This window comes from uncultured Marinobacter sp. (assembly GCF_913055835.1).
GTDB lineage: Bacteria > Pseudomonadota > Gammaproteobacteria > Pseudomonadales > Oleiphilaceae > Marinobacter.
On the sequence record NZ_CAJXKQ010000003.1, the window covers coordinates 1 to 57,295 of the forward strand.

The following is a 57,295-nucleotide window of genomic DNA, read 5'->3' on the forward strand; positions in this document are numbered from 1 at the left end:
TTCTGGTCATCAGACACCTCGTTTATGGTGGCGATATTACCACCTACGTTGGTGTCCGGAATCATTGAACCACTACAGGGATAGATTTCACACCGTACTTAAAGATCCTTCTGACGCCGTACAATAACGTGCGGATTGCGGATCGACTTGTCGTCCTAACGGACGGTGATCAGCAGACTACTAAATCAAAGTTTTCTTCGTCTCCTGGGTTAAGGAGGAAATGGGCGCTTATAAAACATGGAATTAAGCTGAGAGCGAGCGAGGCCTTGCAGGTTCAAATAAATACGTTTTCGCTCGAAACAGAACTCGTAAGGGCCGGAAATAAAGACATTCTGAAACAAGTCTATCTCTCTTTCCATCCCAGGTCCGAAAAGAAATGGGAGGAAGCTGTGGGGAAAGAGGGCAGGGAACAAGCCAAGGAAATTCAAAGTCTATTTGATGACACCCCCAAAGGGGATTTTGCCCAAGTTTTATCAGAGGAAATATTGGCGGCTGAAACCTTTTGCGTGCCCGAATACCTTCGCAAAGCGATTGAGGCTATAGCAGAATGACGAACACGCTGGACTTTAGCATCGAACAAAACGATATCGTAAACCATGAGGGTTCTGCATTTGTTGAGGCTTGTCCAGGAGCGGGCAAGACTCGCGTTCTCATTGGACGAGCGTCCATGCTTCGAGAGAATGACAATCATACTCGCGGTGTCGCGTTTCTTTCATTCACTAACGCTGCTGTCCACGAACTTGAGCATCGCCTTCGCGCGGGAGGTTTAATTCGTAGTCCTGTATTCCCCGACTTTATCGGAACCTTCGACAGCTTCCTTTGGCATCACCTGGTTGCGCCATTTGGAGTGAAGGGCAGCCAGGAGCAGCCAAGCCTGATCCCTGATTTGGACGACGTCCTGGTTGCCCCTTTCCCAAAGGCCCAGCCGCTGCCACTTTCTTGCTTCTGTCCGTCAGCTGGAGAGATCATAGGTGCAGCCGCTGGAAGCCAAGGTTTCAATATTGCTCAAAAAAAAAGCACTATAATCAAAGCCTATGAGACCACTGCTGCGAGGATAAGGGAACGACATTCTAGTCAAGCATTATTAAGCTATAACAGTGCTCGCCGAGAGGCGTTAGAGCGAATTCAGGATTCGTTAACTGGTCCCGTAATCGGAGCTGCTCTGCAATGCAGATTCCGCGAAATAATCGTTGATGAAGCACAAGATTGTAATCCAGATGACCTGATGATTATTTCTTGGCTGAAGTCTTTTGGTATTCCTTTAAAGGTTATGTGTGACCCTCACCAAGCCATATACCGGTTTCGCGGAGGAGTTACAGATCACCTCCTTGAATTTTCCGAAGAATTCTCGGTCTCTGACCGCAAACAACTAACCGGCAATTTCCGCTCATCGCCTAACGTGTGTAAAGCAACGGTTCAGTTTCAGGCTAAAGCGACACGAGGTCAATCCAGCAATCCCCTAGGCCCTTTGAGAGAGGATCAGACACCGGTTTTAATTCTGTCTTACAGCGGCAAATCAGTCCCTTCTTCAATTGGAGATAGATATGTAAGTCACCTGCAGCAGAAGGGGATGGAGACCCGTTACGGTATAGTCATCGCAGCAACAAAAGCGAGTGCTCATGCTGCCGTAGGCAATTCAAAACCAGTTAAAAAAAGAGACAAGGTAGTTTGTCTCGCTGAGGCAGTCGTAGGTTTCCGCTTAGCTACGACTTTTCACGAATCGAAAGCAATTTTACAAGAAGTGCACCAGATCGTATTGGAGCTTGAAGGTAAACTCGCGGATATTTCCTATCACGAATACGTTAAGGCATCAGAAATCGACGAAATCTCTTGGCGTCCAAGAATTCTTCGCTTACTTGAAGGCTTACAATTTAATCCGAGGATACATCTGGACGCCCGATCTTGGCATGGTCATATAAAGAGTTATCTATCGAGTGAAATAGAGATCGAAGATGGGGTTTCCATTTCACAAAAATTGAGATGGAACGCAGAACTCGATTCAGTATTGAGAACGCCACAAGAAAAAGATGTTAAGGCAAAAACGATTCATTCTGTCAAAGGAAAGGAGTTTCCTTCAGTTTGTGTTGTAACCACAGCTCAGACGTTGAAGGGGATTTTGGACTTTTTAGAAAATGGAGAGCCGAGAAATAAGTCCGAAGAAGCTCGTAAATTGTATGTTGCTGTTTCTAGGGCACAAAAATTTCTAGTGATTGCAGCTCCGAAGAGTCAGGCCACAAGGTTGAAGCAACACCTCGGGCAATCAGGTACAGAGGTCGATTTTGAAGAAGTCTGAAACAGTAGAGCTGACGGATCTTCGCTTACAAGCATGCTATTCGAAATTATATTCAGGTCCAGACCTTGCCATTCCACATCCATAATTTTATTGAGTCAGCGTTACAACGAGCTTGAGAATAAGACTTGGCATTACCAACCGGCGCTTATTTTTTCAGACGGCTCGCTAAGTAACCACAGTAATTCCATAGAGCGATCCCCATTCAAGCGCAAAGGGGCTCCACGCATCCTCAGTCTTGAACATCCGAAAAGTATTACTGAAAGAAATCACGAAAACACCAGAGAATCATAGCTATAGGCGAGTGGACGACGAATTTAGTACTTCCTGTGAAAATTTAGCACTTGTTGTGGTGATTCTTTAGCACTTTCTGTGGTCGTCCAAATTGAACCGAATGATTGACCTTTGAGCAAAGAATACTGCGCATAATGTATATTATGTTAAATCCGGCATAGACACACTCAAGTTCAATCCCATAAAGTCGTTACACTCCAAACGCCCAACTCACCCATCCGGCTCTCAGGTGTTTTCCAATGAAGTGGTTCCGGTTGTCTCTGGTTTCCGTATTGCTCTGTTCTGTGGCAGCCGTTCATGCCGCGGCGGATCAGGAAACTATTCGGATCACCACGGGCCACTGGCCTCCATATATTGATGAGGAGCGTCCGGGTGGCGGCTTTCTGGCGCAGATTATCCGTGAGGCTTTCGCCGCCGAGGACATTCAGGTGGAGTTTTCGTTTTTCCCCTGGTCCCGGGCGCTTGCTTTGGTCAAATCCCGGGAGTACCAGGCTTCGGCTGTCTGGTCATGCACTGCCGACCGGAAACGCGAATTTCTCTATTCCGCGCCGATTCTGCCCTATCAGTATGTGTTTTATCATCGCCGGGAGATGCCATTTGATTGGGATTCCCTGTCAGATCTGGCGGGCATGAATGTGGGGCTTACCCAGGATTACAGCTATGGGGAGACGCTCAGCGGTGCCATCGAGAGTGGACTGGTAGACGCCGACGTCACCACTTCCGATCTGGCCAACTTTCGAAAGCTCCTGCTTGAGCGCATTGATCTGTTTCCGATGGATCCGGTGGTTGGTGAAGCAATGATCGCCGAACAGCTCGGGCCGACCGCCAGGGACAGATTGGAATTCCATCCCCATCCCTTGAGGAGTGCTCTCTATCATCTCCCGTTTTCGCGGGATGATCCCGAGGCGGGTCGACTCAAGCGGGCTTTCGATCGTGGCCTGGCAAAACTGCGTGAGAGCGGTCGCTACCGGGAGATCATCCAGAATGCCCTGGAAGCTCACAGTTCCTCGGCGGCGGCCGCAATATTGGAAGAAAAGCTGGTGAACTGGGATGAGAATCCGGGTTCCTGTGGCTAGGAATCCGTGTCGGTTTCCTCAACCACATTCTCCACGTGGCTCTTTGCCAGCTCTTCCAGGGTCATGTATTCACATTCCTTTTCGGCCTTAAACGAGTCCGCGGAATCAATAAGAATATTGTCATCGCGCATAAATCGGCGCCCCAGCAGCGCCGGATAGGAAAACTTGCCGCGGTCTGTCAGTGAAAACTGCGTGGTATGTGTGGTTCCGGCAATGCAGAAATCCATCATCACCACGTAGCGCTTTTGGGATGGCGCACCTTTGCGTTTGATCAAAACGGTTCGCTCAACCGGTCTTTCAAATTCGAGGATCACATCTTCATGGTCCAGCTCGCCTTGTGTAGGTTGATCCTCATGGTCACCAAGCGGGATCTGGAAGCTGACCCATTCCTCGCCGTCGCGCTCAAAGCCCTCAATGTTTACCGCGTGCAGAGACGACGTTTTGGCGCCTGTATCGAGTCGCGCCTTCAGCCTCAGGTTGGTATCTTTCATGACTACCCATTCAACATAGCCAAGGGTTTCCGGCGGTCGCTGCTGATTATTGTTGGCATCGGTCTCTGCGGAAACCACCATCGCAGACGGCAAAACCAGTGCCGCAGCCAACAACGCCATCTTAACAAACCTCATTCAATACCTCCTGCAAATACCTGTAAATCCGGGAAAAACGATAAAAATCTGTGCTCAAGCTCCTCATGGTTTGCACGAATTTCTGTAATCATGCCGGCGAATTCGTTCCTGAAGCGTATGCGCCCTGCAACCCGATCCAGTGCGTAGCCGATGTTCTCGAGGTCTTTGTAGGCTCCGAACCAGTCGTTCCACACCATCCTTCGGGTCACCCGGGCCATTTTTTCCGGCATCAGATGTTCTTTTTTCTGAAGTTCGTCATAGATACGGCCAATAAAGGCCTCACGTTCAATGTCGCTGAACCGGCTCCAGTGCTTGAGCAAAAAATGATCGTAGAGAATATCGAGTGCAACGCCGGCGAATCGTCGCCGTTGAGTAGAGAACACCTGCTTGCTGGCCAGCACGTCGGGGTGCTGGTCGGTGAAGCTGTCAACGGCGCGGTGGTGGCGAACGCCCTGCTTCACTGCATCCGGGAGTGCCGAGAGATCGACACCCCGGGTAAAGTCACCGAGGATGCTTCCCACCCTTGCTTCGGGTGAGTCCGGCGCGAGAAATACATGGGCCAGATGGTTCAAACAGTCTCCCCGGTGGCCTGGTTTCAGAAATTGAATTGAATGCCGACGCCCAGACCATCGATTTCGGCATCACCATCTTCATAGTAACGCATGTATTCAAGGTTGCCGGACAGGTTGGGCGCAAACTCCATATTCATGCCGATGCCATAGGACACATCCGTTTCGTCCTCCGTCGCTGTTCCCAGGACGGACGAAGCCTCGATTTCGACTCTGGTAAAGCCGAGGATAGCGTACGGCGTAATCGGCGATTCGTTGGCCAGATTAAACGTGGCGTAGCCTCCGAAGAAGTTATCCAGTGAATAGTCGACCCCGCCGATGCGCTCATCGTCCACTCCGAAACCACCCCGGGCTTCAATTCCCAGGTACGGCGTCGCCATCGCACCAACCTTGGCAGAAAGGGTGCCTACATCGGCGTCTGCGTTACCGCTTTCGAGATTCACAAAGGTGTAGTTCAGGCCTGTGTAAAGACCGCCAACGCCAGATTTGTACATGTCCTGAGCAGAAGTTGTCCCTGCAGCAGCCAGGCCGGTAGCAAAAACAACGGCAATCGAACGTGCGTGTTTCATCTTGGTATCTCCTTAACCGAATCATTCGGTGTACATCGCTGAACTTGCATCAGGCTCACGAAATTTTCCATGAGAAAGATCCGCATTTACGTGTTATTTACACCGATTTAATTCGCCGGTAATTTCAGCATTCACGGGGTGTTACCTTGCGGAAGCCCCAACCCACAGGTATTCTGACGCCGTCTCCCGCTATAAGCTGGCTCGAGCATCCATTGAGAAATCTCTACCCCGTTATTTTTATTGTCAGCGTCATGTTCGTGCTTTTGAGCATCTTCATGACACTGCCTGTCATTTTGCTTGCGGGCTCCGAAACGCCGAATGCCATGGCGTTTGCGGAATCGGCCGCTATTGTCTGTGGCCTGGGAATCCTCGGGATGGCCGCTACCTACAGCAAACCACGGGATCTGAAGCCCCGTTACATGTTTGTGCTTACGGTATCGTCCTGGTTCATCATTGCGCTCTTTTCGTCTCTTCCTTTCTACCTCAGCGACCTTGGAATTTCCGCCGCTGACGCTTTCTTCGAAGGCACGTCGGGTATCACAACCACGGGCGCAACCGTCCTCAGTGGCCTGGACGACATGGATCGGGATCTGCTGATCTGGCGATCGATTCTGCAATGGATCGGAGGCATCGGGATCATCGGTATGTTCGTTGCGGTGCTTCCGTTTCTTCGCGTCGGTGGTATGCGCTTGTTCGCCACAGAGTCCTCCGAGTGGACGGATAAAGCGCTGCCGAGAATGAAAACCCTCAGCCGTGGCCTACTTGTGGTTTATCTGGTGTTCTCGGTCATAGCGGTGGTTACCTACTACTTCTCCGGCATGACGCTCTTCGATGCCTTTAACCATGGTCTCACCAGCATTGCCACCGGCGGCTTCTCCACGTCGGATCTTTCCATGGGCAAGTTCAATGATCTGATCCTCATGGAAGCCACGCTGTTCATGATTATCGGCAGCCTGCCCTTTTTCCTTTTTGTACGCGAGATGCACGGCCAGCACGGTGTCCTGTTCAGAGACCAGCAGGTTCGGCTGTTCCTGGCAATCCTGTTCTTCGTGCCCCTGCTGCTGACGCTCTATCGCTGGATGGTGTCACCCGTACCCTTTGACCCCATTCACAACTACGCGGCCACCCTGTTTAACGTAACCTCCGTGGTGACCACCACGGGGTATGCGTCCGAGGATTATTCAGCCTGGGGCCCGCTGGCGTTTGTCCTGTTCTTCTTCCTCATGTTCGTGGGCGGCTGTTCCGGTTCCACCGCCGGCGGCATGAAGATTTTCCGGTTCCAGCTTTCTCTGATCATTCTGCGGGAACAGTTGATGCGACTCCTGCACCCCCGTGCCGTGCTTACCCGGAACTATAATGGTCGGGCAGTGAGCGATGAGATCATCTCATCCATGATTGCCTATACCTTTATTTTCCTGCTCTGCCTCCTCTTGATCACAGTGGCCCTGGCTGCAATGCAGCTGGATTTTGTGACAGCCCTGTCAGGCGCCCTCACCTCGCTGACCAATGTGGGGCCGGGGCTGGGTGACATTATTGGTCCGGCAGGCAACTTCGGGCCTCTGCCCGATGCTGCCAAATGGGTGCTGTCGGTGGGCATGCTGATGGGGCGCCTTGAGATCCTGAGCGTTGTAATCGTACTTTCGCCGGCGTTCTGGCGGAGCTGAGGATTATTTCAGCCAGAGGATGGCCGGGTTCTCGAGGGGAAGGTTCAGCCGCTCATCCCGTACGCGAAGACGGGGCGTGTAGTGTCCTTCGGGCCTTGTGGGCACCGTGCATTCGTAAAGACAGGTGTGGGCGGATCCACTGAGCGGATGCTTCATTTGCATGGCGGCTACGGTTCTTGGCCCGAACTCTGATGGTTCCGCCACCAGTTCCACCGCTATGCGCTGCTCATCAATCCCGTCAAGATAGACTTCGACAGTGTAGATCTGGCCTTCCGGGCTTTCGCTCCCGTTAAAACTGTTGAATCGCAGTCGGGGCCAATGCTGTGCTATTGCCCTGGATTCCTGCAGCATCTCCGTCGCGGTATCACAGCTGCGATACCGGCCTTTTTCGGTCATGGGAAGGTAGAGCTTTTCGACGTACTCACGAACCATGCGGTTGGCGGAGTAAGCCGCTGTCAACTGATCCATGCTGGCTCGCATCCGGTTCAGCCACTGCCGGGGAATGCCTTCGCCATCCACGTCGTAGAAGCTCGGAACCACCTCGTTTTCAAGCAGATCAAACAGCTCGTTTGCGTCCGAGAGGTCGTGGTCATGGTTGTTGGAACCACTCAGTTCATCAAAGGTGGCGCCGGGTCGAATGGCCCAGCCCACGTCCTTGTTCCAGGCTTCCGCCCACCAGCCGTCGTACTGGGACAGGTTCAGCCCACCGTTTACCAGCACCTTCATGCCACTGGTGCCACAGGCCTCCCAGGGGTGTCTCGGACAGTTCAGCCAGACATCCACCCCCTGGATCAGCTGATTGGCTACGCCCAGATCGTAGTCTTCAATGAACACGACCTTGCCTTCCACATCCGGTCGCCTTGAAAACGCTTTCCACTGGCGGATAATGTCCTTTCCGGGCTTATCGTAGGGGTGGGCCTTGCCGGCGAGAACAATCTGGACAGGGCGATCCCTGCTTGCCAGGAGCTTGAGCAGCCGGTCCTGATCCTTGAGTAAAAGGTCCGGTCGTTTGTATTCGGTAAAACGCCGGGCGAAGCCCAGGGTCAGGGTTTCATGGTCGAGTAATAGACCGCAGGCGGCAGAGTGATCAAAGCCCGGATTCTGCTCGCAATGCTGGCTTGAGAGCCGTCTGCGCAAATAACTGATCAGCCGGGCCCGCTGCAGGCGTCTCATTTCCCACAAGGCCTCATCGGTGATATCCGTCATTGGGCAGGACTTCATGAGTGGGCGGCGCCACCGGTCCTTACCGCAGGCCTGGGTCCAGATAGCGTCGGATTCCGGGGAGTCCCAGCTTGGCGTGTGAATGCCATTGGTCACATAGTCTGCTGGAATGTCCTCGGCAGGCCACCGGGGAAAGAAAGGCTGAAAAATGGTCTGGGTAACCTTCTGGTGGATCCGGCTGACCCCGTTAAACCGGCCGCTCATGTTCAGGGCCAGTAGCGCCATATTGAGTTTCGGGCTTCCGGGCTGATTGCCTGTGTCACCGTTTTCGCTTCCCAAAGCCATGAGCTGGTCGATGTCCAGTTCCCGCCCATCAAGCCATGGCGCAAGGTACAGGCGAAGCAGCGAGCGGGAGAAATGGTCAAAGCCGGAGGCCACCGAGGTGTGCGTGGTAAACAGGTTGGTTGCCCTGGTTGCGGTACGGGCAACCTGGAAATCGCTGTTGTGCTGATCTTGCCAACTGAAGGCTCGCTCAACCAGTGCCAGGGCGCAATGGCCCTCGTTGAGATGGCACAGGGCGGGTTTTCGTCCCAGCTGTTCGAGCAGTCGCCAACCACCGATTCCCAGCACCATTTCCTGTTGCAGGCGTTTTTCCGGGTCGCCGGTGTAAAGCTCGCTGGTAATCCCGCGGTCGCCGGGTTCATTGCGCGGATCGTTACTATCGAGCAGTAGCAATTCGCACCGGCCCACTTGTGCTTTCCAGGCGCGCAGGCGTACGTGCCTCCCGGGGAAAGGCACAACCACCCTCACCCACTGGCCTTCATCATCCCTGAGGGGGGAAACCGGCAGCATCGTCGGGTCGTTGTAGGGGTAAAACTCGAGCTGTTCACCATCGGTACTGATGGCCTGGCGGAAATAACCCTGCTGGTAAAGAAGGCCCACGGCTACCACGGGGACACCCAGATCGCTCGAGGCCTTGAGGAAATCCCCGGCAAGTACCCCCAGTCCACCGCTATAAAGCGGCAGAGATTCGCTCAGCCCGTACTCCATGCAGAAGTAGGCGACGCCCTCACCCAGATCCCCGGGGCATTCCGAGGTATACCAGGTATCGGCCTCGATAAACTGACTGTGCGCCGACATCTGATCAAGGTAGCGCTTCCGGAAATCCGGATCGGCAGCCAGCTCTTCCAGCCTGTCGCCGGATACACTGTTCAGCACCAGCCAGGCGTTCCGGGTGGTGTCCCAGATTTCTTCATCAAGGGCACGCCACAGATCATCTGTGCCATGGTGCCAGGTCCATCGCAGGTCCAATGCCAGCTTAAACAGCCCATTCAGGGATTCCGGCAAGGACCGCGTGGTGTAGGCTGCCAGCGTCAAGTTTGAGCTCCGATCAGGGTGGTCGGTTTATCAGCGAGCGGTCACTACGGCAACCTTACCTTTCAGTCGTTCCATGAAAGTTCTCCCTGTTGTTTCTAATAGGCTTGCTGGCGCCGAACCGGAAAATAGTTAACGGGCATATGATGACTTTTTAACCAGTGGATCAGTGATGAGATGGTGAAACCATCGTTTTCAACGCCCTCAAAATCGACCCCAATCCCCTTGTCGGATTTTCTCACCACATGGGCCTTAAGGCGACGGAACCGCTTTTCCTGGGTGTCAGGAAAACGGAATTCCAGTTCTACGGTCTGGTTTAACTGAACGTCGGTGTAGTCAGTGGCAATAAACAGCCCACGTTTGGAGGCATCGCGGATCTGTCCGGTGGCCACCGGCATCCCGCGTTTGTAGACCAACAGGCCAAGCTTTCCCTGTACGCGTTTACTGAGTCTGTGTTCCATGTTCCCCCCTCGAGACTCGTCCGGAACGCAATTGTTAGTACTGCCTGTATTTTATATCGAAGGTTCGGGGGCGCCTCTTTGATTCTGATCAAAATTTGGTCAGTCTTGGCGGAGGCGTCCATGCCGCTTTATCGCTTCGGCAACTCGGTTGGACAGGTCCTCCTCGGAAAAATTCCAGTCCAGTTGCCAGATCCAGTTATTTGTAACCGTGCCCGGTGTATTGAATCTCGCCTCTGTTCCCAGCCCCAGGAAATCCTGCATGGGTACCACAGCCAGAGAGCAGACAGACCGGAAAGCGGCCTCAATCACCGGCCAGGGCATGCCGTCACCGTTGGTTCCCAGATAGTTATCCACATAGCGCCGGGTGTGATCATCCAGGCTTCGGTACCAGCCCAGCGTGGTGTCGTTATCGTGGGTACCGGTGTAGACAAGGTCGCGGCTATGGTGGTTGTGCAGTAAGTGGGGATTGTCAGGGCTGCCATCAAAACCGAACTGCATCACGGTCATCCCCGGCAACTGGAACCGCTTACGAAGCTCTTCCACATCGTCACTGATGATTCCCAGGTTTTCGGCGACAAGGGGCAAGTCCGGGAACCGGTTGAAGCAGGCCTGTAGAAAATGGTCGGCTGGGCCGGGAACCCAATAGCCGTACCTGGGTTCCGGCGTACCCGCCGGAATTTCCCAGTAGGCCTGCAGGCCGCGAAAATGATCAATCCTGATCAGGTCAAACATATGGCGTTGGCTTTCGAGGCGTTCCAACCACCACTGGTAGCCAGCTTCCGCCATGGCCTGCCAGTTGTAGAGCGGATTTCCCCAGTGCTGGCCGTCCGGGGAAAAGTAATCCGGAGGAACACCGGCAACAACCGTGGGCTCGCCGTGGGCATCGAGTTTGAACAAATGCCGGTTGGCCCAGACATCGGCGCTGTCGTGGGCAACAAAAATAGGAATATCACCGAACAACAGGATGCCCCTGCTTCTCGCGTAGTCGCGCATTGCCTGCCACTGGTGATGAAACAGGAACTGCTCGAAGCGTATCCTGGCCACCCGCGACTGGTGTTGCTGAGTAAATGCCTGTAGTGCTTCTGGATCGCGATCTCTCAGCGGCTGAGGCCAGTGAAGCCAGCCGGGGGATTCCTGAACCTCCCGAATGGCGACAAACAGGCAGAAGTCATCAAGCCAGTAATCATTCTTCGCCCGGAAGTTCTCGTAACCCGCCAGATCCAGACCCCGAAGGTTTTCTCCCCGGCCTTCGAAAAACCGCTGGGCGGCGATACTCAGGAGCTGTTCACGAGATTCTGCGATGGGCTGTGTCAGTTCTGTATCTGCCAGCAGGCCGGACTGAAGAAGTTCTGACAAGTCGATGAAATCCTGGTTGCCAGCGTGGGCGCTCAAAGACTGATAGGGTGAGAGATCCTGATGGGTTGGGCCGAGGGGCAGCGTCTGCCATACGGTTATCCCGCTGGCGGCCATGAAATCGATGAAGCGGCGTGCACCGGCCCCCAGCACGCCCAGTGTGCCCGGCAGGCAGGTCGGATGCAGCAGTACGCCGGCCCTTCTGAGGCTGAACAGATCCTTGGTGTTCGTCAACGTCATGCCGGATTATCCGCTTCGTGTCCCGGACGCATGGTTCCGCCACGGGCGGGTTCTCCGCTGCCCTGGCTGAGCTGCTGGAACACCAGCGGCGGCGCCGGGTAGTGGATCATGTCATACAGGTTCACCAGGTGGCGCCGGTAAAGGTGCTCGAAATCGCTGACAATCTGAGCCGGGTTGTAGTCGCCAAACCACCAGAACCAGTCAGACCCTTCACAGATCGCCAGTTGCCGCATGGCGGCCTCTTTTTGCTCCGCGTTGAGGCTGCCGTTATCCATCACGCGGTCGAAGTGGATTTTCGCTTCGCACAGCAAATCCCAGGCGCGGTTCTTGTCGGGGTCACCAATCCAGGTTGAAAAGGTGCCGTAAATCCAGCTACCGGCGACCAGCTTTGGCAGGCGAACCGGCTCAGCAACCGGGTTCGCAACCAGATCGCTGTAAGTGGTCAGTTTCAGTTTCGGATGGTTGGCAAGCACGCGATACAACTCGTCCAGAAAGTGAAACCCGTTTTCCGGGTAGTATTCCCAGGCATTTTCCCCATCCATGATCACGGAAATCACAGGCCGCGTTTTGCCTTTACCCTGCCCCGCGATGTTTTCCATGTGGTGAACCAGGTCGCCAACGGCATCTTTGGCATGCCAGTCCGCGTAGGTGAACCCGATAAGGTCTGACAGGCCATCATCCCGAAAGAACACAGACGTGTCTGATTCACCGAAGGTGTAGGGCTGGTGAATACCGTAGTCCGGCAAGTCCGGGTTTTCTTTCCTGGCGTGGTTAAGACTGTTGTGGACTACGGAATCCCCGCTGGCAGTCCATCTGAACTGATGGTCGTCTAGCAAGGCCAGGGTCGCCTGGCTGAGGCCGCCCTCGGAAGCCCAGCAACCCGAAGGAGTGACCCCGAAAAACCGCTGAAACACGGCTTTGCCCTGCTGTAGTTGCCAGGCCGCACGTGTTTCACCCTCCGGATACCGGCTATGCACTGGCAGTGCGATATCCGGCATGGCCTCGCGGGCAGACTCAAGGTCGATCAGCAGAGGCAGCATGGCATGGGTATAGGGGCTTACGGACAGCTCAACCTGGCCTTTCTGGGCAAGGTGGCGGTAACGGGGGCCGATGCCGGATAACACGTCAAAGATCACATCCAGGAGAGCCCTCCGGTCATCCATTGAAAAGCTATGGCCTTTTTCCTGAAGGCTCTGAATGCAATGGCTGTTACGGCGGATCGTCTCACCCATCCAGCCGAGGTGGTACCACACCAGCAGATCGGAAAGGAATCGGCTGGAAATGTACCTCTGAAGTTCCGGTTTCCCACGGTACACCTCGGCCAGTTCTGCCAGCCGTGCGTAGGCGGGATAGCGATTGACGATTCGCTCCCGGTTGGCGCGAAGGGATTTTTCCATCAACCCGAGGAACGCCGGTGTTCCGGTTTCTGGCAACTGCTCTGCTACCAGTGCGGCCAACAGAGGGTCGCCGATCTCGCCGGCGCCATGACGCCATTTCTCAATCTGTATCAGGTAGGTTTCAATCTGCTCAAGCAGTACGGGGGCAAAGTTCACCACCGCCCTCGCCTCAGGATTCGCTTCAAGATGCGCCGCCATGTCACTGTAATCCTTGATGGTATGCAGGTACACCCAGGGAAACAGGAACTGATCAGTGCGCATGTCCTGATAAGACGGCTGGTGCATATGCCAGCACAAAACAACCGGGGTTCTGGAGTCAGAGGCCATGGGGATAATCCTGCCCGAGCATCTCGGGCGTGATCAGCACAATACCTTTGGGAGAAACATGAAACCGCTTGCGGTCCTCGGCGGCGTCGAAACCTATCCGCGTGCCTTCCGGAATACGGCATCCCCGATCAATCAGGGCATTGCGGATATGACAATGGCGACCCACCTCAACATCCGGATAGATAACCGAATCTGAAATTTCGCTGAAGGAATGCACCATAACCTGGGAGAAAAGCAGGGAATGTTTCACCAGCGAACCGGAAACAATGCACCCGCCTGCCACCATGGAATCCACGGCCATGCCGCGACGGTTATCGTCGTCGAACACAAACTTGGCCGGCGGAAGTTGCTCCTGGTAGGTCCATATCGGCCAGTGTGAATCGTAGAGGTTCAGCTCCGGGCTGATGCCGATGAGCTCAAGGTTTGCCTGCCAGAGAGCATCAACAGTACCAACGTCCCGCCAGTAGGCGGGTTTGTTCTCCACCGGGTTGCGGAACGGGAAAGCGACCACCCGCAGGCGCTTGATCACCGAAGGAATGATGTCCTTGCCAAAATCATGGGAGGAGTTGCCATCCATCTGATGGTCGCGCATTAATTCATCAAACAGGACCTGGGTGCTGAACACATAGATACCCATGGATGCGAGTGCCTTCCCGGGTTGGCCGGGCATCGGCCTTGGCTGCTCGGGCTTTTCGACGAATTCAGTGACTGTGAGTTCATCATCCACCGACATCACGCCGAATGCGGAGGCTTCCTCGAGCGGTACCTCGATACAGCCAACCGTGATATCGGCATCATTTTCCACGTGATGGGCCAGCATGGTGCCGTAATCCATCTTGTACACGTGGTCGCCAGCCAGAATCAGCACATACTCGGGCTGGTGGCTGCGAATGATATCGAGGTTCTGCAGTACGGCATCGGCGGTTCCCTCATACCAGGAGGTTTCGATGCGTTGCTGGGCCGGTAGCAGCTCGACAAATTCATCAAGTTCGCCCCTGAGGAATCCCCAGCCACGCTGGATATGGCGTATCAGGGAATGGGATTTGTACTGGGTAATAACGCCAACCTGGCCAATGCCCGAGTTAATGCAGTTGGAAAGTGGAAAATCGATGATGCGGAACTTTCCGCCGAAGGGCACCGCCGGCTTGGCGCGCCACTTGGTCAGATCGTGAAGGCGGGAGCCCCGCCCTCCGGCAAGAACCAGTGCAAGAGTCTGACGAGTGAGACGACTGACGAAACGCTTGGCCGTTTGCATAGCTGCTTCCCTGAAGAAAACCTTCCCTGTGACCGGTCGTTCAACCGCAAGGGTTTGCCACGTTTTTGACGCCTTAAACTATATTAGAACACTAGCACGGAATTATGACGTAAACTTGTTTTGGGTCATTTTTTAAACAGGCCCGTTCGCGTCCAATGAACGGACGCGTAATGCGCTTCACCTGGTCAGGAACAGCACGGTCTATGGACAGCCCAACGCTCAGCGAATTCGACCTTCATCTCTTCGGCGAAGGCCGTCACTGGCACATCTACAACGTGCTGGGTGCCCATGTTTGCCGGAATAAAAACGCTGAAGGCGTTCGTTTCGCCGCCTGGGCGCCACATGCCAGGGCGGTCAGCGTTGTCGGCGATTTCAACCACTGGAACGCAGGCACCCACCCCATGTCCCTGCATGCTGGAACCGGCGTCTGGTCCTGTTTTATTCCGGGCATTGGCACCGGCGCACTCTACAAATTTGCCATTACCACGGAAAAAGGCCATCACATCCTGAAAACCGACCCTTATGGGCAAGCGTTTGAACTGAGGCCCTCTACGGCTGCCAGGGTAACCGAGCGGGGCCATTTTGGCTGGAGCGATGGCGATTGGCTTGCAAGACGGGGCCGCTGGAACTGGCAGGACTCCCCCATTTCGATCTACGAGGTCCATGCCGCCTCCTGGCGCCATCACGGATCCGGCCGTTGGCTGACCTATCGAGAGCTGGCGGACCAGCTGATTCCCTATGTCCTGGAGATGGGCTTTACCCACATTGAGCTTTTGCCCGTAACCGAACACCCCCTGGACGAATCCTGGGGTTACCAGACCACAGGCTACTACGCCCCGACGAGTCGTTTCGGTAGCCCTGACGATCTCCGTTACCTGGTGGACCAGTGCCACCGGCACAACATCGGCGTTATCCTGGACTGGGTGCCGGGGCACTTCCCTACCGATGAACACGCCCTGGCCCGGTTTGATGGCAGCGCGCTTTACGAACATGAAGACCCTCGCAAGGGGCGCCATCAGGACTGGGGCACACTCATCTACAACTACGGCCGGCATGAGGTGCGGAACTTTCTGATCGGCAGTGCCCTGTTCTGGCTGGATGCCTTTCATATCGATGGGCTGCGGGTGGACGCCGTGGCCTCCATGCTTTACCTCAATTATTCCCGCAAAGAGGGCGAATGGCTCCCCAACGAGTACGGCGGCCATGAAAACCTGGAAGCCATTGAGTTTCTGCGTGAACTGAACCGGGTCTGTCAGAGCCGCTTTCCGGGAACCCTGGTTTGTGCCGAAGAATCCACCTCCTGGCCACGTGTAACCCGGCCACCGGAAATTGGCGGTCTTGGCTTCAACCTCAAATGGAACATGGGCTGGATGCACGACACCCTGGATTACCTGGCGCAGGACCCGGTTTACCGCCAGTACCATCACGACAAGCTGACCTTCGGCCTGTTGTATGCGTTTTCCGAGAATTTCCTGCTCCCCCTGTCCCACGACGAGGTAGTTCATGGCAAAGGCAGCCTGATCAACAAGATGTCCGGCGACGAATGGCAGCAGCGGGCCAGTTTGCGGGTACTTTTCACCTATATGTTCTGCTATCCGGGCGCCAAATTGCTGTTTATGGGCGGTGAATTCGGTCAGCGTCGGGAATGGAGCGAATCCCGGGAGCTGGACTGGTCACTGTTGGAATATCCGGAGCACCAGGGCATCAAAAAGCTGGTGCAGGACCTGAACGGTGTTTACCGGCGGGAAGTCTCGCTGCACGGCGCCAGTTTCACCCCGGACGGCTTTGAATGGATCGATTGCCACGATTCGCCCCAGTCTGTGATCAGCTTTCTGCGAACCGCTAACGGGGAAACCTCGGTGATCGTGGTCAATTTTACCCCCATGCCCAGGCACCACTATCGAATCGGGCTGCCCCGGGGTGGCGATTGGCGGGAAATCTTTAATTCTGACTCGGAGTATTACGGCGGCAGCAACCTCGGTAACCCTTATCCCATGGCCGCGGAAGAACAACACTGGATGAACCGCAACTGGTCACTGGAACTTACCCTGCCACCTCTGGGCGCCATTATCCTGAGGCCAGCGTTATGATCCGGGTTCTATTTGCCACCAGCGAGGTTTATCCGCTGGTGAAGACCGGCGGTCTTGCCGACGTCTCCGCCAGTTTGCCGGAGGCACTCTGCCGCCTGGAATACGATGTCCAGATACTGCTGCCAGGCTACCCGGATGCCGTCAAAGCGGCTCGCAAGGCGGGTTCGCGCAGAAAGGCTCGTTTTCAGCTGGGTCAGTACAATGTCAGCCTCTGGCAGACCAGGCTACCAGGTACGGCAGTAACCCTTTGGCTGGTAGACTGCCCCCCGCTTTTCGACCGGCCCGGCAACCCCTATAGAAACGAAGAAGGCAAAGACTGGTGGGACAACGCCCACCGGTTTGAACTGTTCGGCAAGGTGGGCGCCATGATCGCCATGGGCGAAGCGGGTGTGAACTGGAGGCCCGATCTGGTGCACTGTAATGACTGGCAAACGGGGCTGATCCCCGTGTTTCTCGAGGCCTATCAAGACCGCCCGGGCACTGTGTATACCATTCACAACCTCGCCTATCAGGGTCTGTTTTCCCATGAGACATTCCGTGCCCTGGGCCTGCCTGATTCACTCTGGAGCCTTGAGCAACTGGAATTCTACGGCCAGCTCTCGTTCATCAAAGGCGGACTGGCATTCAGTGACCGGATTACCACCGTAAGCCCCACCTATGCCCGGGAAATCCAGACTCCGGAATTCGGCAATGGCCTTGATGGACTACTCCGGCATCGGCAACACGCCCTGACTGGCATTCTCAACGGCATTGATTCCCGGGTCTGGAACCCTGAGACGGATCCGGAGCTGGTCTTTCACTATGGACGTGATCACCTGAAGAACAAGGCCCAGTGCCAGGCCAGCCTGCAACAGGAACTTGGGCTGGAGGTAAATGGCAGACCCCTCATGGGCTTTATTGGCCGATTGGTGGAACAGAAAGGCGTGGACTGGTTAGTGTCCGTGATGCCCATGTTGCTGGAACAAGGCTGCCAGTTTGCAATTCTTGGCTCTGGTGAAGAGCGTTATGAGGAACCCCTTAAACAACTTGCCAGGCAATGGCCGGGGCAGATGTCCCTCACCCTGGGCTACAACGAGGGGCTCTCCCATCGAATCACGGCGGGCTGCGATCTGTTCCTGATGCCCTCAAGGTTCGAGCCCTGCGGGCTTAACCAGATGTACAGCCTCCGCTACGGCACCATTCCGGTGGTGCACGGTGTGGGAGGACTCTCCGATACGGTACAGGACCCCCAGGATGTTGGAATCGACAAGGCCAACGGCTTCAAATTTACCGGCGCCAGTGCCGAGGCCCTCCTTGCCTCCATCAACCGGGCGCTGCAGGTTTTCGAGAAACGCAAACAGTGGCGGAGGTTGCAGGAAAACGGCATGGGGATCGATTATTCCTGGAAACAGCGGGCTCGCACCTATGGCGAACTGTATCAGCGCATTCTCAAAGAACGTGATCAACAAAAGCTTGACTAGTGCGAGCGTTTGCCCGCCTGGAGGCAACCAAAATGCATAAAGCAACTGAATTCCGACTTGAGGCCCACCCCCTGATTCCAGAGTCCCTGGAGCGGCTGGAAGAGCTCGCAAACGATCTGTTTTACAGCTGGGATCACGGGGTGCGCAGCCTGTTCGCGCGGATAGACCTTCGGCTCTGGCAAAAAGTAGAGCACAACCCGAAGCTGTTCCTGCGACGTGTCGCCCAGGACCGGCTCGACGAAGCCTCGGAAGACCGGGCGTTTCTGGCCGAATATCGCCGGGTGCTGAGCAGCTACGATGCCTATCTGGAGGCGGGCCCCGGCCCTGAGGTAACGGAGAAGCTCGACCCTGAGCAGGCCCTGGTTGCGTACTTTTGCGCTGAGTTCGGATTCCACGAGAGTTTTCCGATCTATTCCGGAGGCCTGGGCATCCTGGCCGGCGATCACTGCAAGGCCGCCAGTGATCTCGCCTTGCCGTTTGTGGCTGTCGGGCTGTTGTACCAGCAGGGCTATTTTATTCAGAGCATTGACGCCCATGGCCAGCAGATTGCGCGCTATCAATCCCATTCCAGCGATGAACTGCCCATAACCCCAGTTGAACTCGACGGCCAGGTTTTGAAGGTATCCGTACCCTTCCCTGGTCGCGATGTGGTGGCTCGGGTCTGGGAGGCACGGGTGGGCCATATCCGGTTGTACCTGCTGGACAGCAATACCGAGGAAAACAGTCCCGAGGACCAGAACCTAACGCTGCAGTTGTATGGTGGCGATGAATCCACGCGCATCAGCCAGGAAATGCTGCTTGGAATCGGTGGAACCCGGGTTCTGGAGGCGCTGAACCTCAAGCCGACCGTGTGGCACATCAACGAGGGGCATGCCGCGTTCCAGATCCTCGAACGTTGCCGAAACACCATGATCAACTCGGAGCTTGGCTTTGAAGCAGCTCTGGAAGCCGTTGCCGGCGCAACGCTGTTTACCACCCACACACCCGTGCCTGCGGGCCACGACATTTTCCCCAGGGCACTGGTCCACCACGCCCTTGGTCGTTTTCTTGAAGAGGCTGGTCTGGATTTCGAGCAGGTGTTCGCCCTGGGCGCAAAGGATGGCGGTGACAGTTTCAATATGACCAGCCTGGGGCTGCGTGGCTCCCGCTACCACAACGGTGTCAGCCGTATTCACGGCGGCGTCGCTTCGCTGATGGAGGGTGATATCTGGCCCCAGGTGCCTCCGGCAGAAAACCCCATCGGCTACATCACCAACGGTGTGCACGTGCCCACCTTCCTTGCGCCGGAATGGTCCAGCCTGTTTGATATTCAGGCCCCCACCTGGAAGAGCGAGCTGCGGAATCCGGATTTCTGGGAATTTATCGATCAGATCCCGGACTATCACTACTGGAGCGTACACAAGGCGCTGAAGCAGCAAATGGGCGAGTACATTGTCCGGCGTCTGAAACGCCAGCATAAACGCAATGGGACCGGCCACTCCGTAACTGACCGGATGACCCGTCAGCTGATTTCCTCAGAAAAAGACACGCTGGTCATCGGCTTTGCCAGACGGTTTGCCACCTACAAGCGGGCGACGCTGATTTTTTCCGATCTGGAGCGGCTGGAACGCATTCTCACCAATCCGGACCGCCCCGTTGTGCTGGTTTTCGCCGGCAAGGCCCACCCGAAAGACAAACCCGGGCAACAGCTGATCAAGGTTATTCACGATCTGTCCATGCATCCTTCGCTGATGGGGCATCTGATCCTGCTGGAAGACTACGATCAGGCCATGGCCCGCCGGTTACTGAGTGGCGTGGATGTCTGGCTGAATACGCCCGAATACCCCAAGGAAGCCAGCGGTACCTCCGGTGAAAAAGCTGCCCTAAACGGCGCCCTGAATCTCAGTGTGCTTGATGGCTGGTGGGGGGAAGGCTACGACGGCAAGAACGGCTGGGGCATCCCGCCCAGGGATACCGAGCTGGACCCGGAGTTCCGGAACGAAGAAGAAGCCAGGGACCTTATCGACCTGATCGAGTTTGAGGTGGTGCCTCTTTACTATGACCGCGCCTCCCAGGGGTTTTCCAAGGGCTGGGTCAAGCGCTCCAAGGCGTCAATGAAATCCATAACCCCCCGGTTCAACGCCCAGCGGATGGTGATGGATTACGTGAATAATTATTATCATCCCGCCTCCAGTCAGGGCGCGCTTCTGATGGCCGACGGAGGCCGGGTCGCAACCGGTCTGGCAGACTGGAAAGCCAGGGTTCGACAGGCCTGGCCCGGTGTGGAACTATCGGTGGTCGGCTGCGTTAAATCCTCGTGTCCCCACGATGGGGCTGTGGAGCTTCGTGTTGAGGCGGCGCTCAATGGCCTGTCCGCAGAGGATGTTCGGGTGGAATGCCTGGTCAGCCCGGAGTGCACCGGAACTAACGGCAGCCCAGGCCCTGACAGTTTCTTGCTGGAGAAAGAGAGTGAAGCCGAGGGCCGAACCGTATTTTCCACCCAGGTTCAGCCGCCCTATCCTGGCTTACAGACCCTCAGGCTTCGGATGTATCCGTATCATGAATCCCTGACCCATCCGCTGGAAATGGGCGCCATGCTCTGGGTGTGACCCCGGGCATGGCTGAACCTTTAAAGCAGGTGGCGGCGAATAAAACGACCGATGTCCTGTATTTCCTCAAGGCACACACTGTGCTCCATGGGATAGGTCTGGTACGCGGGGTCGTAGCCCATTTCTCTCAGGGTTTCGACACTGCGCACACCCAGGGATTCCGGCACCATCGGATCGAAGGTTCCGTGATAGACATTGATTGGCACATCGGCATTAGCCTCCGAGCGCTGGACCGTCTTGGCCGTGGCAAAGTAGGTTGAAAGCGCCAGAATGCCGGCAAAGCGCTCCGGAAAGCTGAGCCCCAGTTCATAGGCTACTGCCCCGCCCTGGGAGAATCCGGCGATGATGATCCGGTTTGCCGGAACGCCCTTCTCTTTTTCACGCTCCACCAATCTGGCGACGGCATCGGCAGAGGCCCGCAATTGTTCGGTATCCACCACCCTGTCAATATCCATGGCCTTGATGTCGTACCAGGCCGGCATGGACATCCCGCCATTGATGGTGACTGGCAGGTTGGGCGCGTGGGGAAAGATGAACCTTATGGCGGCGTCTTCCGGCAGCCCCAGTTCCGGCACCACCGGTTCGAAGTCGTGGCCGCTGGCACCCAGACCATGAAGCCAGATGACGGCAGCGGTCGGGTTTTCTCCGGTTTCAATCTCGATGTACTTAAGATCCTGCACGGTTTACCTCTTGTCTGAAGTTTGAAGGCCGGCTTATTCGGAATGGCCGGATTTCGCGGCATTTGCTTCGAGTGCGGTGACCACCGGATTGGCATACATATCCAGCAGATAGGGCCTAATGGCCGGATCACAGGCCTCCAGGCGCCGCTCCATCTCCGCCTCCGCAGCTTCCATCTCTGCAGGTGACCAGGTTTCGGCAGTGACCACCGAATCACTGACCGTATCGGGTGTGTCATGGGACTGGGGATGAAGGCCGCGTTGCTGGTAAGCCACCAGGTTGGACGCATGCAGGTGATAGTTCGCATGCATCTCGCGGTCTATACGGGTTGCCAGATCTTTCGGGTTGTCCGGTGATTCATGAATGGGCGCACCAAAGTGCACGTGCACGTGCCCCTTGAAACCAGTCAGTCCCTTCATGATCTGCTCGGTGTCCTCGCCCTCACGCTTGATGTATTTGCCGGTTCTGGCCCGGGTTTCCAGTTCCTGGGCTTTGTCGGCATCGCAGGGGTCGTACTCATAGGCGATGGAAACCGGCACGATATGCAGCCGGCTCATGGCCTCGCCAAAACTGAGCCCACTTTTCTTGCGGCTCATGTAAAACATCTTGATGATGGCCGGATCGGTGAAATCAAGGCCGTCCTTCGCCCGGCCCTCCCGCTGGGCGATCCAGATGCTGTGATTGGTATCGATGCTGTGGTTGATGAAGCCGGAGAGTGTGATGTAAGCATCGCGCATCTCCCGGGGGCTGGTCATGCTACGGCGAACCACAAAACTCTTGTTAAGCCGCATCATTTCCGCAAACACCCGGTTAGCCAGGAGGTTGTCACCGATCGCAATCCGGGTGGTGTGAAAACCGTTCTGAAACAGCAAGTAATTCACGACCATGGGGTCGAAAACTATGTCCCGATGGTTTGAGATAAACAGATAGGCGCCATGTTTATCGAGGTTATCCAGGCCGCTGGTCGTGACTCGTGTGGTCGTGCTATCAACCAGCTCGCCCACGTAACCGGAAAGTCCCGCCTGCAGATCGTCAACCCGGGTGTAGTGGCCAAAATGGCTGCTGAGCCAGCGACGGGTAAATACACGCAACATGGCCGGCGCCCAGCGAGCCAGAGTCGGAGACTTGAATCGACCGACCATATCCAGAAATTCCTGATCGTTGACCAGGCGGTTAATAGCAGCGCCGGTTTCTTCGTCCGAATACGGACGGATGGCATCAAATTCCTGCATGGAAGCCCTGTTATTATCTGTGTCTGTCACAATATGGCGTGAAACGGTGGTTTAAAAACGCGGTATTGTAGCGTTTCTTCCACTACTTTGCCTCCATCCGGCAAACGGGTTTGCTGGTCAATGCTCCGGGTTAATCTGGTATCATTGGCCACCGCGCCGACACCGGCATTTCACCCGTCTTAATACAGCGGCTCCAGGCCCAGAAACCGGTTACCCTATGTATCTTGATCAGGATTTCGAACAGCTTTCCACCGAGCGCCCCACCACCTCGGGACGGGATCCGGAACAGGTGCTGCACGAAGTTTTCGGTTATGAAGCGTTCCGGCCGCTGCAGGGTGACATCATCCGGGAAGTCTCGGAAGGACGGGACGCTCTGGTACTGATGCCCACGGGCGGCGGCAAATCCCTCTGCTATCAGGTACCGGCACTGGTGCGCTCCGGTACGGCGATTGTAATTTCGCCCCTGATTGCCCTGATGCAGGATCAGGTCGCCGCGCTGAAAGAGCTCGGTGTGCGAGCTGCATTCCTGAACTCCACCATGGATTTCGAGCAGGCCCGAGCCACCGAATATGCGCTGATGACCGGTGAGCTTGATCTGCTTTACTGTGCGCCGGAACGGCTGATACAGCCACGTACCATCGAACTGCTCCACGATGCCTCCATCTCGCTGTTCGCCATTGACGAGGCCCACTGCGTGTCCCAGTGGGGGCACGACTTCCGGTCCGATTACCTCCAGCTGAGCATGCTGGCCGAGCAGTTCCCCGGCGTCCCGCGCATTGCGCTGACGGCAACCGCCGATGAGCGCACCCGAAAAGAGATCGCGGAACGTCTTTCTTTGACCGAGGCACGTCACTTCGTCAGTGGCTTCGATCGCCCGAACATTCAGTATCGTATTGCACCAAAGACAAACGCAAACAAGCAGTTACTGGACTTTATTAAAGCCGAGCATGACGGTGATTGCGGCATCGTATACTGCCTGTCCCGTAACAAGGTGGATGCCACCGCGAAAACCCTGGCCCAGAAAGGCTATACCGCTCTGCCCTATCATGCCGGACTGTCGTCAGAGCAACGCGCCCTTCACCAGGAACGTTTCCTGCGGGAAGACGGGGTGATTATCGTCGCCACCATCGCCTTCGGTATGGGTATTGATAAACCCGACGTGCGCTTTGTGGCTCACCTGGACCTGCCCAAGAGCCTTGAAGCCTACTACCAGGAAACCGGCCGTGCCGGACGGGACGGTAAGCCGTCTACCGCCTGGATGGTGTATGGCCTGCAGGATGTGATCAAACTGCGGCAAATGCTGGAGAGTTCCCAGGGCAACGACCACTTCAAGAGGGTGGAACGCCAGAAGCTCGACGCCATGCTGGGTCTGTGCGAGGTAACAAGTTGCCGTCGCCAGGTGTTGCTGCGTTATTTCGGGGACCAGCTCGAGCAACCCTGTGGTAATTGCGATACCTGCCTCAATCCGCCCGAGACCTGGGATGGAACCGTGGCCGTGCAGAAAGCCCTGTCCTGTGTATTCCGCACTGGCCAGCGTTTCGGCGTAACCTACCTGATTGATGTGCTTCGGGGCTCGGAAAACGAACGGATTCTGCAGTCCGGCCACCATCAGGTTTCCACCTACGGCATTGGCACCGAGCTTAGCGCCAACGAATGGAAATCCGTGTTCCGGCAACTGGTCGCCAACGGTTATCTCCGTGCTGATCCGGAGGGTTATGGCGCACTCCAGCTAACGGAGCAATGCCGCCCCCTGTTGCAGGGTCGGCAGACCATCGAGCTGCGCAAGGACCCGGTGGTCAAGAAGACCGCAGGCCGGGCCTCTGGTGGCCGATCCAGCAGCCCCGTGAAGGACCAGATTACCGACCAGGCCGGCTGGGACGCCCTGCGAGCCTGCCGCAAGGAATTGGCCGACAAACAGGGCGTGCCTCCCTACGTCATTTTTCACGACACGACCCTGTTCGGAATGCTTGAGCGCAAGCCGCGAACGCTGGATGAGCTGGCCGAGGTCAGCGGCGTGGGTGCTGCCAAACTCGAGAAGTACGGCGAGATATTCCTGGAGACCATTGCCGGCCTTGATCCCGCCTGATCCTCAGGCCTCCGCTTTAAAGCCCTTCTTGCGCACCCGGTAATGGGCAATGGAGGTAGCCACATGGTTGCCCTCCTCATCCCTGAGTGTCCCTTCCAGGGTGAATTTGGCCCGGCCGGTTTCATCAGCGTCGGCAAGAATGCCCGCCACGGTTTCCGGCGGCAGCGTGAAATCCACGGTCACATCGCTGTTGGCCGGCTGCAGGAACTGCAGGGTCATTTCCTTGAGGATTGGCGTGTAAGCGGGGCCCAGGTCGAACAGGGTCAGGACGCCGCCCGGGATTTCAGCCACGAGAAAATACGCACCCGCGTAAAGACTTCCGAAGTGGTTCTTGTTCCCCTTCAGCCGGATTTTCGCCCGCACATAGCCAGGTCTCACTTCCTCAACACTGAAGTTGTTCCTCGGGGCAAAAGGGATGGACAAGCCAATGATCTTGTTCACCGCCGCATAACCACCGGTTTTCTTCAGCCAGGCCAGCGGGCTGGCCAATGTGGCCTTCGGGTCTGTGCTGGCCACCCATTGACCGGTAGCACCGATGAGATTGTCGATAATTGCCATTATATCGCTCCGTTTTTTGGTCGAAGCCGATGATTACAACGGGCTCCGGCAGCCGCAAGAATCTTTTACAATTTTTTTGGACATTGTCCGGTTTATTTTTGAATTTGTGTTCTAAAGTGAGGGTTGCCCGTTTGAATCACGATTGCTAACCGGGCCAGCTTTTCCAGGATTAAGAAAGGATTTCTGATTTGGAATGTTATCTGCCCGCTTTCGTGGCCTTCACCCGGTTCCGAAGACTGTTTCTGTGGCTGCCCGTGCTGGTTCTATGTCTTGCCGCAGCCTTCCTGCCAGCGCTTCCAGCCTTCGCGGCCGCAACGTCACCGACAGGCTCGCCGGAAGCGACCAGTCGAGACTATCTGCTCTGGTACCGGAACTACGACAGCCCGGCTATCCGCGCGCTTGTCGAGCTTGCCTTGAAGAAAACCCCGGAATACGGCGGCTTCCGGATTATTCGAAGTGAGGAGCTAAGCCAGGGTCGGGTGCTTCGGGAACTGGCAGATGGCCAATCCCGCCTGGTTGATATTGCCAATGTAGCCACTTCGGCCGAGCGGGAAGAGTTTCTGACAGCAATTCCTTTCCCGGTTGATGGCGGCCTTCTGGGCTTTCGGGTCTGCGTGGTTTTACCGGAATCGTTACCGAAATTCGAAGGCATCAAGAATCTCGATGACCTCCGAGCCAGTCAGATCTGGATCGGTCAGGGCTCACACTGGCCGGACACGCCCGTGCTGGAGGCAAATGGTATTCCGGTAGTTACCCACTCCCGATACGAGATACTGTTCGGGATGCTCCGGAACGAACGCTTTGACTGTTTCGCCCGCGGTGTCAGTGAAGTCCTGTACGACCTGGAAATGGAGCAGGATCCGAACCTGGTGATCGAACCCAACCTGTTGATCGCCTACCCCATGCCTTCCTATCTGTTTGTCGGCCCCCACGATCAGGAGACCGCACATCGGCTGCAACTGGGCATTGAGCGTGCCATTCACGACGGGAGTTTCAGCAACTTCCTGAGGGCCTACTACGCCCGCGCCGTCAAGGATCTGAACCTGAATACGCGCACGGTGATCACGCTGGAAAATCCGTTTCTCAGCGAGGAATCGCGCTACGTAGGGCGCAGCACGCTGGAGAACCTGCGCCGACGCCTCGATCTTCTGAGCCGCTAGTCCGGTCCACTAGACCCGGAATCGTGACACGTTCTGGTTCAGTGCCTTGCCGATGCTTTCAATCTGGCCGCTATAAACATCGTTTTCCGTCGCGGCAGCGGCTGCCTCCTGCCCCTGATCCGCAATTCGGGTAATCGACGAGTTCAGTTCTTCCGTCACCGAGGTCTGCTCTTCGGAGGCCGTGGCAATCTGCGATGTCATCTGACTGATGGAGGTGATCGCCTCGGCAATACGGTTGAGCGCTTCCATGGCGTCCTGGGCTTTCTCCATACTCACATTGGAAACCGCCGTGGAAGCCTTCATTACATCAACCGCATCGTTGGCACCTTTCTGCAGACGCTCGATCATGTTGTTGATTTCCTCGGTGCTGGACTGGGTGCGCTGCGCAAGGTTGCGCACCTCATCGGCGACTACCGCAAAGCCGCGCCCTGCCTCACCGGCCCGAGCGGCTTCAATGGCGGCGTTCAATGCAAGCAGATTGGTTTGCTCCGCAATCCCCTGAATTACCTCAAGCACGGTAGTGATAGAGGCAACGTCTTTGCCGAGCGTATCGATGACCTCAGCCGCGGCATTGATCTCCTTCGAGAGCTTCTGAACCGCATCCCGGGAGGCGGCCACGGTTTCAAGCGACGCACGACTGTCACCGTCGGCGGTATTGGCGGCATCTGCGGTTTGCTGTGCGTTCTGGGCAATCTCTCCAGCGGCGGCCGACATCTCATTGATCGCGGTGGCAACCATATCGATCTCGGCCTGCTGGCTTTCGACGCTTGAACGGCTGGTGCTGGCGGTGTCCCTCAGGGAACTGACGTTCTGGCCCAGTTCCGCGCTGCCCTGCTGAACATCCCGGACCACAGTCTGGATATTCTCGACGAACTGGTTAAAGCTTCTGGCCAATTCCCCGAACTCATCTTTGGCACTGTCGTCCAGACGCTGGGTGAGATCCGCATCCCCGGTACCAATATCCGCCATGGCCGTGTTCAGACGCCGAACTGGCGCCATCAACACCTTTATGCCCAGGTGCAGAATCACCAGCGACACGATCAGGCCGATAACCGCCATGATCAGCCCGGTCATCCGCGCACTTTGCACCGGGGCGTTGATCTTGTCCGCATTCACAAAGGTACCCAGGTACCATTCCACGCCGCGGGCCTCACTGATCGGGTGGAAGCTGGCTTCCCAGTTTCCTTCATCATTGGCGTATTCATGGGCGGATCCGTCGAAGTCGGGTTTGCCCCCGATCAATTCACTGATGTTCTTGCCAACAAGATTCTGCCTCGGGTGGAAAAGCACCGTGCCTTGTTCGTTGATCAGGGCTGCGTAACCGGTATCCGCCAGGGTCACGGTAGAAAGGGTTTTTGCGATAGCGCCCAGGCCGATATCTGCGCCTGCCACGCCTTCGTATTCACCACGCTTCACAGGTGCGAGCGTGGAAATGATCATGTCGTTGGTGCTGGCATCCTGGTATGGCTCGGTAAACGATGCGCTTCCCAGGCGCATGGCCTTTTTGTACCAGGGGCGTTCACGGGGATCGTAATCATCCGGGAGTGTTGCGTCGGCCTCGGGGGATTTCATCAGCATGTAGCCATCGGTACGACCGACATAAACATCCCGGAACCCGCCGCCGGTGGTGATCGCCTGCAAAACGACCCTGGCTTCGTCATCATTTTCCGCACTTTCCAGGGCTTTGGCAGTGGCTTCGGTCATCACCAGCCGGGTGTTGAGCCATTCGGCAATGCTTGAGGTGCTCTGTTGCACGGTGTCGTCGATCAGCGCGTCCACATAGGTTTTTGTGGTGTTCTGCAGCCGCAAATCGCCAGAGAGCGTAAAAGCCCCCATAACCAACAGCAACAGAATACCGAAAGCAGTCAGGAGCTTTTGCCCGAATGTCAGCTGCACAGTCGAATCCTCAGAAATAAAAATTGATATTCGTTAATGTGTCTTTCGGCCTGCAATGCGAAGTCTTTAGCGGCTTCTGTTAAACTTTTACGGTATTAACGCAATTGCCGAGCGTGTCCTCACTCCATAACGAACGGGAGCCGAACTCAATGGCCCATGAAGAACTGCACCTCAACCTCCGGAACCTGAAGCTTGAAGACTACGAGCAACTTCAAAAGCTTATGGACCGCGTTTACGACGATATCGGAGGCGCCTGGCCCAAGGAGACCATCAAGGCATTGGTGGAACAGTTCCCGGACGGGCAGATCTGCATTGAGGAAAGTGGCCAGCTTATCGCGGTAGCGCTGACGGTTTGCGTGAAATACGAGCGCTTCAGCAACCCGCACACCTACGACGATCTTATCCTCCGGAACGAGAAGATCTGGCACAACGCCAATGGTGACTCCCTCTACGGGCTGGATGTCTTCATTCACCCGGACTATCGGGGCTACCGTCTGGGGCGTCGACTCTATGAAGCGCGGAAGGAACTCTGCCGTTCCATGAACCTGCGTGCCATTCTCGCGGGTGGCCGGATACCGAGTTACTTCAAATACGCCGAACAGTATTCTCCCGAGGAGTACATCCAGCGTGTGGATCGCAAGGAGATCTACGATCCGATCCTGAGTTTCCAGCTTTCCAACGATTTCCAGGTCACCCGGCTGATGCACAAGTACCTGCCAGAGGACGAAAAATCCCAGGGCTACGCCACCTTGCTGGAATGGCGGAACATTCTGTATACCCCGCCCTCGCCGGTTCTGAGCGTCAAGAAAACGCAGGTTAGGCTTGGTGCCGTACAGTGGCAGATGCGGGAATTCACCTCTGTTGAGGAAGTGCTCAAGCAGGTGGAGTACTTTGTGGATGCGCTGTCTGACTATAAAAGTGACTTCGCGATCTTCCCGGAATTTTTCAACGCGCCGCTGATGGGCCTCACCGACCAGATGGACCAGACCCGGGCCATCCGCTTCCTGGCCGGATTCACCCAGCAGTTCCGCGAAGAAATGTCCGAAATGGCGGTGAGTTACAACATAAACATCATCACCGGCTCAATGCCGTTGATCGAGAACGACCGGGTATACAACGTATCCTATCTCTGCCATCGGGATGGCCGCGTGGATGAACAGCGCAAGGTCCACATTACGCCCCATGAGCGTCGCGACTGGGTTATTGAGGGCGGCAGCCAGTTTGAGGTTTTCGAAACCGATGCCGGCCGGGTCGCCATCATGATCTGTTACGACATCGAGTTTCCGGAGCTGGGCCGTATTGCTGCAAGCCAGGAAGTCGATATCATCATGGTGCCCTTCTGGACAGACACCAAAAACGGCTACCTTCGGGTTCGCCAATGCGCCCAGGCGCGGGCAATCGAAAACGAATGTTATGTCGTAATTACCGGGAGTGTTGGTAACCTGCCGAAAGTCGAGAACCTGGACGTCCAGTACGCCCAGTCATCCGTATTCTCGCCGTCGGATTTCGCCTTCCCCCATGATGCGGTGATGGCTGAAACAACACCCAATACGGAGATGATCATGTTCTCCGATATGGACCTGGAGAAATTGAAGCTGGTTCGCAACGAGGGGTCTGTCACCAACCTGAAAGATCGCCGCGTTGATATGTACGAGCTGAAAACGAAATAAACTGGCCCGATTGGCCAGGGTGAATTGTTAAAAAACTGCCTTAGCGGTTGTTCGTATGGCACTGATGGCGTTGCAAAACCAGAACCCAGTGTCTATTGTTTAATCAATATCCAGCCTGTCTCCCCATGAGACAGGTTGCTGTGGATACGGAAATCATCAGAGAACCTGATTCATGAACGAAGCATTGCCGGATCTTGTCGCCCGATTTCGAATCAGACAGGGCCTTTTCCGAAAGGAGCTTGTCGAAGCCGCTCTTTACGAACTGGACGGTTATGGGTGTGTGATGAAAACCGACAAGGTGTTCAACCCCGGCGACACCGTGGTACTGGACCTGGTCGTGGATATGCCCTTCGACAAGATCCGTGCGGAAGGCCTGTCTGGTCTGGTGACCGAGCGCCGAAAACACTGCAGCAACTTCTTTTACTCCATCGATTTTGTGGAACTCGACTCCAACGGGAACTCCTCTCTGGCAGAAAAGCTCCGCAGAATCCGGGAAGTGGTATCCAAAAAGCAGTCACTCAAATCACGTCGTTCCCCTGGCTCCATTTCCGGCTTCCGGCAAATGGCCTGATCCTGAATTTTCGTTGAAAACTGTCTGTAAGGAGACATTCCATGGCAAAGAAAGCCAAACAGAACGTTGATAAGATCGTGAAGAAGGTCAACAAGGAGTTTGAAAAGACATCCGCCCAGATCGAAGGCCTGGTGAACGATGCGCTGAAGCAGTTCGACAGCCTGCAGAATCAGGTTCAGGAACCGGTGCGCAAGCTCCTTAAGGAAATTGACGAGCTTCGCGACCGTGAGATGAAGCGTTTCCACGAAGAGTTTGAACGCCGCCTTGAGGAATTCCACGAACTGCAGAGTAGCATTCTGGAGCGCCTGGGTGTGGCCTCGAAAGAAGCCGGTGAAGAGGTCAAGAAGCTCACAGATGAAGTGAGCAAGGAAGCCAGCACGGCGGCCAAGAAGTCCGCTCCGAAAAAGAGCGCGAAAACGGCCTCCAAGTCAAAAGCCTCTGCCAGCAAGCCTGCTGCCAAAAAGCCAGCTGCTAAGAAGCCTGCTGCGAAGAAGCCCGCGGCCAGGAAAGCGCCCGCTGCCAAAGCCGCCAAGCCGGTTGATAAAAGCGACCTGACCCTGGTTAAGGGTATTGGGCCGGCCACTGCAAAGAAGATGAAGGACGCGGGCATCACCTCCATCGACCAGATCGCCAACCCGTCTGCGGAAGACCAGGAAAAGCTGAAGGCCTTCTCTAACGTCAAGGGATATAGCCAATTTACCGCCGAAGCCAAGAAAATTAGCTAATGCGAACGCCTGACCAGCCTGTTTTACGGGACATTGTCCTGATTGGCGGCGGGCACAGCCACGTCGGGGTACTGAAACGGTTCGCCATGAACCCGGTCCCCGGCGTGCGCCTGACCCTCATCTGCCGCGACACCCACACCCCCTATTCCGGCATGCTGCCCGGCTACGTGGCCGGCCATTACAGCTACGACGATGTGCACATCGACCTGAGCCGTCTGGCCGAATACGCAGGCGCACGGTTCTATCGTGCCGAGGCCATGGGTATCGACCGGGATCGCAAGCGTGTTATCTGCCGTGGCCGTCCGGATGTGCCCTACGACATTCTGTCCATCAACATTGGCTCGTCACCCAGGGTCAATGAGGTGGAGGGTGCCTCCGACCATGCGGTGCCGGTTAAACCCATCACCGGTTTCAATAACCGCTGGCTCGCCCTGCTCTCCCGGATTGAGAACCACGATGGGCCACTCACGGTTGCGGTGGTCGGAGCTGGCGCCGGTGGTGTGGAACTCACCCTGGCGATGCAGTTCCGCCTGAAGAACGAACTGAAGCAGCGCGGTAAAGACCCGAGCCAGCTCCATTTCCACCTCTTCGACGCTGCAGAGGAAATTCTCCCCACCCACAACCCGAAGGTTCGTGAGGTTTTCCGCAGGACGCTGGCGGAACGCGGCGTAAAGGTGCACCTCGGGTCTGCGGTGAGCAAGGTTCAGGAAGGGTTAATGGCCACCGAATCCGGTGAAACCCTGCAAACCGACGAAGTGCTCTGGGTGACCCGGGCCGGCGGGCCAGAGTGGTTGAAGGATACCGGCCTGGCGCTGGACGACGGGCTGTTCCTGCGAGTACGCGATACCCTGCAGGTAGAGAACGACGACAGCATTTTTGCTGCCGGTGACATTGCCAATGTACTGAACCACCCCCGCGAAAAAGCGGGCGTGTTTGCTGTGAGACAAGGCCCTCCCCTGGCCGACAATCTCAAGCGCCTGGCCACCGGAAAAGATCCGAAGGATTTCTACCCGCAGAAAAAGTGGCTGGCGTTAATCAGCACCGGCGATAAATACGCCGTCGCCTCCCGGGGCGACATGCAGTTTGACGGCGCCTGGGTCTGGCGCTGGAAGGACTGGATCGATCGCCGGTTCATGAAGAAATTCAATGATCTGCCTCCCATGGAGGAAGACGCCAAATTGCCGGATACCGCAGCGGCCCAGAACGCGGAGGAGGCCTCCCAGGCAATTTCGGCGGTGGCCATGCGTTGTGGTGGATGTGGAGCCAAGGTCGGCAGTACCGTTCTCTCCCGGGCTCTGGGTGAACTCAAACCCATCGAGCGGGACGATATCCTCATCGGTCTTCACGCCCCGGATGATGCGGCCGTTCTGAAGGTACCGCCGGGCAAGGCCGTGGTACACACCGTGGATTTCTTCCGTGCCTTCATTGATGACCCTTACATCTTCGGCAAGGTGGCGGCCAACCACAGCCTGGGTGACGTCTTTGCCATGGGTGCGGAGGCGCAGAGTGCCACGGCCGTGGCCACCGTGCCCTACGGCATTGAATCCAAGGTTGAGGACGTGGTTTACCAGATGATGTCCGGTGCCGTGGAAGTGTTGAACGAAGCCGGATGCGCGCTTGTGGGTGGCCATACCGGCGAGGGCAAGGAACTTGCCCTGGGTTTTGCCGTGAACGGCCTGATCGACCCGGACGAGGTCATGAGCAAGGGCGGGCTGAAAGCCGGAGACGCTCTCATCCTTACCAAGCCCATAGGCACAGGTACCCTCTTTGCCGCCCACGCAAAGCTGGCCGCCAAAGGGCGATGGATTGATTCTGCCCTGGCCTCCATGATCCAGTCCAACAAGGCGGCGGCAGACTGCCTCAGAAAGTTCGGCTCAAAAGCCTGTACCGACGTTACCGGGTTCGGCCTGCTCGGGCACCTGGTTGAAATGACCAGGCCCTCGGGTGTGGATGCTGAGCTGGACCTTTCTGCGATTCCCATTCTGCCAGGCGCCGAGGAGACCGCTGCGGCAGGCATCCTCAGTTCACTGCAACCCGCAAACATCCGCTTGCGCCGCGGTATCCGGGATCAGGAAAAGTGGATCAATCACGCGCGGTACCCACTGATCTTTGACCCGCAAACGGCCGGAGGCCTGCTGGCGAGCGTTGCGGCAGACAAGGCCGAGGAGTGCGTTCGGGAACTGAAGTCGTTGGGCTATCCGCACACCGCCATCATCGGCCGCATAACCGCCCAGGATGAATCGGGGCCCATCGAGCCCATTTCCCTCCGGGATTAATGTCTCTGTAAACAGCGCTGCATTGCAAGGTGTAGCGCCTGTTCCAGGGATGCCTGTTCTTTTTCCGGCAGAAAACGCGCGGCCAAGCCGCCAACCTGCTTTTTGAGGGTGTCCAGAAACCCGGGTTCGGTCTCTGCGCGGTAGAGCAGATCGGCCAGAGCCTGCTCGTCCTCAACGGGAAAATATCCGGCATAGTCCCGCCCCAACAAGCCGACGTTTCCCGGGATGTCGGATGCCAACACCGGCAAGCCAGCCCGGCAGGCCTCGGAGACCACGTTTGCGCCACCCTCCATCACCGAGCTGATCACCATTACCTGGCTGTTTGCCATCAACTGCCGAGTGCTGGTTTTATCCAGCTCCCCTAGCCATCGAAAGCGTGGGTTTCCAGCCACTTCCTGTTCGGCCTTGTGGTGCCACTCTTCGTTGTGGGCCTTGCCGGCGCAAACAACCTGGATCTGCGAGTCTTCCGGCAGCAATCGCGCAGCGTAGGCCGCCCGAAGAGAATCCTTTTCGTCCCGAAGATGGCCGATCACACAAACGCCGAATGTCTTTTCCGTTGTATCCGCTTGCGGCGCCGGAAAGGCTTCTGGCCCGTCAGCCGACTGGTAAAGCGTGACCAGCTTGCTGGCAAACCTGGCGGGTATGTCGTGCGCTACCAGATCGTGCAGTCCGATAAGTGCATCGGCTATTTCCATGGAATACCGGGTATCTGCCGGGCACTCGTGCTGGTGGTGATAGATATCCGTACCTGTGAGGGCCACGATGAGGGGCTTTTCTGGCCAGGTTTCACTGAAACGCCGTATGGCATCGACACTTCGCCAGGCATGTAAAGCTATACAAGCATCGCAGGGTTCACCGTGGTATTGAGTAACCACCTCGACCGAGTGCCCGGCAGTTTCCAGCAAAGCCTTCCACCGCTCCGCCGTTGCCCGGTTTCCTGCTTTCGAACCCGGCTGCGCCGGGGTGATCATTATGAGATGCATCGTGTCGGATCTGCCCAAGGTTGCTGATAAAAAGAGGCTCTCGGGTCTGAGCCGTTTAAACCCGCAAACCGTATAGCTGTTCAGAGTTAACGTAAATCAAGGTATCCTGCGAGGCATCGAGAAGCGTTGACTTACCTCGTATTGAATCCCACACAGTCTGGCACAGTAAGGAACTCCAATGGCCCTTAATCTTATACGGAAATTGATGTTTTCCAGCCTTTTTTGTTTCACCGCGGCAACCGCATCGGCTGAAACCTTCGTATTCACCGCCATCCCCGATGAAGACGAAACCAAACTGGTCGAGCGATTCAAGGGTGTGGCCGACTATCTTTCCCAGGAACTGGACGTAGACGTGCGCTACATTCCGGTTAAATCCTACGCCGCGGCGGTCTCCGCATTCCGTAACAACCAGGTGCAACTGGCCTGGTTTGGCGGGCTATCCGGTGTACAGGCACGTCGACTGGTGCCCGGCTCCGAGGCCATTGCCCAGGGTGTGGAAGATGAAGCATTCCAGACCTATTTTATTGCCAATACCAGCACCGGCATCGAGCCTGCCGAAGAGCTGTCCGCGCTTGAAAGTGAATTGAAAGACAAAACCTTCACCTTCGGCTCCAAAGGTTCCACTTCCGGGCGTCTGATGCCCGAGTTCTACATCCGTGATGTGTTTGGTGCCCAGCCGGAGGATTTTTTCTCCCGCGTTGGGTTCAGCGGCAACCACACCCGCACCCTGCGCCTCGTTGAAGCCGGCACCTATCAGGTTGGCGCACTGAACTTCCAGGTCTGGGAGAAAGAGCTTGCCGACGGCAACATCGACACCGACGCCGTTCAGGTAATCTGGGAAACCCCACCCTACCCGGACTACCAGTGGACTATCCGCGGTGACGTCAACGAGCGGTTTGGAGACGGCTTCAAGGAGCGTGTAACCCAGGCTCTGCTGAACCTGGACGACCAGGCGTTGCTGGAAAGCTTCCCACGTTCCGGTTTCATTCCTGCATCCAACGACGACTACGAGCCCATTCGCAAGACAGCGGAAGAGATTGGAATCCTGGACTGATGTCAGGGTTTGATCTTGCAGGTCTGACAGCCTCTTTCGGCGGTGAGCGGGTTATAGGCCCGCTCTCGTTGAGAGTTCAAAAGGGCGAACGGGTCGGGCTGGTTGGTAAAAGTGGTGCAGGAAAATCCACGCTGATCCGCCTGATTCATGAGCAGGTAAACCGGGAATCTTCTCTGGTTCCTCAGGATCTCGGGCTGGTTAACGCTCTGCCTGTGTTCCATAACGTTTTTATGGGCCAACTGGACAAACACGCTACCTGGTACAACACGCTCACGCTGATCCGTCCGTTCTCGAAGGATCGAGACGACGTGCGTGAGCTGTTGAGAACCCTGGGTATGGCAGAGAAATTCTGGTTGCCTACAGCCTCGCTATCGGGAGGCCAGCGTCAGCGTGTGGCCATTGCCCGTGCGGTATATCGTAATGCCCCGGTACTTCTGGCTGATGAGCCTATATCGGCCCTGGATGGTCCCATGGCACATCTGGTAATGGATCTGTTAAGGGAGCGGTTCCAGACCAGCGTTATTGCACTGCACGATGTCGACATGGCACTGCAGTACTGCAGCCGGATTGTCGGTATTCAGGATGGCCAGGTGGCCCTGGACGAATCCAGTGAGCGCCTGACTGCCACCGACGTAACGTCGCTGTACTAGGGAACGGCCTCTTCATGCTTTCTTCCCCAACGGTCCGCACCAGCTTTATCTTTGTTGCCGTCGCCCTGATCGGCTTGCTATTCGCGGACATTGCAATCACGGCATCCAATCCGTGGCGAGACCTCGGTAACTTCTTCCTCGGGGTTGTAACGCCCAACTTTTTCAGCAGCGAGGGTCTGATGACCGCCCTGCTGAGAACGGTTGCCTTTGCTTTTGTCGGAGTAGCACTGGGAAGCGTTTGCGGTTTCCTGTTGTCGCTGATCTACCGTTTCCTACCGGTGCGCATTTTCTGTGCTTTTATAAGGGCTATTCACGAGCTCTTCTGGGCCCTTATCTTTCTGCAGTTTTTCGGCTTCCATCCGCTCACCGGTGTGCTGGCAATCGCCATCCCTTATTCCGGGATCTTCGCCAAGGTGTATTCCGAAATCCTGGATGAAGCCGACCCCGAGCCAAGAAGACTCTTGCCTCCTGGCACCGGAACGATTGCGGCGTTTCTTTACACCCGGATTCCGGACTGCTGGGTCCAGCTTCGCACCTATACAGCCTATCGCCTGGAGTGTGGCCTACGTTCAAGCGCCATTCTCGGGTTCGTAGGGCTGCCCACGCTGGGCTTCTATCTGGAATCCTCGTTCTCGCAGGGGCTCTATTCCGACGCGGGCGCAATGCTCATTCTGTTTTATGTACTGATCGCAACCATGCCTTTGTGGGTTAAGCCGAAGATCCTGCCCTTCTACATTGTGGGCGCGCCCTTCTTCCTTGGTGATGGCTTGCCCATTGTCTGGGGCAACGTTGAGCGTTTTTTCACAGAGGACATTGTCCCCAGTCCACTGCGTGATGGTGAGGGCCTTGCCGGGCTGATCCCCTGGTTCAACGATCTGATGATCAACCAGGCCATGCCCGGCATCTGGAATACCGTGATACTCACACAGATTGCGCTGGTGGCCACCGGTATCCTCACCCTGCTCGCTTTCCCGCTGATCTCCAACCACTTCGGTGGCCCGGTTCGGCGCACATCCGGCCATGTGTTTCTGGTTATTGCCCGTTCAACCCCGGAATACATCCTGGCCTATATTCTTCTGCAGCTCTGGGGGCCCTCGATGTTGCCTGCGGTGGTCGCGCTTGCGCTTCATAACGGCGGGATCATCGGTCATCTGATAGGCCGGCAGACCAATGGCATTCGTCTGCGGCCAGACGCGCCAACCGGTTTCAACCGTTACAGCTGGGAACTTGTGCCGAGGATTTACCGGTCATTCCTGGCTTTCCTTTTCTATCGCTGGGAAATCATCATGCGGGAGACTGCCATTCTGGGCATTCTCGGGATCTACACCCTGGGCTTCTACGTCGACAGCGCGATCCAGAATATCCGTTTTGATCGCGCCATGGTGCTCATTCTGATAACCGCCCTGCTGAACATTGGCATCGACGCCCTCGGCCGCTACATTCGCCGCAAGCTGGCCCTTCAAACCATGCCCACCTGTTAATCAGTGACGCTAAGGATCCGTTGCGATCCTCGTCACAGTTCCGTCATTTCAGTCAATCCGGGGCCCGTTAATGGCGACGGGTTAGCGGTATGAGCAGGATACATTCCGTTACACTCTGATCACTTTCTGCAACATTCAGAGTTCTGGTGATGATAGTTAACGGATTGATTGTGTTTATCCAGATGGGGCTTCTGGCCCTGCTTGTCCTGCTCGCCATAAGGATGATCACACTGGTGCGCACAGAGCCCCTGGCGGCGGGCCATCAGAAGGTCTGGCAAGGCAAACAGTCCGGTGAGTCTCATTCCCCAGAATTTACCGCTGGCACCTCAGAATGGCCTGTTGCAGTACGCAAACCGGTTGTCGATGCGGCCCCGGACCGTGCCGAGCTCATTACCCGGCTGCATATTCTGGCAGGGCTTCAGGAAAGGGATTGCCGTGTTAACGGCCTGGAACTGTCAACGGCGCCAGACGCCGTCAAGGCTTATGCCGCTGCCTGGCTCTATGGTGCCGGATGTGCCCTCAGCGATAAAAGCACCCGACACTCGACAGCGCTTGCCGGCATCGTTGCCCAGATTGCCAGTCGAAAAACCGGACTTCGCCAGCCGGAGGCGGTTCAGGCGATATCAACATTGACGGCCAGTACGGTTTTCCTGGCCTGCTTCAGGGCGGGATTGGAAGGGGCGGAATTCTGGCGGTATAACCACTACGTACCGCCAACATCGAGTCTTTACGAGGCTATTACCGCTAACGCGTTTATTTAACGGCCTGTTTGGGTGCGGTTTCAAGCACCCAGTCGGTGCCCAGCGCCACAGGTTCGGCGTGATCCTGTTCGTCTGCACGGCTGCCGGTAATTTCGGGCCGGCTGAACCCGCCATCATCGGTATTGGCCATGCTGTCCACGTCTACCGAACGCACCACATAGGTCACGCCATCGGCCAGTACTTTGGCCCGATGCGTCAAGCCGAAGACAAACCGGCAGTAATCCAGCTTGAGCTGAATCAGATCCTGCTCGGCCTTGCGGATTTTTCGCAGCAGTACTTTCTGAACGCTATCTCCGTAATCCATCACGTTGTCCCTGGTAGTGGCGATAGAGTGATTTTACACAATCCCGGCCCTTTGTCAGCCGACTGGCCGCCAGATCCCGCGGGCTCAGTGGGGTTCGGCCTGAAAAACCAGCTTCACCGGGATGCCTTCGATGGGCGCTTGCCCCTGCTGCAGATCGATGCGCCAGGTCATGGTGGCATCCACTGTACACAACGGCGCCGTGAACCGTGCCGAGTATTCGTTCCCGGTTCGGTTGCCCAGAGGCACCGGGTACTCGCCCATATACATGGATTCCCCCCGGAGCACCGCAAGAAAACGTTCGGGCCGCTGCGGCGTAACAACCGTGAGGCGGTACTCAGTGCCCTGGGCACCCTCGCCCGCCTCACTGAGGCTGACTTCCCAATCCCCCGAGTTGTCTGACCACCGGCACGGGCCTTCCTGGAGCAGCTCGCACTGTTCGGTGGGTGCTGCGCTCTTGCCTTCCCGGCTTTTATCCGCATCCTCAAGCATGCCGGGGCCGAAAACAGCCACGGCAATAAGCCCCAGAATCAATCCTGCCACTGCAATAGCGCGTAACATAACGGCACCCCGAACAAACCTGCCGGGCATTATGGGGATTTCTCCCGCCAAGGCAAAGGTTTCTAAACTGGCGCCTGTCATGAGAAAATACCGCGCCTTCAATTCGACCCATTTTGACCACAGGACACGCCCGTGCAGCCGGATATCTCCGTTAAGCACCTGAGCAAGGTATATGGTGACGGTTTTCAGGCCCTGAAGAACATCAACCTGGAGATCCGCCGTGGCGAAATCTTCGCCCTGCTCGGCCCCAATGGCGCCGGCAAGACCACGCTCATCAGCATCATCTGCGGCATTGTCAATCTCTCTTCCGGCGAGGTAAAAGCGGCCGGCTACGACATTGTCAAAGATTACCGCAAAGCCCGCGAGACCATCGGCCTGGTGCCCCAGGAGCTGAACACCGATTCGTTCGAAACCGTCTGGGATGCCGTGTCCTTCAGCCGCGGCTTGTTTGGCAAGGCGCCAAAGCCGTCGCATATCCAAAAGGTGCTAAAAGACCTTTCCCTGTGGGACAAGCGCAACAACCGCATTATGTCCCTGTCCGGGGGCATGAAGCGGCGGGTGATGATTGCCAAGGCGCTATCCCATGAACCGCAAATTCTGTTTCTGGATGAGCCAACCGCGGGCGTGGATGTCGAGCTGCGCCGTGACATGTGGGAGATGGTGCGCAAGCTCCGGGAAAGCGGTGTAACCATCATCCTCACTACCCACTACATTGAAGAAGCCGAGGAGATGGCGGACCGGATCGGGGTAATCCGGCAGGGTGAAATCATCTTGGTGGAGGACAAGACCCAGCTGATGACCAAACTGGGCAAGAAGGAGCTGCGCCTCCACCTGGCACAAAAGCTCGACAAGGTCCCGGGCGAGCTTACCCTGGAACCGGTGGAACTGTCCGAAGATGGCTACGAACTGATCTACACCTTCGATTCCCAACAGGAACAGGCCGGCGTTGCCAGGCTGCTTCGCACTCTCGGGGATCTGGGAATCGAATACCGGGATCTGCAAACCCGGGAAAGCTCCCTTGAAGAGATTTTTGTCGGCCTGGTGCACGAGTAAGCCCGCCGGCCCAACGGAGAAAGGCATGAACCTTTACGGTATCCGCGCAATCTACAAATTCGAAATGGCCCGCATGCGCCGCACGGTGATGCAGAGCGTGCTTTCGCCGGTGATATCCACCTGCCTGTATTTCGTGGTCTTCGGCTCCGCCATTGGCTCGCGTATGGGGGATATCGACAACATCGCCTATGGGGCTTACATCATCCCGGGGCTGGTAATGCTGTCCCTGCTGATGCAGAGCATTTCCAACGCTTCGTTTGGCATCTACATGCCCAAGTTTTCGGGCACCATCTATGAAGTCCTCTCGGCGCCGGTGTCCTATGTCGAGGTGGTTCTGGGTTACGTTGGCGCCGCTGCAACCAAGTCCGTGATCTTGGGGCTGATCATCCTGGCCACCGCGAAATTCTTCGTGGATTACGACGTGCTGCACCCTTTCTGGATGTTCTCCTTCCTGGTGCTGACCTCCATCACCTTCAGCCTGTTCGGGTTCATCATCGGAATCTGGGCGGATGGGTTCGAGAAACTCCAGATTGTGCCGATGATGATCGTCACACCACTGGTGTTCCTCGGCGGCACCTTCTACTCCATCGATATGCTGCCGGACGTATGGCAGACCGTGAGCCTGTTCAACCCGGTGGTCTATCTGATCAGCGGCTTCCGCTGGGCGTTCTACGGTGTGTCAGACGTTCATGTGGGCATCAGCGTGGGCATGACCCTGGTGTTCCTCACTGCTTGCATGGTGGGCATCTGGTGGATCTTCAAAACCGGCTACCGGTTGCGCTCGTGAAGGCAGCATCGGGAGGTTTTCGAGGGCTGAAAGTCTGGCTTATGCTGGCGTTCAGCTCGCTGATTTACGGGTGTTCTTCAGGCATCGCCGCACCGCAAGAGGGTCTGCCGGTTGTTGAAGCCTGTTTCGTGTCCGCAGCGAGCACAGTGCCGGTAAAACTGGAAGTGGCCAGTAGCGCCGACCAGCGCCAGAAGGGATTGATGGGCCGCACGTCTCTGGCGCCCTACGCCGGTATGCTGTTCGAGTACAGCGAGCTCAGGGAAGCCAGCCACGGCTTCTGGATGTACAAGACCCTGATTCCCCTGGACATCGCCTACCTGAACCAGGACGGTGTGATTGGCAGCATCCGCCAGATGGTTCCCTGCGCCTCAGCCAGTGGCGCGGGCTGCCCCTCCTACCCCGCCGGCGTGCCTTTTATTCAGGCGGTGGAAATGAATGCCGGGTTTTTCCAGGAACACGGAATCGGGCAAGGTGACCGGCTTTACGTCGGAACAGACAATTGCCCGGAGCAATAAGCCCCGGGTTCCTTCTATAAACCCGGTTCAGCTGTCTTTCCACTCCGGCTTTCGCTTCTCCAGAAACGCACAGATACCTTCCTGGGCATCGTTGGCCATCATGTTGTCGGCCATCACTTTCGATGTGTACTCGTAGGCATCTTCCAGCGGCATTTCCAGCTGCCGGTAGAAAGCTTCCTTGCCGATCTTCAGAGTGTGGCCAGACTTATCGGCAATGGTGCGGGCCAGCTTGTAGACCATCTCGTCCAGGTGCTGCTCGTCGACGATCTGATTGACCAGCCCGATGCGTTCCGCCTTCACGGCACCGATCATTTCACCGGTCAGCAGCATTTCCATGGCGTGCTTGCGGGACACATTGCGGGACAGTGCCACCATCGGCGTGGAACAGAACAGCCCGATGTTCACCCCGGGCGTGGCAAACCGCGCCGTATCTGCCGCTACAGCAAGGTCACAGCTGGCCACCAGCTGACAGCCTGCGGCGGTGGCAACACCCGCCACCCGGGCAATCACCGGCCGGGGCAGGTTCACGATCTGCTGCATCACCTTGCTGCACTGGTTAAACAGCGCCAGCTGGAACTCATGGCTATCAAACTGCTCCCGCACTTCCCGAAGGTCGTGGCCGGCACAGAACACGTTGCCGTGGGCGGCCAGGACCACAACCCGGGTTTCCGTATCGGAGGCGATAATCTCCAGTTCTTCTGACAGCGCCTCCAGCATGGCCATGGAAAGGCTGTTTTTCTTCTCCGGCTGGTTCAGCGTGAGCGTGGTAATGCCATTCTCGCTGTACTTGTGCACCAGTTCTGCTGTTTGTTCGGTCATGGGGACACTCCATTTTTAACGTTGCTGCACCGGGCAATCTGCAAACTTACCCAGAGTATTGCTGACTGCGTCTATACTGTCGAAGCGACTTTTGTAGGATGCTCAGTTTTCAGGGCCTTGAGGTTGTTATCGCGATCTGCCGCCCATAGGCTGTTTGTATAAGCCTAAATGCAGAGAGGAAAAACGCATGTCGAAATCGATAATCCTCAAAGCCATCTTTGCCATCGCGGTTATTGGCGGAGCCATCTTCATCATCATCAAAGACGAACCAGCAACACCAACTGGCGACATCAACAGCATCCAGCCGTTGCCAGAACAGGACAACCCTTAAGCTAAACCACAAACCACTCCGGAACAGGCGACCCCACATTGCAGACAACCCGAATCAAAGGACTGACCATCGCCGCCCTCGGCGTGCTGTTTATCGTCCCGGATGCGCTGCTTGTGAAAATCACCTCCGTGGACCCGGTGGTGTTCCTGTTCTGGCGGGGCTTATTGCTGGCCCTCAGTTTCCTTGTGATCAACTGGGCCCGTTACCGTTCCCGGCTGGTGCCTGAAATCCGCAAATGCGGCCGTAAAGGGCTTTTCTGCGCCGGTGCCTTTGCTATCAGCACCCTGGGATTCGTGGTGGGCATGAAGAACACCGCTGCCGGCAATGTGCTGGTAATTCTCAACACCGCACCGGTTATCGCCGCCGTTATTGCCTGGGCGGTCTGGAAGGAGACCCTGCCGCTGCGAACCTGGGTGGTCATCCTCCTGTGTGTGACCGGTGCCACCTTCATGGCCGTGGGAGAATTCGGCAAAGGTGACCCGCTGGGTCTGCTGATGGCGGTGGTTGCCGCCACGGCTCTGGCTTCCAATCTCAACGTTGCGCGCTCCAAACCCGACAGTGACATGAGCGTGATGCTCATGTTCGGAGCCCTGGTGCTGGCAGCCGTAGCCGCTGTGTTTGGTGGAGCCCAGATGCCATCGGGCCGGGACTTCTTCTTTATCGCCCTGCTCTGCCTCGTGTTCCTGCCAACCGCCTGCATTCTGATACAGATTGGCCCACGCTACATTCCGGCGGCAGAAGTCAGCCTGATGCTGCTTCTGGAGACCGTGCTCGGATCCTTCCTGGTGTGGTTGTTCCTGGGCGAAGTGCCGCCGAAGCTCAGCCTGGTGGGTGGTGTCATTGTGTTCTCGGCCCTGGCGGCGCACGGTTGGACGGAGGTCAGCCGATACCGCAAGGCGCGACTGGCAGTTGATTAATCCGGTTCCCGCGCGCGAAGATACGCGCTGATCAAAAACAAGGAACCGCAAACATGACCACCGTACCCCAGCTCACCGACGCATTGCTCACCCTGGAAAACCGGGTAGCCACCCTCACCCTCAACCGTCACGACCTGCGCAATGCGCTGACAGGCTCACACCTGATTGACGACATCGTGACCACCGCGGAATGGGTGAACCAGTGTGACGATGTGTCGGTACTGGTGATCACTGGGGCGGGCTCCGCCTTCAGCGCCGGCGGCAACATCCGGGACATGGCCAACCGCAGCGGCGATTTCGCCGGAGACGTGGCCGAATGCGCCGACCGTTACCGTAAAGGCATTCAGCGCATTCCCCTGGCCCTCCAGAATGTGGAAGTGCCCATCATTGCCGCCGTAAATGGACCCGCCATTGGCGCCGGCTTCGATCTGGCCAACATGGCGGATATCCGCATTGCCTCGGAAAGCGCCAAGTTCGGCGAAACCTTCCTCAACCTGGGCATCATCCCCGGCGACGGCGGTGCCTGGTTCATGCAGCGCCTGATCGGCTACCAGCGCGCGTTCGAACTCACGCTCACCGGCCGTGTGATCGATGCCGCCGAGGCCAAGGAACTGGGTATTGTTCTGAAGGTGGTGCCAGCGGAAGAACTGCTGAACGCCGCAAACGCCATGGCCAACCGCATCGCCAGCCAACCACCGAAAGCCACGCGCCTGACCAAACGCCTGATGAAAATGGCGCCGAGAATGGAGCTGAAGGATTTCCTCGACGTGTGTGCGAACTTCCAGGGCATGTGCCATAACGAGCCAGAGCATCTGGAAGCGGTGAATAAAATGCTGGAGGCTATGTCGAAAAAATAGTGGTGCTCCGGGCCGGAATCGAACCGGCACGACCGTGAGGTCGAGAGATTTTAAGTCTCTTGTGTCTACCAATTTCACCACCGGAGCATTCGGGGGGAGGTTCTGACGGGCAGAATTGTATAAGTCTGCGTGGGGTAACGCAATTCGGATTCTGCCCTCGCGCTCAGGCGGCTGGACTGGCCTTAGCGGGCTTGGTTGCCCTGCCCTTGTAGATGTATCCGGCGATTTTCGGCGCCTTGGGGATATAGAGGTTTTCCAGTTCCTGGATTTCGAAGCCGGCGTGTCGGATCAGGTCGGCGATGTGGCGGTTGAGGTGGCAGCCGCCGGCGAGCTTTTTCCAGCCGGGGGTGATGCGGTGCTGCCACTTGCGGGTACCGTCGTCGGGGGATTCGCCATGTTCCAGGAACAGCAGTTCACCGCCGGGCTTGAGTACCCGCCACATTTGCTGGAGGGCGGCCTGCCAATCGGGAATGGTGCACAGTGTGAAGGTGAGCAATACGGTGTCTACCGAGTGATCTTCCAGGGGAATTTTTTCGCCCGGCAAATCGAGCCACTCTACCTTCACGGGAGACCTTGCCAGATTGGGCTGGGCCTTGCGGCGCATGCCTTCTGAGGGCTCCAGGCCGTACACCATGTCTACCTGGTCTGAATTGTAGAACTCCATGTTGATGGCCGAGCCCATGCCGACTTCCAGTACCACTCCTTTGGCATGGGGAACTACCTGGCTACGAAGTTTCATCACCTGGCCCATGGAGCAAGCGCGGTCTATGATGTGTGGCAGTATCCTGTCTTCGTAAAAGCTCATTGGTTTACCCATACTTGTTTTAAATCAAGGGGTGCGACAAAACGCCCTATCGGGTTTAACGCCATGTTTAGTAGCATGGTAATCATCTGCCGGTAATAACAACACAACAAAATGAGCTAAGGCAGCGGCTGAACGGGTTCGCAGGGCCCGTTTTTTTGATGTGACCGTTACCGGAGGGTTCCCATGGAACTTGATCCTCTCATCTTATCGCGAATCCAGTTCGCGTTTGTGGTGTCATTTCACGCCATTTTTCCGGTGTTTACCATCGGCCTTGCTTCCTACATCGCGGTACTCGAGGGCCTGGCCTTCAAAACCGAAAATCCAGTGTGGGTGAAGCTCTCTGCCTTCTGGACCAAGGTGTTTGCCGTGGTTTTCGGCATGGGGGTGGTGTCGGGCATCGTGATGTCGTTCCAGTTCGGAACCAACTGGAGTAACTTCGCCCAGGCCTCGGCCAACTTCCTCGGGCCGATGCTCAGCTACGAAGTGGTTACCGCATTTTTCCTTGAGGCCGCTTTCCTCGGTGTGCTGTTGTTTGGGCGGGACAAGGTTCCGGCCGGTATCCACTTGCTGGCAGCAATCATGGTGGCGACAGGCACGTTCATTTCCTCTTTCTGGATCCTCTCTGCCAATAGCTGGATGCACACGCCTGCGGGTACCGAGTTGAGGGAAGGCGTTTTCTACGTAACGTCCTGGAGTGAGGCCATATTCAATCCTTCATTCCCTTACCGGTTCAGCCATATGGTTTTGGCCTCGTTCCTGACCGGCGGCTTTGTGGTGGCAGGCGTCAGTGCCTGGTACCTGCTGCTGGGTCGCGAAGTGGAGGCCAACAAGAAAGCCCTGTCCATGTGCCTGTGGCTGCTGCTGTTCATTGCTCCCACCCAGGCCGTAGTGGGTGATTTTCATGGCCTGAATACGCTGGAACACCAGCCGGTGAAGGTGTCAGCGATGGAAGGTAACTGGGAAACCTCCCGCAATGTGCCGTTGCTGCTGTTTGCCATTCCTGACCAGCAGAACCAGCAGAACCTGTTTGAGATCGGCATCCCAAGCCTGGCCAGTTTCATCCTTACGCACGAGTGGGATGGTGAAGTGCCCGGGTTGAATGAAATCGCCGTCGATGAGCAGCCGCCGGTAGCGATTGTGTTCTGGTCGTTCCGGGTTATGGTGGGGATTGGTCTATTGATGATTGCCTTCGCTGTAACCGGTCTGATCCTTCGGGCCGGCGGTCGCTACTGGCGTACCACCTGGTTCCTGCAGGGCATGCGATTCATGAGTGTTGCTCCCTTCATAGCGGTGTTGGCCGGTTGGTTTGTAACCGAAATCGGTAGGGCGCCCTGGCTGGTCTACGGACAGATGACCCAGGCCCAAGCACTTACCCCGTCTCTGACCGGCGGCATGGCGCTGTTTACGCTCATCGGCTATATCGTTGTTTACGCTCTGGTGTTCTCGGCCGGTGTCTATTACCTGATGCGGGTGTTGTATGTGGGTCTCGAAGACCAGGATGAAGACGAACACGAGTCAGATCGGCCGAAGCGTCCGTTCTCCGCCGCACACGTGCCTTTCGAAATCGACCATAATTCCGACGATACTGTTGGTACTGCCAAGCCCACACGCCAGGGAGGTCACTGATTATGGAACTGTTTGATCTGCCGCTTATCTGGGCATTCATTATCGGCTTCGGCATCATCATGTATGTGCTGATGGACGGCTTCGACCTGGGCGTGGGGATTCTCTTCCCCTTCGCCCCGAATGAAGAAGCCAGGGACACCATGATGAACTCGGTGGCCCCGGTATGGGATGGCAATGAAACCTGGCTGGTGCTGGGTGGTGCCGGCCTTCTGGCGGCCTTCCCCATGGTGTATTCCATCTTCCTGCCCGCCCTCTACATTGGCGTGTTCCTGCTGCTGGCCGGGCTGATTTTCCGGGGCGTGGCGTTTGAGTTCCGGTTCAAGGCGCGTACTTCCCGCTACCTTTGGAACTGGGCCTTTGCCGGCGGCTCTACTGTCGCCTCCTTCGCTCAGGGTGCCGTGGTCGGCGCCTATATCCAGGGTTTCGAAACCGCTAACGGGGTCTATGTTGGCGGCGCACTGGACTGGCTCACGCCGTTTACGGTGCTGACGGGGCTGGGCATGCTGGCCGGCTACTCCCTGCTGGGTTCCACCTGGCTGATCCTGAAAACCGAGGGCTATCTGCAGCAGTGGGCTTACAAGATCACCCTGCCCTTGCTCCTGGCGGTTCTTGTGGTCTTTGGCATCATCGGTGTCTGGACGCCCTTTGTGGATGACATGGTCCGTGAACGCTGGTTCTCCAACCTGACCATCATCTGGATTCTGCCGGTCCTGACACTGCTGTGCGCTATCCAGATTTACCGTTCAGTTCGTGATCGCAAAGACGGCATGCCGTTCGTGGCCACCATGGGGCTGTTTATCACCACCTATCTGGGCCTGGTGGTCAGCCGTTGGCCCTATGTGGTTCCGCCGGAATACACCCTCTGGGAGGCTGCGTCCGCCTACGAATCCCAGCTCTTCCTTTTGTTGGGCCTGCTGTTCGTGATCCCGATTGTTCTGGCCTACACGGCCTGGACCTACTGGGTCTTCCGCGGCAAGGTGCGTGCCGGCGAGGGATACCACTAAGTGGCGGAGCCACAGGCCAAGGGTAGCGAGGGTGGCGAGAGGAATGCCTCCGCCACCGAACAGAAAGCCGTCAACGGATGGCTTGCAGACCTGGCCCGTGGCAGCCGCCTGTGGATTCGCGGCACCGTGGTTGCCGGCACCATTGCCGGCATTGCCACCATTATTCAGATGGTGCTCTTGGCCCGGATTATCCATCTGGGTGTGATTGACGAGGTCCCGGTTGCGGACCTCACTCCCCTCTTTCTAAGCCTGATTCTCGCGTTGGTTATTCGCGCCCTGGGCCAGGGATTCCAGACCCGGTTTGCGGCCCGTTGCAGCGAACAGGTTCGCCGCGATGCCCGTCGCCAGCTCCATAAGCACTGGCAGGCCACCGGACCGGTGGAACTGGGCCAGTCTTCGGCTGGCACCCTTGCCCGGGAATGGATTGACCACGTGGAAGCGCTGCACGGTTATTTCGCGCGGTTTCTGCCGCAGATGACCCTGTCGATGATTGTGCCGCTGCTGATTCTCGCCCTGGTGTTCTGGCTGGACTGGCTGGCCGGTATTTTTCTGCTGCTGTCTGCGCCGCTGATTCCGTTGTTCATGGCGTTGGTTGGCATGGGCGCGGAAAAGCTAAACCAGCAGCACTTTGAAACCATCAGCCGTCTGTCCGGCCAGTTCCTGGACAAGGTTCGCGGCCTGACCACCCTTCAATTGTTTGGCCAGACGGCAGGCGCAGCCGAGCTCATTCGCAAACGCTCCGATCACTACCGGCGCGTTACCATGAAAACGCTGCGGGTCGCTTTTCTGTCTTCGGGGGTCCTGGAGTTCTTTGCCTCCGTGGCCATTGCCGTTATTGCCATCTACATCGGCTTTGGTTTGTTGGGATACATCACCTACGGCCCCTCCGAGGATCTGACCCTGTTTTCAGGCCTGCTGATTCTGTTGCTGGCTCCAGAGTTTTTCCAGCCGCTGCGAACACTCTCCCAGCATTACCATGATCGCGCAGCAGCGATGGGCGCAGGCACCGAGATTCTTGAACGGCTCGAATCCCCGGTGAACGTTGAGAACACGACGGAAATCGCTCCCGTAGAGGGTGCGGACGACCGGATTGAGCTGCGTTCTGTCAGCAAAACCTTCCGGACGGATCAATCGGTGCTCCGGGATCTCACACTGACCATTCGAAAAGCTGAAGTGATAGCCCTGACAGGCCCCTCCGGCGGCGGCAAATCCACCCTGCTCCATCTCCTGGCAGGTTTTCTGGCACCAGACACTGGTGAGATGCACCTGTTCGGCGAGGCTCCGGGCAGCTTCCGGTTTGGCTGGCTGGGACAGAAAGGGTTTCTGGTTCAGGGCACCTGGGCCGATAATCTCAGACTGACCACCCCTGATGCCTCGGATATTGCTATTGAAACCGCTCTGCGCAATGTCGGCCTCGGTTCTCTGCTCGACAGTCGCAAACAGGGGATTTACAGCCCGGTATCGGAGGAGGGCCAGGGGCTCTCCGGTGGTCAGGCCCGGCGGCTGAGTCTGGCCCGTATCTTTCTGGCGGATTACGACCTGATTCTGCTGGATGAGCCCACCGCAGGCCTGGACAGCGACAGTGAGGTGTTCGTGCTGGAGGCCCTGCATAAACTGGCGGTGGCTGGCAAAACCCTGATCTTCTCGACCCACCACCAGGCCTTGCTGACCCTGGCAAACCGGGTGCTGTTGGTTTCCGACGGGGAGGTACGCGATGCGTGACCTGAAGCCGTGGCTGGACCTGATCTTCAAACGCCCGGGGCGCCTGGTTGTGGGCGGGTTTCTGATTCTCGCCACCCTGCTCTCCGGCATAGGCCTCTTGGCGGTTTCGGGCTGGTTTATTACCGAAACCGCGCTGGTCGGCCTGCTGTTGGCCGCAGGCGTGGCGGCGACCATAAACCTGTACGTACCCGGCGGCGCCATCCGGTTTTTCGCCGTTTCCCGCACGGTGTTCCGGTACCTGGAGCGGGTCTACAACCACGATATCGTTCTGAGGCTGCTGACAGATATTCGCGTGGCTTTGTTCCAGCGCCTCTCACGCGCCAGCCGCGTTCGCCGTGGGGAGCTGAGCGGTGCCCAGTGGCTGTCCCGGCTCACCAGCGATGTGGATGCACTGGACACACTTTACCTGCGCCTGATCGCGCCTACGGCCCTTGCGTGCTTGGTAACGCTTCTGGTGGTGATTCTGGCTGCGGTTCTCTTCGATATCGGCACGGCGTTGCTGGTGGGACTGTTGCTGATTATTGCCCTGGTGATCGCCACCGCTGGGGTCTACCTGAGAACCTGGCGCCTGGCAGCCCGGCAAAGCGACCGGCAGGAAGAGTTGAGAACGGCGGTGATCGAACACATCGAAGGTTTCCCCGAACTGACGGCGGCCGGGCGTACCGGTAAACATGCCGCCTGGCTGATGCGTCAGGCCCATCAGGTTACTTCGGAACAAGCGAAGGCCGATACCCGTGTAGGCTGGCATCTGGCCGGATCCCACCTGTTCGTCAACCTGTCTGCGGTTCTGGCGCTCTGGGCCGGCTTTGCGCTTTTCCAGTCGGGTTCGGTTTCCGGCCCGGTGCTTGTGTTAATGCCCATTGCCCTGCTCGGCCTCGCCGAGGTTTACGCCATGCTGCCCGATGCCTTCGGCAAGCTGGGCGCAACCGTCGCATCCGCTGCACGATTGAACCGGGATTGTCGTGAAGAGGAGCAATCAGTAACAGCCACCGCCACAGTGTTGCCACCGAAAACGGCCCTTCTTGCCGACAATATTGCGGTAAAACATCCCGGATACGCGCCTTTGTTCACCCGGTTCAATCTGGAAATCGAGAACGGAGAACGCATTGGTATATTGGGTCATTCCGGCAGCGGGAAGTCTTCCCTGGCGGATGTACTCGCCGGCCTGCTGCCCACTGCCCAGGGTAGCCTGGCGCGAAAGGATTGCGTCTATCTCACCCAGAAAACCGTGTTGTTTGAAGATACCCTCCGGGCCAACCTGTTACTGGGATCCCCTGAGGCCTCCGACACTGAACTCTGGAGCATTCTCGAGCAGATGGAGCTGGCTGAGCGCTTCGCCAGTGAACCGAATCAGCTCGATACCTGGCTGGGCAGCGCTGGCAGCCGACTCTCTGGCGGCGAGGCCCGGCGTGTGGCCCTGGCGCGGGTGTTATTGAACCCTGCGCCGCTGGTGATACTGGATGAGCCGTTTACCGGCCTGGATGCCGAAACCCGGGCGCGTGTCTCGAAACGGATGGAAACTCTTCTGGAAGGGAAAACCGTGGTTAGCCTGGCACACGGGCCGGATGCCCTTCCGGGCACCGACCGTGTGATTTATCTTAGCGTTTAGCGGGTTTCCAGAACCTCAAAGGTCAGGCCCGCCTTGCTGGTGAGCCGGTCCATCAGCTTGCCGTCTAGCAACGAAGATGGTGTCCAGAACCCGCCGGGTTGATCCGCCGGAATGTCGAACGCCAGGCACATGCCCGCTTCGCCCAGCATCTTGCCGGTGGAACCGTAGCCCGGGTCCTGGTCGCCGGTCACCTTGGTGATGATGGTTTTACCATCTTCCGTGCGACCTACGAACCGAAGGTCATAGAAACCGGCTTTCTGGGCTTCGGGGCTAGGGCCCTCGCCCGGCTTGGGCACGAACTTCTCTACCAGCCAGCGGGTAGGCTTGATCGCCGACGCCGTAAAGAAGGCTGCCAGCCCACCGGTGATGGCGTACGCGGCCAGACGGCCTTTGGTGCCACGGCCGGTCATCATGGCCTCGTCGTAGGTAAACTCCTTGCCGTAGCGAGCGTTCTGCAAGGCGTTGGAGCGATGCACCACCCTGGTATTGATGGCCCCCATCACGAACGGCGCCAGCCAGGCGTTGAAGGTCTTGTCGAACTCGGCACCCTTGAGACTCGGCTGACGGGTCTTGGAGCGATGGTCTGGCGGGCAGATGGAGAACGGATTGGCCAGTTCCTTGCGCAGTTTCGGATCCGCCGCCGCTTCCTTCGCCACGTTCATCATGGAGGCAACGGTTCCGCCGGAGAATTCGCCCTTGGCGGTTTTCACCCGCATACGAACATCCCGGCATGGCGCGCCAAAGGTCTGCTCGGCCTGGTTCTGCAGGAACCACACCCCCATATCGGAGGGAATCGAGTCGAAGCCGCAGCAGTGAACAATCCGCGCGCCGGAGGATTTGGCCTCCTCTTCGTAGCGTTCCACCATTTTGCGGATCCACTGTACTTCGCCCGTCAGGTCGCAGTAATCCGTGCCGCTGCGCACGCAAGCCTGTACCAGCGGCTCACCGTAAAGGGCATAGGGGCCGACGGTAGAAATGATCACCCGGGTTTGCTCGCACATGGTTTTCAGCGCGTTTTCATCGGAGGCATCAGCCAGAATGACCGGAATACCCTTGGCCTTGTCGCCAAGTTCGCCCTTCAGGGTGTTGAGCTTGCTCTCGGAGCGACCGGCAATCGCCCATTTCACCGATTGGCCCACTCCGTAGGTTTCGAGCAAGTAACGGGTAAGGATCTGGCCAACGAAGCTCGTGGCGCCGAACACCACCAGGTCATAGGCCGTTTCAGCGGATTTGGTCATTGCTCTTCCTTAGTCAGCTGTATTGAAAACGGGTTGATGGAAAATTGATCGGGTACTGGTACAGACGTTAACGAACTCCGACGGGCGCTTTCGCCCCCATCAGGCGCATGAATGCGGCCACGCCCAGGCCCCAGAACCCGTTAAGAAGAAGTCCGCCTACCCAGGTCTGGGCAGACACATCGAGCCCTTTCAGGGGAAATACCACCAGCATGGCGACTGCAGTGGGGCCTACTGCCCCTACAATGACATGCCCCAGCCAGAACTTCACCCCTGCGAGGCGTCCAAGAATCAGCCAGAGCACCATGCCCCACAGGCCGCCAAAGAACGCCAGGGATACAACTTGCGGAACGCCAAACGGTGGTACCGGAGACAGGTTAAACGGCGCCGCCGGCACAATACCGCCCAGCCAGAACAGTGCGAACAGGCCCTGATGAAACACCAGGGTTGCGAGAAAACCACTTGCAAACGCCTTGAACCAAACCATGAACAATCCTCTGTTGGTATGAATAATTGGCCTTAACTCGTTGATTCTGCGTAGCTCATTTAACAACTGCAACCGATCTTAACAGTTTTGAGCGCCCGTTCTACTTTCCTGACCGCGCCCTTGAATCCGTCGTCACGGCCAATCGTTTGTCACACTTCCTGGTGCACACTGCGAGCCAGTGCACGAAACGATTTCCGGAGGTTCGAATTGATCACCTTTTTACTGGTATTGAGCATCCTGCTTGTCCTGTTCAGCGTTTTTGTTTGCTGGCAGGTTCTTGAACAACGCAAAGTGATCGCGCGAATGATGGAGAACGACGATATCGCAGATTCCGAGCAGGAACCGGAGCTGGTTATTACGCTGCGGGTGCTGGATCCGATTGCCCTGGCGAAGCGGGAATCGCGCTCTGCGCGCGTGCTGGCTGACAAACTGCCCGTCATGGTCCGCAAGATGGTGTATCAGGAAGTGATGAAAGAGCTCGAAGCTGAGATGACAGAACGTGAAATAGACGTGGACATGCAGATCGAATATCGATGAGTACGGCGTTCGGGATGTTTTTGGGGAGTGCAGGATGATGACTACGGTAATCGTTGCCTTGCTGCTGCTAGCCTTGAGCGGGTTCTGCGTTGCCTACTGGCAACTGCTGCTCTGCCGACGTGAGGCCCGGATTCTGAATTCTCATCGGATGGCGGCTCACAGCGCTATCCAGAAGAGCCGGATGGACCTGCTGGAAGTGAGAAATCGTGCCCGACTGTTGGAGGATTCCGTCTCTGGCGGTGCCAGCGCAGTGGAGAAACTCCACAAGGCGATCTCAAATACCACGTTCGGGCTGATTGATCTGGTCTCAAGGGATGAGGAGTTCCGGCAGACGGCCCGTAAAGCGCGGGCCACCCATGACCAGACCAGCCAGCAGATCTACCGAACCGTGCGCACCACCAACAAGGCGCTGCATATCCTTGCCGACACCCTGATCATTGGCAAAGCTGAAAAGCGGCTCGCGTCCCGCAAGCGCGGAAAGGCTGAGGGCTCTAACGGCGCTGAATGAATCTCGGCGGTCAGGCTTTTTCCAGACGCTTCAGAACCACGTCGACGGTCACTTCCAGTGAGTCGAGCGCCGAGGCCTTCTCAAGACCTTCGGAGGTGGCCCGGTACAGATGGGGCGTCATTGCGAGGAGATCAGCAATACTGTTCTGGTCTGGAAGAGTCAGCGGGAAACGTACCACGGTTGAATCCAGGTGCCGAAAGCCTTCGGGGGCTGCACTCTCAGCGTCTGCCGGCGGCTTAAGCTCCGGATAGATGATTTCCCGCAACTCCCGCAGATGATCCGCACCGGAATCCACCTGGATTATCTGCCCGCCGGGCTTGAGCACCCGGGAAAATTCGCCGTAGACCGGGAAACCAAACAGGCACAGCACCAGATCCAGTGATTCCGGCAGAACCGGCAGGTTTGCGTTGCTGCCAACAACCCACCGCGTCCGTTTGTCCTGTTTGGCCGCTGCCAGCACCGCCCATTTCGAAATATCGACGCCAATCATCGAAAGATCTGTGTCGCCGGCCAGGCTTGCCAGGTGCCGGAGGTAATAGCCTTCTCCGCAACCGGCGTCCAGTACCGAGCCCGTCCCGTCATTCGTCAGCGATTTGAGTGCCCGATCGCTAACCGCTTCTGCGATTTTTGTGTAGAAGCCGGCATTCAGGAACCGCTGTCTGGCGGCGACCATTTCCTTGCTGTCACCCGGGTCCAGGGTGCGTTTCTTCTGAACCGGTAAGAGATTCACATAGCCCTGCCGGGCAACATCAAAACTGTGCCCATTCTCGCACCGCCAGGTCTTTTCACTGGGGGTAAGCGGGCAACCATCTAGTGGGCAGGCTAATGCATCAAACGGCATCGTCGTCATGGTTCGTGTATCCGGTTCAACAGTCGGGGCCGGGTATCATGGCAGGTATTCTGGTTTCACCCAACGCAAAAGGCACCCGAAGGTGCCTTTTCTCAAGCCAACCAGAAAGTTACAAAACTTTCTTCAGCTCTTCTTCAAACTGCGGAACCGCTTCGAACAGGTCCGCTACCAGGCCGTAATCGGCAACCTGGAAGATCGGCGCTTCTTCATCCTTGTTGATCGCAACGATCACCTTGGAGTCAGACATACCGGCCAGGTGCTGGATGGCGCCGGAAATACCTACGGCAACGTACAGCTGCGGGGCAACAATCTTGCCGGTCTGGCCAACCTGCATGTCGTTCGGTACGAAACCGGCGTCGACAGCGGCGCGGGATGCACCAACGGCGGCACCCAGCAGATCAGCAACCTGCTCCAGCATCTTGAAGTTATCGCCGTTCTGCATGCCTCGGCCACCGGAGATTACGATACCGGCGCTGGCCAGGTCCGGACGGTCAGACTCGGCCTTCTGCTCGCTCACGAAGGAAGACAGGCCTGCGTCTTTAACCACATCAACCTGCTCAACAGAAGCGGAACCGCCTTCAGCGGCAACCGGATCGAACGCGGTCGGACGAACGGTAACAACCTTGATGCTGTCGCTGGATTTCACGGTAGCGATGGCATTACCGGCGTAGATCGGACGAACGAAGGTGTCTTCGGACTCAACGCGCATGATGTCAGACACCTGGGCAACGTCCAGCAGCGCAGCAACGCGCGGCATGAAGTCCTTACCGGTGGTGCCGGCGGCGGCCAGGATGTGGCTGTAGCCCTTGCCTACTTCGGCGACCAGCTCACCCAGGTTTTCACCCAGGAAGTGACCATAAGCAGCGTTATCGGCAACCAGTACCTTGTTAACGCCTTCGGCCTTGGCAGCTGCTTCAGCAACGGCCCCACAGTTCTCACCGGCAACCAGTACGTCGATGTCTCCGCCGATGGCCTTGGCAGCCGCTACAACATTCAGGGTAGCCTGTTTCAGGCTGCTGTTGTCATGTTCAGCAATTACAAGGATGCTCATTTAGATCACCTTCGCTTCGTTCTTCAGTTTATCGACCAGCTCGGCAACGTCGGCCACCTTCACACCCGCCTGACGGGAAGCAGGCGCTTCAACCTTCAGGGTGGAAAGGCGCGGAGCGATGTCGACACCCAGATCGGCCGGGCTCATGTTGTCCAGCGGCTTCTTCTTCGCCTTCATGATGTTCGGCAGAGAAGCGTAGCGCGGCTCGTTGAGACGCAGGTCGGTAGTAACAACCGCAGGCAGATTCAGGGCAACGGTCATCAGACCACCGTCGATCTCACGGGTTACGTTAACCTTGTCGCCCTCAACAACCACTTCGGAAGCGAAAGTGCCCTGACCCATGCCGGTCAGCGCGGCCAGCATCTGGCCGGTCTGGTTGTTGTCGGAATCGATGGACTGCTTGCCAAGAATAACCAGCTTTGGCTCTTCCTTCTCAACAACAGCCTTGAGCAGCTTGGCCGCTTCGAGAGACTGAACCTCCTCGTCGGTTTCGACGTGGATACCACGGTCAGCACCCAGAGCCAGCGCAGTACGGATCTGCTCCTGGGAGGCCTTCGGTCCGATGGATACCACCACGATTTCACTGGCAACACCCTTCTCTTTCAGGCGAACGGCTTCTTCAACCGCGATTTCGCAGAACGGGTTCATTGCCATCTTGACGTTGGCGAGGTCAACACCGGTGTTGTCCGGCTTGACGCGCACCTTTACGTTGTAGTCGATTACTCGTTTTACAGCGACCAGAACCTTCATAGATTCCTCGTTCTTCTACGATGGGTTTATGACTTGCAGTCCTCGCGCAGAGCCTGCCGAAATTCAATGCGCACTAATGATGGAGGCAACACTCAGCAGAATCAATAGCCTCAAACGACGCGCCAGGACTGAACTTTCAGCCAATTCCCCGGTATTGACCGGGGACGGCAATGAGACGATACTAGATTTCGACTCAAAACACACGATGTTTCAGTGTGCTCTTACAATGCCAAAGGACAGAGCGAATTTCAAACAAACGTTTGTTTGATTCTTCAAATACGGTATCCTTTTGGTTATGCAAGCCGGGACAAACGGCTTGGGGCGGTCGTCTACAAGCGGTTTTACCGGTAAGATGGCGGCCAGAATAATTGGCCTGCGGGCATATAATTCCCATT

General features: G+C 56.9%; 51 protein-coding genes and 1 tRNA gene. 29 read left to right on the forward strand and 23 right to left on the reverse strand.

Going from position 1 to position 57,295, the window contains the following annotated elements; translation table 11 throughout:
- The first annotated feature begins 266 nt into the window (after positions 1–266).
- The 3 genes from QZ534_RS02650 (at position 267) to QZ534_RS02660 (ending at position 3,660) form a co-directional block, all read left to right on the forward strand.
- On the forward strand, positions 267–551 hold the full coding sequence (locus tag QZ534_RS02650; protein WP_296931158.1) for a hypothetical protein: 285 nt from the start codon (positions 267–269) through the stop codon (positions 549–551).
- Positions 548–2,293 carry an ATP-dependent helicase gene (locus QZ534_RS02655; protein WP_296931160.1) on the forward strand — a complete coding sequence of 582 codons (1,746 nt, stop codon included), beginning with the start codon at positions 548–550 and terminating at the stop codon, positions 2,291–2,293. The genes QZ534_RS02650 and QZ534_RS02655 overlap by 4 nt, the downstream gene beginning before the upstream one ends.
- A gap of 530 nt (positions 2,294–2,823) precedes the next feature.
- A complete protein-coding gene (locus tag QZ534_RS02660; RefSeq protein ID WP_296931162.1) occupies positions 2,824–3,660 on the forward strand; it encodes a transporter substrate-binding domain-containing protein in 837 nt (278 codons plus the stop codon).
- Here QZ534_RS02660 and QZ534_RS02665 read toward each other — a convergent pair.
- The 3 genes from QZ534_RS02665 to QZ534_RS02675 are packed head-to-tail and all read right to left on the reverse strand — an operon-like array spanning position 3,657 to position 5,424.
- Positions 3,657–4,286, reverse strand: coding sequence for an ATP-dependent zinc protease (locus QZ534_RS02665; RefSeq protein ID WP_296931163.1), 630 nt, complete (start codon positions 4,284–4,286; stop codon positions 3,657–3,659). The genes QZ534_RS02660 and QZ534_RS02665 overlap by 4 nt on opposite strands.
- A complete protein-coding gene (locus QZ534_RS02670; RefSeq protein WP_296931165.1) occupies positions 4,283–4,858 on the reverse strand; it encodes an ACP phosphodiesterase in 576 nt (191 codons plus the stop codon). Before QZ534_RS02670 ends, QZ534_RS02665 begins: the two co-directional genes overlap by 4 nt.
- Before the next feature lie 23 nt (positions 4,859–4,881).
- On the reverse strand, positions 4,882–5,424 hold the full coding sequence (locus QZ534_RS02675) for a porin family protein (RefSeq protein WP_296931167.1): 543 nt from the start codon (positions 5,422–5,424) through the stop codon (positions 4,882–4,884).
- A gap of 251 nt (positions 5,425–5,675) precedes the next feature.
- On the opposite strand from QZ534_RS02675, the gene QZ534_RS02680 reads away from it, so the two are divergent.
- Positions 5,676–7,088, forward strand: a complete 1,413-nt coding sequence (locus QZ534_RS02680; protein WP_296931486.1) for a TrkH family potassium uptake protein — start codon at positions 5,676–5,678, stop codon at positions 7,086–7,088.
- A 3-nt stretch (positions 7,089–7,091) separates the two neighbouring features.
- Here the strand turns inward: QZ534_RS02680 and glgP (QZ534_RS02685) are convergent, their stop codons facing one another.
- The 5 genes from glgP (QZ534_RS02685) to glgC all read right to left on the reverse strand — a co-directional run bounded on the left by glgP (QZ534_RS02685) (position 7,092) and on the right by glgC (position 14,656).
- Positions 7,092–9,626 (reverse strand): alpha-glucan family phosphorylase, encoded by a 2,535-nt coding sequence (gene glgP, locus QZ534_RS02685; protein WP_296931169.1) that lies wholly within the window; start codon positions 9,624–9,626, stop codon positions 7,092–7,094.
- A 95-nt stretch (positions 9,627–9,721) separates the two neighbouring features.
- The gene (locus QZ534_RS02690; RefSeq protein ID WP_296931171.1) at positions 9,722–10,084 is read right to left on the reverse strand and encodes a PilZ domain-containing protein; all 363 of its coding nucleotides are present in this window, start codon (positions 10,082–10,084) and stop codon (positions 9,722–9,724) included.
- A 99-nt stretch (positions 10,085–10,183) separates the two neighbouring features.
- The gene (malQ, locus tag QZ534_RS02695) at positions 10,184–11,677 is read right to left on the reverse strand and encodes a 4-alpha-glucanotransferase (protein WP_296931173.1); all 1,494 of its coding nucleotides are present in this window, start codon (positions 11,675–11,677) and stop codon (positions 10,184–10,186) included.
- Positions 11,674–13,401: a glycoside hydrolase family 57 protein gene (locus tag QZ534_RS02700; protein WP_296931175.1), complete on the reverse strand. Its 1,728-nt coding sequence runs from the start codon at positions 13,399–13,401 to the stop codon at positions 11,674–11,676. Before QZ534_RS02700 ends, malQ begins: the two co-directional genes overlap by 4 nt.
- A complete protein-coding gene (gene glgC / locus QZ534_RS02705; RefSeq protein ID WP_296931177.1) occupies positions 13,391–14,656 on the reverse strand; it encodes a glucose-1-phosphate adenylyltransferase in 1,266 nt (421 codons plus the stop codon). The genes QZ534_RS02700 and glgC overlap by 11 nt, the downstream gene beginning before the upstream one ends.
- Positions 14,657–14,859: 203 nt before the next feature.
- On the opposite strand from glgC, the gene glgB reads away from it, so the two are divergent.
- Genes glgB through glgP (QZ534_RS02720) form a run of 3 tightly spaced genes read left to right on the forward strand, consistent with a single transcriptional unit; the run spans position 14,860 to position 20,794 of the window.
- Positions 14,860–16,746 (forward strand): 1,4-alpha-glucan branching protein GlgB, encoded by a 1,887-nt coding sequence (gene glgB, locus QZ534_RS02710; RefSeq protein WP_296931179.1) that lies wholly within the window; start codon positions 14,860–14,862, stop codon positions 16,744–16,746.
- Complete coding sequence (gene glgA, locus QZ534_RS02715; RefSeq protein ID WP_296931181.1) at positions 16,743–18,206, forward strand: glycogen synthase GlgA; 1,464 nt, start codon at positions 16,743–16,745, stop codon at positions 18,204–18,206. The genes glgB and glgA overlap by 4 nt, the downstream gene beginning before the upstream one ends.
- Positions 18,207–18,238: 32 nt before the next feature.
- Positions 18,239–20,794 carry an alpha-glucan family phosphorylase gene (gene glgP, locus QZ534_RS02720; RefSeq protein WP_296931183.1) on the forward strand — a complete coding sequence of 852 codons (2,556 nt, stop codon included), beginning with the start codon at positions 18,239–18,241 and terminating at the stop codon, positions 20,792–20,794.
- Between the two features lie 20 nt (positions 20,795–20,814).
- Here glgP (QZ534_RS02720) and QZ534_RS02725 read toward each other — a convergent pair whose 3' ends face one another.
- Together QZ534_RS02725 and QZ534_RS02730 are read right to left on the reverse strand one after the other, a co-directional pair.
- Complete coding sequence (locus tag QZ534_RS02725; protein WP_296931186.1) at positions 20,815–21,474, reverse strand: alpha/beta fold hydrolase; 660 nt, start codon at positions 21,472–21,474, stop codon at positions 20,815–20,817.
- 33 nt (positions 21,475–21,507) lie between these two features.
- Positions 21,508–22,704 (reverse strand): 1-acyl-sn-glycerol-3-phosphate acyltransferase, encoded by a 1,197-nt coding sequence (locus QZ534_RS02730; RefSeq protein WP_296931187.1) that lies wholly within the window; start codon positions 22,702–22,704, stop codon positions 21,508–21,510.
- A gap of 217 nt (positions 22,705–22,921) precedes the next feature.
- On the opposite strand from QZ534_RS02730, the gene recQ reads away from it, so the two are divergent.
- On the forward strand, positions 22,922–24,790 hold the full coding sequence (gene recQ / locus QZ534_RS02735; protein WP_296931189.1) for a DNA helicase RecQ: 1,869 nt from the start codon (positions 22,922–22,924) through the stop codon (positions 24,788–24,790).
- Between the two features lie 3 nt (positions 24,791–24,793).
- Here the strand turns inward: recQ and QZ534_RS02740 are convergent, their stop codons facing one another.
- The gene (locus tag QZ534_RS02740) at positions 24,794–25,348 is read right to left on the reverse strand and encodes a YiiD C-terminal domain-containing protein (RefSeq protein ID WP_296931191.1); all 555 of its coding nucleotides are present in this window, start codon (positions 25,346–25,348) and stop codon (positions 24,794–24,796) included.
- 188 nt (positions 25,349–25,536) lie between these two features.
- Between QZ534_RS02740 and QZ534_RS02745 the strand changes: the two genes are divergently transcribed.
- The gene (locus QZ534_RS02745; protein WP_296931193.1) at positions 25,537–26,508 is read left to right on the forward strand and encodes a hypothetical protein; all 972 of its coding nucleotides are present in this window, start codon (positions 25,537–25,539) and stop codon (positions 26,506–26,508) included.
- 9 nt (positions 26,509–26,517) lie between these two features.
- Here QZ534_RS02745 and QZ534_RS02750 read toward each other — a convergent pair whose 3' ends face one another.
- The gene (locus QZ534_RS02750) at positions 26,518–28,404 is read right to left on the reverse strand and encodes a methyl-accepting chemotaxis protein (RefSeq protein WP_296931195.1); all 1,887 of its coding nucleotides are present in this window, start codon (positions 28,402–28,404) and stop codon (positions 26,518–26,520) included.
- Positions 28,405–28,553: 149 nt separating this feature from the next.
- Between QZ534_RS02750 and QZ534_RS02755 the strand changes: the two genes are divergently transcribed.
- The 4 genes from QZ534_RS02755 to selD all read left to right on the forward strand — a co-directional run bounded on the left by QZ534_RS02755 (position 28,554) and on the right by selD (position 33,646).
- Entirely contained in the window at positions 28,554–30,074 is a 1,521-nt protein-coding gene (locus QZ534_RS02755; protein ID WP_296931196.1) for a bifunctional GNAT family N-acetyltransferase/carbon-nitrogen hydrolase family protein, read from the forward strand.
- Positions 30,075–30,246: 172 nt separating this feature from the next.
- A complete protein-coding gene (locus QZ534_RS02760; protein ID WP_296931198.1) occupies positions 30,247–30,645 on the forward strand; it encodes a hypothetical protein in 399 nt (132 codons plus the stop codon).
- Between the two features lie 41 nt (positions 30,646–30,686).
- Positions 30,687–31,370, forward strand: a complete 684-nt coding sequence (locus QZ534_RS02765) for a helix-hairpin-helix domain-containing protein (protein ID WP_296931200.1) — start codon at positions 30,687–30,689, stop codon at positions 31,368–31,370.
- Positions 31,370–33,646, forward strand: coding sequence for a selenide, water dikinase SelD (selD, locus tag QZ534_RS02770; protein ID WP_296931201.1), 2,277 nt, complete (start codon positions 31,370–31,372; stop codon positions 33,644–33,646). The genes QZ534_RS02765 and selD overlap by 1 nt, the downstream gene beginning before the upstream one ends.
- Here the strand turns inward: selD and senB are convergent.
- Positions 33,643–34,629, reverse strand: coding sequence for a selenoneine biosynthesis selenosugar synthase SenB (gene senB, locus QZ534_RS02775; protein WP_296931203.1), 987 nt, complete (start codon positions 34,627–34,629; stop codon positions 33,643–33,645). The two genes, selD and senB, sit on opposite strands and share 4 nt — an antisense overlap.
- Positions 34,630–34,807: 178 nt before the next feature.
- Here senB and QZ534_RS02780 point away from each other — a divergent pair, with 178 nt between their 5' ends.
- The 4 genes from QZ534_RS02780 (at position 34,808) to QZ534_RS02795 (ending at position 38,575) form a co-directional block, all read left to right on the forward strand.
- Positions 34,808–35,683 (forward strand): putative selenate ABC transporter substrate-binding protein, encoded by an 876-nt coding sequence (locus QZ534_RS02780; RefSeq protein WP_296931205.1) that lies wholly within the window; start codon positions 34,808–34,810, stop codon positions 35,681–35,683.
- Complete coding sequence (locus QZ534_RS02785) at positions 35,683–36,333, forward strand: ATP-binding cassette domain-containing protein (RefSeq protein WP_296931206.1); 651 nt, start codon at positions 35,683–35,685, stop codon at positions 36,331–36,333. The genes QZ534_RS02780 and QZ534_RS02785 overlap by 1 nt, the downstream gene beginning before the upstream one ends.
- A gap of 14 nt (positions 36,334–36,347) precedes the next feature.
- Positions 36,348–37,814, forward strand: a complete 1,467-nt coding sequence (locus QZ534_RS02790) for an ABC transporter permease (RefSeq protein ID WP_296931208.1) — start codon at positions 36,348–36,350, stop codon at positions 37,812–37,814.
- A gap of 149 nt (positions 37,815–37,963) precedes the next feature.
- Positions 37,964–38,575: a hypothetical protein gene (locus QZ534_RS02795; protein WP_296931488.1), complete on the forward strand. Its 612-nt coding sequence runs from the start codon at positions 37,964–37,966 to the stop codon at positions 38,573–38,575.
- Here QZ534_RS02795 and QZ534_RS02800 read toward each other — a convergent pair.
- Positions 38,568–38,879 (reverse strand): hypothetical protein, encoded by a 312-nt coding sequence (locus QZ534_RS02800; protein WP_296931210.1) that lies wholly within the window; start codon positions 38,877–38,879, stop codon positions 38,568–38,570. The genes QZ534_RS02795 and QZ534_RS02800 overlap by 8 nt on opposite strands.
- A gap of 84 nt (positions 38,880–38,963) precedes the next feature.
- The gene (locus QZ534_RS02805; protein WP_296931211.1) at positions 38,964–39,437 is read right to left on the reverse strand and encodes a hypothetical protein; all 474 of its coding nucleotides are present in this window, start codon (positions 39,435–39,437) and stop codon (positions 38,964–38,966) included.
- A gap of 132 nt (positions 39,438–39,569) precedes the next feature.
- On the opposite strand from QZ534_RS02805, the gene QZ534_RS02810 reads away from it, so the two are divergent.
- From QZ534_RS02810 to QZ534_RS02820, 3 genes are read left to right on the forward strand one after another with little or no spacing between them, the layout of a single operon-like run.
- Entirely contained in the window at positions 39,570–40,490 is a 921-nt protein-coding gene (locus tag QZ534_RS02810; RefSeq protein WP_296931213.1) for an ABC transporter ATP-binding protein, read from the forward strand.
- A gap of 25 nt (positions 40,491–40,515) precedes the next feature.
- Positions 40,516–41,277 carry an ABC transporter permease gene (locus tag QZ534_RS02815; RefSeq protein ID WP_296931215.1) on the forward strand — a complete coding sequence of 254 codons (762 nt, stop codon included), beginning with the start codon at positions 40,516–40,518 and terminating at the stop codon, positions 41,275–41,277.
- Positions 41,274–41,792 carry a DUF192 domain-containing protein gene (locus QZ534_RS02820; RefSeq protein ID WP_296931217.1) on the forward strand — a complete coding sequence of 173 codons (519 nt, stop codon included), beginning with the start codon at positions 41,274–41,276 and terminating at the stop codon, positions 41,790–41,792. Before QZ534_RS02815 ends, QZ534_RS02820 begins: the two co-directional genes overlap by 4 nt.
- 27 nt (positions 41,793–41,819) lie before the next feature.
- Here QZ534_RS02820 and QZ534_RS02825 read toward each other — a convergent pair whose 3' ends face one another.
- Positions 41,820–42,611, reverse strand: a complete 792-nt coding sequence (locus tag QZ534_RS02825; protein ID WP_296931219.1) for an enoyl-CoA hydratase — start codon at positions 42,609–42,611, stop codon at positions 41,820–41,822.
- 187 nt (positions 42,612–42,798) lie between these two features.
- Between QZ534_RS02825 and QZ534_RS02830 the strand changes: the two genes are divergently transcribed.
- The 3 genes from QZ534_RS02830 to QZ534_RS02840 are packed head-to-tail and all read left to right on the forward strand — an operon-like array spanning position 42,799 to position 44,716.
- Entirely contained in the window at positions 42,799–42,942 is a 144-nt protein-coding gene (locus tag QZ534_RS02830; protein ID WP_162841257.1) for a hypothetical protein, read from the forward strand.
- A 38-nt stretch (positions 42,943–42,980) separates the two neighbouring features.
- Complete coding sequence (locus QZ534_RS02835; protein WP_296931229.1) at positions 42,981–43,859, forward strand: DMT family transporter; 879 nt, start codon at positions 42,981–42,983, stop codon at positions 43,857–43,859.
- 53 nt (positions 43,860–43,912) lie between these two features.
- Positions 43,913–44,716, forward strand: a complete 804-nt coding sequence (locus QZ534_RS02840) for an enoyl-CoA hydratase-related protein (protein WP_296931231.1) — start codon at positions 43,913–43,915, stop codon at positions 44,714–44,716.
- On the opposite strand, the gene QZ534_RS02845 is transcribed toward QZ534_RS02840, so the two are convergent.
- Positions 44,717–44,803 (reverse strand) — tRNA-Leu (locus QZ534_RS02845).
- A gap of 76 nt (positions 44,804–44,879) precedes the next feature.
- On the reverse strand, positions 44,880–45,521 hold the full coding sequence (locus QZ534_RS02850; protein ID WP_296931234.1) for a class I SAM-dependent methyltransferase: 642 nt from the start codon (positions 45,519–45,521) through the stop codon (positions 44,880–44,882).
- Positions 45,522–45,704: 183 nt separating this feature from the next.
- Here QZ534_RS02850 and QZ534_RS02855 point away from each other — a divergent pair, with 183 nt between their 5' ends.
- The 4 genes from QZ534_RS02855 (at position 45,705) to cydC (ending at position 51,482) form a co-directional block, all read left to right on the forward strand.
- Positions 45,705–47,147 (forward strand): cytochrome ubiquinol oxidase subunit I, encoded by a 1,443-nt coding sequence (locus QZ534_RS02855; RefSeq protein WP_296931236.1) that lies wholly within the window; start codon positions 45,705–45,707, stop codon positions 47,145–47,147.
- Positions 47,148–47,149: 2 nt separating this feature from the next.
- Complete coding sequence (gene cydB, locus QZ534_RS02860; protein WP_296931238.1) at positions 47,150–48,151, forward strand: cytochrome d ubiquinol oxidase subunit II; 1,002 nt, start codon at positions 47,150–47,152, stop codon at positions 48,149–48,151.
- A 90-nt stretch (positions 48,152–48,241) separates the two neighbouring features.
- A complete protein-coding gene (gene cydD, locus QZ534_RS02865; protein WP_296931490.1) occupies positions 48,242–49,873 on the forward strand; it encodes a thiol reductant ABC exporter subunit CydD in 1,632 nt (543 codons plus the stop codon).
- Positions 49,866–51,482 carry a thiol reductant ABC exporter subunit CydC gene (cydC, locus tag QZ534_RS02870; RefSeq protein ID WP_296931240.1) on the forward strand — a complete coding sequence of 539 codons (1,617 nt, stop codon included), beginning with the start codon at positions 49,866–49,868 and terminating at the stop codon, positions 51,480–51,482. Before cydD ends, cydC begins: the two co-directional genes overlap by 8 nt.
- On the opposite strand, the gene QZ534_RS02875 is transcribed toward cydC, so the two are convergent.
- On the reverse strand, positions 51,479–52,720 hold the full coding sequence (locus QZ534_RS02875) for a saccharopine dehydrogenase NADP-binding domain-containing protein (RefSeq protein WP_296931242.1): 1,242 nt from the start codon (positions 52,718–52,720) through the stop codon (positions 51,479–51,481). The two genes, cydC and QZ534_RS02875, sit on opposite strands and share 4 nt — an antisense overlap.
- Positions 52,721–52,787: 67 nt before the next feature.
- Positions 52,788–53,204, reverse strand: a complete 417-nt coding sequence (locus QZ534_RS02880; RefSeq protein ID WP_296931244.1) for a hypothetical protein — start codon at positions 53,202–53,204, stop codon at positions 52,788–52,790.
- 207 nt (positions 53,205–53,411) lie between these two features.
- Between QZ534_RS02880 and QZ534_RS02885 the strand changes: the two genes are divergently transcribed.
- Together QZ534_RS02885 and QZ534_RS02890 are read left to right on the forward strand one after the other, a co-directional pair.
- On the forward strand, positions 53,412–53,741 hold the full coding sequence (locus tag QZ534_RS02885; RefSeq protein ID WP_296931246.1) for a hypothetical protein: 330 nt from the start codon (positions 53,412–53,414) through the stop codon (positions 53,739–53,741).
- A gap of 34 nt (positions 53,742–53,775) precedes the next feature.
- Entirely contained in the window at positions 53,776–54,249 is a 474-nt protein-coding gene (locus tag QZ534_RS02890; RefSeq protein WP_296931248.1) for a hypothetical protein, read from the forward strand.
- A 10-nt stretch (positions 54,250–54,259) separates the two neighbouring features.
- Here QZ534_RS02890 and QZ534_RS02895 read toward each other — a convergent pair whose 3' ends face one another.
- From QZ534_RS02895 to QZ534_RS02905, 3 genes are all read right to left on the reverse strand, one after another.
- Positions 54,260–55,099 carry a putative RNA methyltransferase gene (locus QZ534_RS02895; protein ID WP_296931250.1) on the reverse strand — a complete coding sequence of 280 codons (840 nt, stop codon included), beginning with the start codon at positions 55,097–55,099 and terminating at the stop codon, positions 54,260–54,262.
- A 109-nt stretch (positions 55,100–55,208) separates the two neighbouring features.
- Positions 55,209–56,150 carry an FAD-binding protein gene (locus QZ534_RS02900; RefSeq protein WP_296931252.1) on the reverse strand — a complete coding sequence of 314 codons (942 nt, stop codon included), beginning with the start codon at positions 56,148–56,150 and terminating at the stop codon, positions 55,209–55,211.
- Complete coding sequence (locus QZ534_RS02905) at positions 56,151–56,900, reverse strand: electron transfer flavoprotein subunit beta/FixA family protein (protein WP_064230433.1); 750 nt, start codon at positions 56,898–56,900, stop codon at positions 56,151–56,153.
- Between the last annotated feature and the right edge of the window lie 395 nt (positions 56,901–57,295).

Coding starts and splice junctions, on each gene's coding strand:
- QZ534_RS02880 (WP_296931244.1), bottom strand. CDS start 53,204: ATGGTTTGGTTCAAGGCGTTTGCAAGTGGTTTTCTCGCAACCCTGGTG.
- QZ534_RS02895 (WP_296931250.1), bottom strand. CDS start 55,099: ATGACGACGATGCCGTTTGATGCATTAGCCTGCCCACTAGATGGTTGC.
- glgB (WP_296931179.1), top strand. CDS start 14,860: ATGGACAGCCCAACGCTCAGCGAATTCGACCTTCATCTCTTCGGCGAA.
- cydB (WP_296931238.1), top strand. CDS start 47,150: ATGGAACTGTTTGATCTGCCGCTTATCTGGGCATTCATTATCGGCTTC.
- QZ534_RS02795 (WP_296931488.1), top strand. CDS start 37,964: ATGATAGTTAACGGATTGATTGTGTTTATCCAGATGGGGCTTCTGGCC.
- QZ534_RS02785 (WP_296931206.1), top strand. CDS start 35,683: ATGTCAGGGTTTGATCTTGCAGGTCTGACAGCCTCTTTCGGCGGTGAG.
- QZ534_RS02740 (WP_296931191.1), bottom strand. CDS start 25,348: ATGGCAATTATCGACAATCTCATCGGTGCTACCGGTCAATGGGTGGCC.
- QZ534_RS02875 (WP_296931242.1), bottom strand. CDS start 52,720: ATGACCAAATCCGCTGAAACGGCCTATGACCTGGTGGTGTTCGGCGCC.
- QZ534_RS02675 (WP_296931167.1), bottom strand. CDS start 5,424: ATGAAACACGCACGTTCGATTGCCGTTGTTTTTGCTACCGGCCTGGCT.
- QZ534_RS02840 (WP_296931231.1), top strand. CDS start 43,913: ATGACCACCGTACCCCAGCTCACCGACGCATTGCTCACCCTGGAAAAC.
- QZ534_RS02830 (WP_162841257.1), top strand. CDS start 42,799: ATGTCGAAATCGATAATCCTCAAAGCCATCTTTGCCATCGCGGTTATT.
- malQ (WP_296931173.1), bottom strand. CDS start 11,677: ATGACGTTGACGAACACCAAGGATCTGTTCAGCCTCAGAAGGGCCGGC.
- QZ534_RS02900 (WP_296931252.1), bottom strand. CDS start 56,150: ATGAGCATCCTTGTAATTGCTGAACATGACAACAGCAGCCTGAAACAG.
- glgA (WP_296931181.1), top strand. CDS start 16,743: ATGATCCGGGTTCTATTTGCCACCAGCGAGGTTTATCCGCTGGTGAAG.
- selD (WP_296931201.1), top strand. CDS start 31,370: ATGCGAACGCCTGACCAGCCTGTTTTACGGGACATTGTCCTGATTGGC.
- QZ534_RS02855 (WP_296931236.1), top strand. CDS start 45,705: ATGGAACTTGATCCTCTCATCTTATCGCGAATCCAGTTCGCGTTTGTG.
- QZ534_RS02805 (WP_296931211.1), bottom strand. CDS start 39,437: ATGTTACGCGCTATTGCAGTGGCAGGATTGATTCTGGGGCTTATTGCC.
- QZ534_RS02690 (WP_296931171.1), bottom strand. CDS start 10,084: ATGGAACACAGACTCAGTAAACGCGTACAGGGAAAGCTTGGCCTGTTG.
- QZ534_RS02890 (WP_296931248.1), top strand. CDS start 53,776: ATGATGACTACGGTAATCGTTGCCTTGCTGCTGCTAGCCTTGAGCGGG.
- QZ534_RS02730 (WP_296931187.1), bottom strand. CDS start 22,704: ATGCAGGAATTTGATGCCATCCGTCCGTATTCGGACGAAGAAACCGGC.
- QZ534_RS02655 (WP_296931160.1), top strand. CDS start 548: ATGACGAACACGCTGGACTTTAGCATCGAACAAAACGATATCGTAAAC.
- glgP (WP_296931183.1), top strand. CDS start 18,239: ATGCATAAAGCAACTGAATTCCGACTTGAGGCCCACCCCCTGATTCCA.
- QZ534_RS02660 (WP_296931162.1), top strand. CDS start 2,824: ATGAAGTGGTTCCGGTTGTCTCTGGTTTCCGTATTGCTCTGTTCTGTG.
- QZ534_RS02755 (WP_296931196.1), top strand. CDS start 28,554: ATGGCCCATGAAGAACTGCACCTCAACCTCCGGAACCTGAAGCTTGAA.
- QZ534_RS02800 (WP_296931210.1), bottom strand. CDS start 38,879: ATGGATTACGGAGATAGCGTTCAGAAAGTACTGCTGCGAAAAATCCGC.
- QZ534_RS02765 (WP_296931200.1), top strand. CDS start 30,687: ATGGCAAAGAAAGCCAAACAGAACGTTGATAAGATCGTGAAGAAGGTC.
- QZ534_RS02700 (WP_296931175.1), bottom strand. CDS start 13,401: ATGGCCTCTGACTCCAGAACCCCGGTTGTTTTGTGCTGGCATATGCAC.
- QZ534_RS02815 (WP_296931215.1), top strand. CDS start 40,516: ATGAACCTTTACGGTATCCGCGCAATCTACAAATTCGAAATGGCCCGC.
- glgC (WP_296931177.1), bottom strand. CDS start 14,656: ATGCAAACGGCCAAGCGTTTCGTCAGTCGTCTCACTCGTCAGACTCTT.
- QZ534_RS02760 (WP_296931198.1), top strand. CDS start 30,247: ATGAACGAAGCATTGCCGGATCTTGTCGCCCGATTTCGAATCAGACAG.
- QZ534_RS02905 (WP_064230433.1), bottom strand. CDS start 56,900: ATGAAGGTTCTGGTCGCTGTAAAACGAGTAATCGACTACAACGTAAAG.
- QZ534_RS02780 (WP_296931205.1), top strand. CDS start 34,808: ATGGCCCTTAATCTTATACGGAAATTGATGTTTTCCAGCCTTTTTTGT.
- QZ534_RS02680 (WP_296931486.1), top strand. CDS start 5,676: ATGTTCGTGCTTTTGAGCATCTTCATGACACTGCCTGTCATTTTGCTT.
- recQ (WP_296931189.1), top strand. CDS start 22,922: ATGTATCTTGATCAGGATTTCGAACAGCTTTCCACCGAGCGCCCCACC.
- QZ534_RS02825 (WP_296931219.1), bottom strand. CDS start 42,611: ATGACCGAACAAACAGCAGAACTGGTGCACAAGTACAGCGAGAATGGC.
- QZ534_RS02790 (WP_296931208.1), top strand. CDS start 36,348: ATGCTTTCTTCCCCAACGGTCCGCACCAGCTTTATCTTTGTTGCCGTC.
- senB (WP_296931203.1), bottom strand. CDS start 34,629: ATGCATCTCATAATGATCACCCCGGCGCAGCCGGGTTCGAAAGCAGGA.
- cydC (WP_296931240.1), top strand. CDS start 49,866: ATGCGTGACCTGAAGCCGTGGCTGGACCTGATCTTCAAACGCCCGGGG.
- QZ534_RS02665 (WP_296931163.1), bottom strand. CDS start 4,286: ATGAGGTTTGTTAAGATGGCGTTGTTGGCTGCGGCACTGGTTTTGCCG.
- QZ534_RS02850 (WP_296931234.1), bottom strand. CDS start 45,521: ATGAGCTTTTACGAAGACAGGATACTGCCACACATCATAGACCGCGCT.